At 59.4% G+C, this 57,671-nt stretch carries 50 protein-coding genes, 4 tRNA genes, 1 pseudogene and 1 riboswitch (1 of these 56 only partly in view); of the genes and pseudogenes, 26 read left to right on the top strand and 29 right to left on the bottom strand.

The features are described 5' to 3' along the window. Nucleotides 1–136, top strand: the 3' portion of a protein-coding gene (locus H4P12_RS11255; protein WP_187793762.1) for a DUF167 domain-containing protein. Its footprint begins 122 nt before the window's first position; only the last 136 of its 258 coding nucleotides appear in the window; its start codon lies off the left edge, out of view; it ends in the stop codon at nt 134–136. On the opposite strand, the gene H4P12_RS11250 is transcribed toward H4P12_RS11255, so the two are convergent. Next, a complete protein-coding gene (locus tag H4P12_RS11250) occupies nt 127–372 on the bottom strand; it encodes a hypothetical protein (RefSeq protein ID WP_187793761.1) in 246 nt (81 codons plus the stop codon). The genes H4P12_RS11255 and H4P12_RS11250 overlap by 10 nt on opposite strands. A gap of 186 nt (nt 373–558) precedes the next feature. Here H4P12_RS11250 and H4P12_RS11245 point away from each other — a divergent pair, with 186 nt between their 5' ends. After that, the gene (locus H4P12_RS11245) at nt 559–1,311 is read left to right on the top strand and encodes a M48 family metalloprotease (protein WP_187793760.1); all 753 of its coding nucleotides are present in this window, start codon (nt 559–561) and stop codon (nt 1,309–1,311) included. A gap of 433 nt (nt 1,312–1,744) precedes the next feature. After that, a complete protein-coding gene (locus tag H4P12_RS11240; RefSeq protein WP_246449244.1) occupies nt 1,745–2,005 on the top strand; it encodes a hypothetical protein in 261 nt (86 codons plus the stop codon). Between the two features lie 17 nt (nt 2,006–2,022). Here H4P12_RS11240 and ilvN read toward each other — a convergent pair whose 3' ends face one another. The 3 genes from ilvN to H4P12_RS11225 all read right to left on the bottom strand — a co-directional run bounded on the left by ilvN (nt 2,023) and on the right by H4P12_RS11225 (nt 5,399). Continuing rightward, nucleotides 2,023–2,583, bottom strand: coding sequence for an acetolactate synthase small subunit (gene ilvN / locus H4P12_RS11235; RefSeq protein ID WP_187793758.1), 561 nt, complete (start codon nt 2,581–2,583; stop codon nt 2,023–2,025). A 66-nt stretch (nt 2,584–2,649) separates the two neighbouring features. Beyond that, nucleotides 2,650–4,404: an acetolactate synthase 3 large subunit gene (locus H4P12_RS11230; RefSeq protein WP_187793757.1), complete on the bottom strand. Its 1,755-nt coding sequence runs from the start codon at nt 4,402–4,404 to the stop codon at nt 2,650–2,652. A 155-nt stretch (nt 4,405–4,559) separates the two neighbouring features. Beyond that, the gene (locus H4P12_RS11225) at nt 4,560–5,399 is read right to left on the bottom strand and encodes an arginyltransferase (protein ID WP_187793756.1); all 840 of its coding nucleotides are present in this window, start codon (nt 5,397–5,399) and stop codon (nt 4,560–4,562) included. Nucleotides 5,400–5,604: 205 nt separating this feature from the next. Here H4P12_RS11225 and H4P12_RS11220 point away from each other — a divergent pair, with 205 nt between their 5' ends. After that, nucleotides 5,605–8,433 carry a [protein-PII] uridylyltransferase family protein gene (locus tag H4P12_RS11220; protein ID WP_187793755.1) on the top strand — a complete coding sequence of 943 codons (2,829 nt, stop codon included), beginning with the start codon at nt 5,605–5,607 and terminating at the stop codon, nt 8,431–8,433. Here the strand turns inward: H4P12_RS11220 and H4P12_RS11215 are convergent. Beyond that, nucleotides 8,430–10,550, bottom strand: a complete 2,121-nt coding sequence (locus H4P12_RS11215) for a glycosyltransferase (RefSeq protein WP_187793754.1) — start codon at nt 10,548–10,550, stop codon at nt 8,430–8,432. The genes H4P12_RS11220 and H4P12_RS11215 overlap by 4 nt on opposite strands. Nucleotides 10,551–10,672: 122 nt before the next feature. Beyond that, nucleotides 10,673–11,821, bottom strand: coding sequence for a glutamine-hydrolyzing carbamoyl-phosphate synthase small subunit (gene carA / locus H4P12_RS11210; RefSeq protein WP_187793753.1), 1,149 nt, complete (start codon nt 11,819–11,821; stop codon nt 10,673–10,675). A gap of 167 nt (nt 11,822–11,988) precedes the next feature. Between carA and H4P12_RS11205 the strand changes: the two genes are divergently transcribed. Next, entirely contained in the window at nt 11,989–12,450 is a 462-nt protein-coding gene (locus tag H4P12_RS11205) for a GatB/YqeY domain-containing protein (RefSeq protein WP_187793752.1), read from the top strand. Between the two features lie 44 nt (nt 12,451–12,494). Further along, entirely contained in the window at nt 12,495–12,683 is a 189-nt protein-coding gene (locus H4P12_RS11200; RefSeq protein WP_187793751.1) for a DUF3008 family protein, read from the top strand. A 98-nt stretch (nt 12,684–12,781) separates the two neighbouring features. Here the strand turns inward: H4P12_RS11200 and H4P12_RS11195 are convergent, their stop codons facing one another. The 5 genes from H4P12_RS11195 to lipB all read right to left on the bottom strand — a co-directional run bounded on the left by H4P12_RS11195 (nt 12,782) and on the right by lipB (nt 16,751). Continuing rightward, nucleotides 12,782–13,276 (bottom strand): DUF2244 domain-containing protein, encoded by a 495-nt coding sequence (locus H4P12_RS11195; RefSeq protein ID WP_187793750.1) that lies wholly within the window; start codon nt 13,274–13,276, stop codon nt 12,782–12,784. Next, on the bottom strand, nt 13,276–14,952 hold the full coding sequence (locus H4P12_RS11190; protein WP_187793749.1) for a cytochrome c oxidase subunit I: 1,677 nt from the start codon (nt 14,950–14,952) through the stop codon (nt 13,276–13,278). The genes H4P12_RS11195 and H4P12_RS11190 overlap by 1 nt, the downstream gene beginning before the upstream one ends. A gap of 169 nt (nt 14,953–15,121) precedes the next feature. Further along, entirely contained in the window at nt 15,122–15,484 is a 363-nt protein-coding gene (locus H4P12_RS11185; RefSeq protein ID WP_187793748.1) for an MliC family protein, read from the bottom strand. A 65-nt stretch (nt 15,485–15,549) separates the two neighbouring features. Continuing rightward, a complete protein-coding gene (locus H4P12_RS11180; protein WP_187793747.1) occupies nt 15,550–15,990 on the bottom strand; it encodes a c-type cytochrome in 441 nt (146 codons plus the stop codon). A 116-nt stretch (nt 15,991–16,106) separates the two neighbouring features. After that, nucleotides 16,107–16,751 (bottom strand): lipoyl(octanoyl) transferase LipB, encoded by a 645-nt coding sequence (gene lipB / locus H4P12_RS11175; RefSeq protein ID WP_187793746.1) that lies wholly within the window; start codon nt 16,749–16,751, stop codon nt 16,107–16,109. 126 nt (nt 16,752–16,877) lie between these two features. Here lipB and H4P12_RS11170 point away from each other — a divergent pair. Further along, nucleotides 16,878–16,964 (top strand) — tRNA-Leu (locus H4P12_RS11170). 53 nt (nt 16,965–17,017) lie between these two features. Here the strand turns inward: H4P12_RS11170 and H4P12_RS11165 are convergent. After that, nucleotides 17,018–18,028 (bottom strand): AbrB family transcriptional regulator, encoded by a 1,011-nt coding sequence (locus H4P12_RS11165; RefSeq protein WP_187793992.1) that lies wholly within the window; start codon nt 18,026–18,028, stop codon nt 17,018–17,020. Nucleotides 18,029–18,253: 225 nt separating this feature from the next. After that, nucleotides 18,254–18,385: riboswitch (FMN riboswitch) on the top strand. 75 nt (nt 18,386–18,460) lie between these two features. Between H4P12_RS11165 and H4P12_RS11160 the strand changes: the two genes are divergently transcribed. Next, nucleotides 18,461–18,934: a 6,7-dimethyl-8-ribityllumazine synthase gene (locus H4P12_RS11160; RefSeq protein ID WP_187793745.1), complete on the top strand. Its 474-nt coding sequence runs from the start codon at nt 18,461–18,463 to the stop codon at nt 18,932–18,934. Here the strand turns inward: H4P12_RS11160 and H4P12_RS11155 are convergent, their stop codons facing one another. From H4P12_RS11155 to H4P12_RS11130, 6 genes are all read right to left on the bottom strand, one after another. Next, nucleotides 18,935–20,578 (bottom strand): glycerol-3-phosphate dehydrogenase/oxidase, encoded by a 1,644-nt coding sequence (locus H4P12_RS11155; RefSeq protein WP_187793744.1) that lies wholly within the window; start codon nt 20,576–20,578, stop codon nt 18,935–18,937. Then, nucleotides 20,575–22,098 (bottom strand): FGGY-family carbohydrate kinase, encoded by a 1,524-nt coding sequence (locus tag H4P12_RS11150; protein ID WP_187793743.1) that lies wholly within the window; start codon nt 22,096–22,098, stop codon nt 20,575–20,577. The genes H4P12_RS11155 and H4P12_RS11150 overlap by 4 nt, the downstream gene beginning before the upstream one ends. A gap of 60 nt (nt 22,099–22,158) precedes the next feature. Continuing rightward, the gene (locus tag H4P12_RS11145) at nt 22,159–23,106 is read right to left on the bottom strand and encodes a D-ribose ABC transporter substrate-binding protein (protein ID WP_187793742.1); all 948 of its coding nucleotides are present in this window, start codon (nt 23,104–23,106) and stop codon (nt 22,159–22,161) included. 87 nt (nt 23,107–23,193) lie between these two features. Beyond that, complete coding sequence (locus H4P12_RS11140; protein WP_187793741.1) at nt 23,194–24,237, bottom strand: ABC transporter permease; 1,044 nt, start codon at nt 24,235–24,237, stop codon at nt 23,194–23,196. A gap of 21 nt (nt 24,238–24,258) precedes the next feature. Next, nucleotides 24,259–25,776 (bottom strand): sugar ABC transporter ATP-binding protein, encoded by a 1,518-nt coding sequence (locus tag H4P12_RS11135; protein WP_187793740.1) that lies wholly within the window; start codon nt 25,774–25,776, stop codon nt 24,259–24,261. Further along, complete coding sequence (locus tag H4P12_RS11130) at nt 25,773–26,447, bottom strand: DUF2291 family protein (RefSeq protein WP_187793739.1); 675 nt, start codon at nt 26,445–26,447, stop codon at nt 25,773–25,775. Before H4P12_RS11130 ends, H4P12_RS11135 begins: the two co-directional genes overlap by 4 nt. Nucleotides 26,448–26,926: 479 nt before the next feature. Between H4P12_RS11130 and H4P12_RS11125 the strand changes: the two genes are divergently transcribed. The 5 genes and pseudogenes from H4P12_RS11125 (at nt 26,927) to H4P12_RS11105 (ending at nt 33,066) form a co-directional block, all read left to right on the top strand. Beyond that, the gene (locus H4P12_RS11125) at nt 26,927–28,489 is read left to right on the top strand and encodes an FGGY-family carbohydrate kinase (RefSeq protein ID WP_187793738.1); all 1,563 of its coding nucleotides are present in this window, start codon (nt 26,927–26,929) and stop codon (nt 28,487–28,489) included. A gap of 1 nt (nt 28,490) precedes the next feature. Beyond that, complete coding sequence (locus H4P12_RS11120; RefSeq protein WP_246449242.1) at nt 28,491–30,008, top strand: glycerol-3-phosphate dehydrogenase; 1,518 nt, start codon at nt 28,491–28,493, stop codon at nt 30,006–30,008. Nucleotides 30,009–30,017: 9 nt separating this feature from the next. Next, entirely contained in the window at nt 30,018–30,950 is a 933-nt protein-coding gene (locus H4P12_RS11115; protein ID WP_187793737.1) for a TIM barrel protein, read from the top strand. A 15-nt stretch (nt 30,951–30,965) separates the two neighbouring features. Then, nucleotides 30,966–32,116 (top strand): annotated as a pseudogene (locus H4P12_RS11110) (iron-containing alcohol dehydrogenase). Continuing rightward, nucleotides 32,116–33,066, top strand: a complete 951-nt coding sequence (locus tag H4P12_RS11105) for a sugar-binding transcriptional regulator (protein ID WP_187793736.1) — start codon at nt 32,116–32,118, stop codon at nt 33,064–33,066. Before H4P12_RS11110 ends, H4P12_RS11105 begins: the two are co-directional and overlap by 1 nt. 193 nt (nt 33,067–33,259) lie before the next feature. Here the strand turns inward: H4P12_RS11105 and tkt are convergent, their stop codons facing one another. Further along, nucleotides 33,260–35,290, bottom strand: a complete 2,031-nt coding sequence (gene tkt, locus H4P12_RS11100; protein ID WP_187793735.1) for a transketolase — start codon at nt 35,288–35,290, stop codon at nt 33,260–33,262. Nucleotides 35,291–35,442: 152 nt separating this feature from the next. Here tkt and H4P12_RS11095 point away from each other — a divergent pair, with 152 nt between their 5' ends. The 6 genes from H4P12_RS11095 (at nt 35,443) to H4P12_RS11070 (ending at nt 40,397) form a co-directional block, all read left to right on the top strand. Further along, nucleotides 35,443–36,207, top strand: a complete 765-nt coding sequence (locus H4P12_RS11095; protein WP_187793734.1) for a DeoR family transcriptional regulator — start codon at nt 35,443–35,445, stop codon at nt 36,205–36,207. Nucleotides 36,208–36,212: 5 nt separating this feature from the next. After that, nucleotides 36,213–36,974 (top strand): triose-phosphate isomerase, encoded by a 762-nt coding sequence (locus H4P12_RS11090; RefSeq protein WP_187793733.1) that lies wholly within the window; start codon nt 36,213–36,215, stop codon nt 36,972–36,974. Between the two features lie 13 nt (nt 36,975–36,987). Beyond that, nucleotides 36,988–37,449, top strand: coding sequence for a D-erythrulose-4-phosphate isomerase (gene derI / locus H4P12_RS11085; protein ID WP_187793732.1), 462 nt, complete (start codon nt 36,988–36,990; stop codon nt 37,447–37,449). Nucleotides 37,450–37,452: 3 nt separating this feature from the next. Beyond that, a complete protein-coding gene (locus H4P12_RS11080) occupies nt 37,453–38,433 on the top strand; it encodes a class 1 fructose-bisphosphatase (protein WP_187793731.1) in 981 nt (326 codons plus the stop codon). A 3-nt stretch (nt 38,434–38,436) separates the two neighbouring features. Beyond that, a complete protein-coding gene (gene fba, locus H4P12_RS11075; protein WP_187793730.1) occupies nt 38,437–39,471 on the top strand; it encodes a class II fructose-bisphosphate aldolase in 1,035 nt (344 codons plus the stop codon). A gap of 92 nt (nt 39,472–39,563) precedes the next feature. Further along, the gene (locus tag H4P12_RS11070) at nt 39,564–40,397 is read left to right on the top strand and encodes an inositol monophosphatase family protein (protein ID WP_187793729.1); all 834 of its coding nucleotides are present in this window, start codon (nt 39,564–39,566) and stop codon (nt 40,395–40,397) included. Between the two features lie 18 nt (nt 40,398–40,415). Here H4P12_RS11070 and H4P12_RS11065 read toward each other — a convergent pair whose 3' ends face one another. The 5 genes from H4P12_RS11065 to H4P12_RS11045 all read right to left on the bottom strand — a co-directional run bounded on the left by H4P12_RS11065 (nt 40,416) and on the right by H4P12_RS11045 (nt 45,230). Further along, on the bottom strand, nt 40,416–41,927 hold the full coding sequence (locus H4P12_RS11065; protein ID WP_187793728.1) for a phospholipase D-like domain-containing protein: 1,512 nt from the start codon (nt 41,925–41,927) through the stop codon (nt 40,416–40,418). A 378-nt stretch (nt 41,928–42,305) separates the two neighbouring features. Further along, complete coding sequence (locus H4P12_RS11060) at nt 42,306–43,544, bottom strand: Hsp70 family protein (protein WP_187793727.1); 1,239 nt, start codon at nt 43,542–43,544, stop codon at nt 42,306–42,308. Between the two features lie 36 nt (nt 43,545–43,580). After that, complete coding sequence (locus tag H4P12_RS18795; protein WP_246449241.1) at nt 43,581–43,808, bottom strand: hypothetical protein; 228 nt, start codon at nt 43,806–43,808, stop codon at nt 43,581–43,583. A gap of 424 nt (nt 43,809–44,232) precedes the next feature. Further along, a tRNA-Asn gene (locus tag H4P12_RS11050) sits at nt 44,233–44,307 on the bottom strand. A 59-nt stretch (nt 44,308–44,366) separates the two neighbouring features. Beyond that, a complete protein-coding gene (locus H4P12_RS11045) occupies nt 44,367–45,230 on the bottom strand; it encodes an MBL fold metallo-hydrolase (protein ID WP_187793726.1) in 864 nt (287 codons plus the stop codon). Nucleotides 45,231–45,263: 33 nt separating this feature from the next. Between H4P12_RS11045 and H4P12_RS11040 the strand changes: the two genes are divergently transcribed. The 6 genes from H4P12_RS11040 (at nt 45,264) to H4P12_RS11015 (ending at nt 50,571) form a co-directional block, all read left to right on the top strand. Continuing rightward, nucleotides 45,264–46,625 (top strand): ATP-binding protein, encoded by a 1,362-nt coding sequence (locus H4P12_RS11040; RefSeq protein ID WP_187793725.1) that lies wholly within the window; start codon nt 45,264–45,266, stop codon nt 46,623–46,625. A 176-nt stretch (nt 46,626–46,801) separates the two neighbouring features. Further along, a complete protein-coding gene (gene lon / locus H4P12_RS11035; protein WP_187793724.1) occupies nt 46,802–49,216 on the top strand; it encodes an endopeptidase La in 2,415 nt (804 codons plus the stop codon). A gap of 148 nt (nt 49,217–49,364) precedes the next feature. Beyond that, nucleotides 49,365–49,676, top strand: a complete 312-nt coding sequence (locus H4P12_RS11030; protein WP_187793723.1) for an HU family DNA-binding protein — start codon at nt 49,365–49,367, stop codon at nt 49,674–49,676. 51 nt (nt 49,677–49,727) lie between these two features. After that, nucleotides 49,728–49,802 (top strand) — tRNA-Val (locus tag H4P12_RS11025). A 65-nt stretch (nt 49,803–49,867) separates the two neighbouring features. Then, complete coding sequence (locus H4P12_RS11020; RefSeq protein ID WP_187793722.1) at nt 49,868–50,437, top strand: histidine phosphatase family protein; 570 nt, start codon at nt 49,868–49,870, stop codon at nt 50,435–50,437. A gap of 58 nt (nt 50,438–50,495) precedes the next feature. After that, nucleotides 50,496–50,571, top strand: a tRNA-Val gene (locus H4P12_RS11015). 99 nt (nt 50,572–50,670) lie between these two features. Here the strand turns inward: H4P12_RS11015 and hutG are convergent. The 4 genes from hutG to hutI all read right to left on the bottom strand — a co-directional run bounded on the left by hutG (nt 50,671) and on the right by hutI (nt 56,167). Then, a complete protein-coding gene (gene hutG, locus H4P12_RS11010; protein WP_187793721.1) occupies nt 50,671–51,609 on the bottom strand; it encodes a formimidoylglutamase in 939 nt (312 codons plus the stop codon). Nucleotides 51,610–51,675: 66 nt separating this feature from the next. After that, nucleotides 51,676–53,343, bottom strand: a complete 1,668-nt coding sequence (hutU, locus tag H4P12_RS11005) for a urocanate hydratase (RefSeq protein WP_187793720.1) — start codon at nt 53,341–53,343, stop codon at nt 51,676–51,678. A gap of 87 nt (nt 53,344–53,430) precedes the next feature. Beyond that, nucleotides 53,431–54,972 (bottom strand): histidine ammonia-lyase, encoded by a 1,542-nt coding sequence (gene hutH, locus H4P12_RS11000; protein ID WP_187793719.1) that lies wholly within the window; start codon nt 54,970–54,972, stop codon nt 53,431–53,433. Next, a complete protein-coding gene (gene hutI / locus H4P12_RS10995) occupies nt 54,965–56,167 on the bottom strand; it encodes an imidazolonepropionase (RefSeq protein ID WP_187793718.1) in 1,203 nt (400 codons plus the stop codon). The genes hutH and hutI overlap by 8 nt, the downstream gene beginning before the upstream one ends. A gap of 188 nt (nt 56,168–56,355) precedes the next feature. On the opposite strand from hutI, the gene H4P12_RS10990 reads away from it, so the two are divergent. Further along, nucleotides 56,356–57,069: a histidine utilization transcriptional repressor HutC gene (locus H4P12_RS10990; RefSeq protein WP_343069809.1), complete on the top strand. Its 714-nt coding sequence runs from the start codon at nt 56,356–56,358 to the stop codon at nt 57,067–57,069. Between the two features lie 65 nt (nt 57,070–57,134). Here H4P12_RS10990 and H4P12_RS10985 read toward each other — a convergent pair whose 3' ends face one another. Continuing rightward, nucleotides 57,135–57,659 carry a cell wall hydrolase gene (locus tag H4P12_RS10985; protein ID WP_187793717.1) on the bottom strand — a complete coding sequence of 175 codons (525 nt, stop codon included), beginning with the start codon at nt 57,657–57,659 and terminating at the stop codon, nt 57,135–57,137. Between the last annotated feature and the right edge of the window lie 12 nt (nt 57,660–57,671).

The following is a 57,671-nucleotide window of genomic DNA, read 5'->3' as shown; positions in this document are numbered from 1 at the left end:
CGCCCCGGAAGATGGCAAGGCAAACGCAGCCGTCGTCAAGCTGTTGGCAAAAGCCCTGGGCCTTGCCAAGTCGCGGCTGACGCTGGTTCGGGGGGCGACATCACGCGACAAGGTGTTTCGGATAGATCATTCCTGACGCTCGATCCGATAATTTCCTTCGGGCAGGTTCAGCGCCAGCCGCAATTCTGTCAGCTGGTGAATGGTGAAAACGACCTGCATCACCTCGTCTCCGTCGGGGTGCATCTGCTCGACGATGACGCGGTCGTCAAAGGACTGGATGACGATGTCTTCGTTCAACGGGCGGGTATTCGGCTCTGCCTCATCGATCAAGGTGATGACTGTGGCATCGAAATCATGCTCAATGGTGAACATTGTCTTCTCCTTGTGGTTTTCGTGGCAGCATAACCTGTGAGACGGGGCAGGGGAAATCCTGCCAATGCGTGCACGAAACGGGTCAGGGCGGGTTTGCGCACCGCCGTTCCGCCCGATAAGTTAAGGCAGATTCGGTCGAGCTGACAAAAGCAGCCATGCCGGAAAATCAGAGCAGGGACATGGGCCATGAAGCGGATCGCGACTGTCTTGGGTTTGGGGATGCTTGCGGTTTCGGCCTGCGCACCAATCCCGGTCGAGCAGGGAAATACCCCAAACGGCCCCACGATCTCGATCGCGCGCGCGCCTGTATTGACCAATGATGGATCCCCGCAATCTGCGGCGCGGATGTTCGTTCAGGTCATGCGACGTATGGAGCCTGCGGTCGAGCGAGAATGCCTGCAGCGTCGCACTCAACCGATCAACTGCGACTTTCAGTTCGTGGTCGATGACCGTTCGGGGCTAGAGCCGAACGCATTTCAAACCGTCGATTCCGCCGGTCGGCCGATCATTGGGTTTACGTTGTCCCTGATTGCCCAGACCAGAAATGGTGACGAGGTGGCCTTCGTCGTCGGTCACGAAGCCGCCCACCATGTCTTGAACCACCTTGATCGCAAAACTGGTGCGGCGTCAGCAGGTGCCGTTATTCTGGGCAGTATCGCGTCGGTTTATGGCGGTAATCAGAATGCCATCGAAACCGCCCAACGGATTGGTGCATCGGTCGGATCGCGCTATTATTCCAGAGATTGGGAACTGCAGGCCGATTATCTGGGCGCAATTATGACGATGAATGCGGGCTTTGACCCAGTCAATGGCGCCCGGTTCTTTGATCGCCTGCCTGATCCCGGCGATCATATCCTGGGCACACATCCTTCCCGCGCGTCTCGTTTGGGGCAAGTACAGCGCGCGGTAGCTGACGTGCACAGCGGTCGGGCAAGATAATTGAACTTGTTCGGGTAACGTTGGGGTAACTTTATCACGGCGCAGCACCACTCTTGTAAAAATGCAACAAGCTTTCAGAAAGTGCAAATTTCACAAAGAAGTAACTGCATTTTGAAAACTAAAACACCAGAATATTTCCAAGTTAAGTCAATCTGTTGCGTCAAGTAGGAAACTTCTTTTGCAACCTGCATCTGAAGATAGGTCAAGCGGCCAAATCTAAAAAGCGTATCGGTGAGCGGTTTTTCGCTTTTGTCGCGATTAATACATACATAAAGTCGCGACTATAACAGTAGAACCTGAAGCCAGAAGGCGGATGGAGTAACAGTGAGGCGCTATGCTCGGGGTCATTGTTTGGAGCAATGAAATACGCGAAAAGGCTGTGATCTGGTGTGAAGATCATGCGTCGTTAGCCTATTTGGAAGGCCGCGATAATTTGTTGGGAACCGGACTGTGGCCGGGCACGGGCGATCTGGTCGAGCTGGAAAGCGAGATTATCAATAATCTGCGTCATGCCCGTCAAGTCTCGCTGGTGTCAGAGCGCGGGTGTATGCAACTGCCAGCCATGTTGAAATCCAGCGTCATGGCAGCCGCGCCGGAACCGCATTTGCGTCTGGTCGCTGTCGGCAAGCCCGACACGAAGGACGGCCAAGAAAAGCAAACGGCGCCGAACCTTAGGATCAGCGCCGCGCGTTAATAATCTTGTCGGATAAATCAGGTGCCGCGCGATAATGCGGCAACCCCGGTGCGCGCCAGGTCCATCAAGCCCAGCGGACGCATCAGGTCGGCAAAGGCATCCAGTTTAGACGGCGTGCCGACAACCTCAAACACAAAGCTCTCTAGCGTCGAATCAACGACATTCGCGCGGAAGATCTCGGCGATCCGCAGCGCCTCAACACGTTTGTCGCCGTTGCCCCGGACTTTGAACAGACCCAACTCTCGCTCGACTGCCGCGCCCTCGGCGGTCAGATCGTGAACTTCATGCACGGGAACAATGCGGCCCAGCTGCGCCTTGATCTGAACGATCACCTCGGGGGTGCCTCGGGTGACGACGGTAATGCGTGAACGGTGGCCGGTGTGGTCCACTTCGGCCACCGTCAGGCTGTCGATGTTGTAACCACGCCCCGAAAACAGGCCAATGACGCGGGCCAGCACGCCCGGTTCGTTTTCGACCAGAACCGCCAGTGTATGGCTTTCTTCACGGTCGGCATGGGGGTCGCGCAGGTCATAGGCCGAATGGCTGGACGCGCCTTGTTGAAGATTCAGTGCACTCATGATCTGCCCCTGTGTTTCAGCAGAATAATTCGTTTCGACAGGGCCGTTCACCCTGCCAGAGATGGATCAGACCAGAACCGCGCCGTCTGCCTTGATGGCGCCCTGTGTGTCGGCCTCGCCGAGCAGCATTTCATTATGCGGTTTGCCCGATGGGATCATTGGGAAGCAATTCTCATGCTTCTCGACCAGCACATCCAGAATATAGGGACCGTCATAGGCGATCATTTCCTGAATCGCGGCGTCCAGATCCCTGGGATCGCGCACTTGCGCCCCTTTGCAGCCAAATGCCTCGGCCAGCTTGACGAAATCTGGCAGGCTGTCGGACCAGCTTTGGCTGTATCGTTCGCCGTGCAGAAGTTGCTGCCATTGGCGAACCATGCCCAGCCGTTCGTTGTTCAGGATGAACTGCTTGACAGGCAGACGGAACTGAACGGCAGTGCCCATTTCCTGCATGTTCATCAGCCAGCTTGCATCGCCCGCGACATTGATGACCAATGCCTCTGGATGAGCCATCTGAACCCCGAGGCTGGCAGGCAGGCCATAGCCCATCGTGCCCAGCCCGCCCGATGTCATCCAGCGATTCGGTTCATCGAAATGCAGGAACTGGGCTGCCCACATCTGATGCTGACCGACCTCGGTGGTGATATAGCGGTCATGGCCCTTGGTCAGCGCCTCAAGGCGTTGCAGGGCATATTGCGGTTTGATGATGGTTTCGCTGTTGCGATAGAACAGGCAGTTCTTTGCCTTCCAGCCCTCGATCTGTTCCCACCATTTGCCAAGCGCGGCTTTGTTGGTCTTGCTGCCACGTGATTTCCAGACGTCCAGAACGTCCTTCAGCACCTCGCCGACATCGCCCAGAATTGGAATATCGACCTGAATGACCTTGTTGATCGACGAGGGGTCGATATCGATATGCGCCTTGATCGAGTTGGGGCTGAAATCGGCGATACGTCCGGTAATGCGATCATCGAACCGCGCACCGATGTTGATCATCAGATCACAGCCATGCATCGCCAGATTAGCCTCATACAGACCATGCATCCCCAACATGCCGATCCAGTTCGGGGCAGAGGCCGGATAGGCGCCAAGCCCCATCAAGGTCGAGGTGACGGGAAAGCCGGCCGTATCGGCCAGTTCGCGCAGCAATGCGCTCGCGTGGGGGCCAGAATTGATGACGCCACCGCCGGTATAAAGAACCGGACGTTCCGCCTGTTCGATCAGTTCCACAAGCCGGGTGATGGCCTGAATATCGCCCTTGCGAATGGGCTGATACCGGTCGGATGCCAACTCGTCTGGTGAAAAATACTGGCCGGTCGCGAACTGGACGTCTTTGGGAATATCGATCAGAACCGGACCGGGGCGGCCCGTCGTTGCGACATGAAATCCCTTGTGGATCGTTTCGGCCAGCTTGTTCGTGTCCTTCACCAGCCAGTTATGCTTGGTGCAGGGGCGGGTTATCCCAACCGTATCAGCCTCTTGAAAGCCATCGGTGCCGATCATGAATGTCGGAACCTGTCCTGACAGAACGACAATCGGAATCGAATCCAGCAGCGCGTCGGTCAATCCCGTGACCGCATTGGTTGCACCGGGACCAGAGGTCACCAGGACGACCCCCGGTTTTCCCGTCGCGCGGGCGTAACCTTCGGCCATGTGAACGGCCCCCTGTTCGTGGCGAACCAGAACATGCGTAATGTCATTCTGCTGAAAAATCTCATCGTAAATGGGTAGTACAGCCCCGCCCGGATAGCCGAATACGGTGTCGACGCCCTGATCGCGCAGCGCTTCGACAACCATTCTTGCACCCGTCATTTCTCGGGACATGTCTCTTACTCCATTCAATATCATCTCACTGCACCGGAAATTGGCCACAGCGTCGGCGCAAATTATGTAGGTGGTTTGGCAGGGTCAATGGGGTCGCGGAGAAAATATCGCCAAGGGGCGGTGATTTGAAATTTTATTTCGCGAATTGGGGTGGCTTATCGATCTGACGGGGGCAGAGAGATGCGGGCGACCTGTTCGATAATGGGATCAACCGACAGCGGATGGGCCTCATTCGTGTGGTCGTCGGGGTCGCCGATATTCTGCCAGACACCGCCCTTGTAGATCTCTAGCGCTGAAAACCGGGCCTTATAATCCATCTTGCGGCTGCCCGGCACCCAATACCCCAAATAAATATAGGGCAGGTTCGCCGCGCGCGCGATTTCGATATGATCCAGAATGATGTAGGTGCCCAGGCTGGCCGCCTGCAGATCCGGATCATAAAAGCTGTAGACAAGGCTTAGACCGTCATCCAGCACATCGGTCAGACAGACAGCGGCAAGATGTTCATCACCTTCGACAAGCCGGGATGAGTCCTGATCGTCGCAGCGATATTCGATGATCCGCGTTTTGACCGGCGTTTCTTCGATCATTGCCGCGAACTCGAAAATATCCATGTCAGCCATGCCACCATCAGCATGACGGCTGTCCAGATAGCTGCGAAACAGATCAAACTGTTCTTCCGTGGCCCAGGCGCTTGTCGCCAGACGTCGCAAGCCGGAATTCTGCCGCGTCAAACGGCGCTGCGTCCGCGAGGGCCGAAAATCCGCCACCCGAATCCGCGCAGACATACAGGCAACACAGCTTTCGCAACTGGGCCGGTAAAGTACGTTCTGTGACCGGCGAAAGCCCTGCCGCGACAGGGCATTGTTCAATTCGGTGGCATTGTCGCCATGCAGCGCGGTGAACAGCTTCCTTTCGGCTCGCCCATGCAGATACGGGCAAGGTTGCGGAGCCGTCACATAGAATTGCGGTGCATGCGGCAACGTGTGGCGCATCAGTTATGCACCCTCAGTATCAGTCGTATAAGCGAGGCGGGGCTGATCATGCGCAAATCAGGTTCCGGTTAGCCTTTTGGTTGAGCTTTGATGGGAGCGTAACAATGAAATCATCTTAGGGAAAGCTTGGAAATCCTCAAACCCTGGCAGAATTCTTCGGCGTTGCGCCGTTGACGCGTGAAAGGCTTTGGCTACTGTGCCGGATATGAGCTTTGCTGACCGTATCACCCGCTATCCCATTGCTGTCGATCAGGTGCGTGCCGCCGATGTCGCCGGGCGTTTTTCCGCGCTGTCGCAACCGGTCATCGATCTGATTTTCGCGGTGGCGGGTAGCAGTCCCTATCTGGCGTCCCTGCTGGAAAAAGAGGCTGACTGGCTACCCGAAGCGCTGGAACATGACGATGTTGTCGCGCGTGAAACCGCCGATTTTCAGGAACTGGACGGCGAGGAACTGGGCATTGCCCTGCGGCGGGCAAAGCGACGTGTGGCATTGTTAAGTGCGCTTGCGGATATGGGGGGCGTCTGGTCGTTAGAGCAGGTGACCGGCACGTTGTCCGACCTTGCAGACCGCGCCGTGGATTTGGCGTTGCGGGTTCATGTCGCGCACGAAATCCGACGCGGTAAATTGCCAGCGACGCAGGCCGATACCGGCGGCATTTTTGCGTTGGCAATGGGAAAGGGCGGTGCAAAAGAGCTTAATTACAGCTCGGACATTGATCTGATCGTGCTGTTTGATGAAACCGCCTACGCGCCGGATGACCAACACGAGGCACGGGCTGCCCTGATCCGGGCGACGCGCAAGATGACGGCGACACTGTCCGATGTCACGGCACATGGATATGTTTTTCGCACCGATCTGCGCTTGCGGCCGGATGCCGCCGTGACGCCCGTCTGCATCTCGACCGCTGCCGCGCTGGCCTATTATGAAGCCGAGGGGCGCACATGGGAACGCGCTGCCTTTATCAAGGCGCGTGCGGCGGCAGGTGACGTTGTCGCGGGCGACCGATTCTTGCGTGAATTGCGTCCATTCGTTTGGCGGAAACACCTGGATTTTGCTGCGATTCAGGATGCCCATGACATGCGGTTGCGCATTCGCGACCACAAGGGACTTGGCGGCAAACTGGAAATCCCGGGTCATAACATGAAATTGGGGCGCGGCGGGATTCGCGAGATCGAGTTTTTCACACAGACCAGGCAGTTGATTGCTGGTGGTCGTGACTCTGATCTGCGGCAGCGGGATACGGTCGGTGGGTTGAACGCTTTGGCGGCGAAGGGGTGGGTTCCCGTCGATGTCGCCACAGAGCTGATCCAGCACTATCGCGAACATCGCGATATCGAACACCGTATCCAGATGGTGAACGACGCCCAAACGCACACCCTGCCTAAAGACAGCCAAGGCCTGACCACCATCGCCGCCATGATGGGGCAAGATGATGTCGCAGCGTTTTCCGACCGATTGAAAAACAGATTGGAACGGGTGCATGACCTGACCGAATCCTTCTTTGCGCCCAGTGAAGCGGCGGACGCGCCCGTCGTGCCTGCCGAAATGCAAGAGGTTATCGACCGCTGGCAAAACTATCCCGCCCTTCGTTCCACGCGTGCGCGGCAGATCTTCAAACGGGTCGAACCCGAGTTGCTGTCTCGTTTGGCCCATACCGGCCATCCCCAGGATGCGCTGGCCCGGTTCGATGGTTTTCTTGCCGGGTTGCCAGCTGGAGTTCAGCTGTTTTCGCTGTTCGAGGCGAACCCGCAATTGATCGAGCTGATCGCCGATATTTGCGGCACCGCACCCGCGCTGGCCTCTTACCTGTCGCAGCACTCGTCGGTTCTGGACGCGGTTTTGGGCGGCAGCTTCTTTGCGCCCTGGCCGGGTGCCGTGGGCTTGCGCGAAAGCCTGTCGCAGAATCTGCAACGGGCCCTGACGGCCCCCGATGGGGGGTATGAAACCGCGCTGGACACTGCACGCCGATGGTCGCATGAATGGCAGTTCCGCATTGGTGTACACCATCTGCGCGGCCTGATCGACGCGGATGAGGCGGCTGTTCAATATGCCGATCTGGCAGATGCCAGCATTGCCGCAATGTTCCCGATAACCGCCAGCGAATTTGCCGAACGGCACGGCCCGCCACCGGGACGGGGCGCGGTTGTTCTGGGTATGGGATCGCTTGGCGCGCGCAATCTGAATGCGGCTTCGGATCTGGATCTGATTGTGATTTATGATGCAGCTGGCGAAGAAAGCTCTGATGGGAAGCGGCCTTTGGCGACGCGGGCCTATTATTCGCGTCTGACGCAGGCGATGATCACCGCGATTTCTGCGCCGACTGCTGAAGGCCGGCTGTATGAAGTCGATATGCGCCTGCGCCCGTCAGGCCGCCAGGGGCCGGTTGCCACCTCGATTCAAAGCTTCGAAAACTACCAGTTGACCGAAGCCTGGACGTGGGAGCATCTGGCGCTGACCCGCGCCCGTGTCGTGGCCGAGGTCGGCGCCGATGGCCAAGCGCTTGCCCGCCATATCGAGGCGTTGCGCCTTGAAATTTTGCAAAGTCGCGGACGCGATCCACGCGTCATCCCCGATCTGGATGATATGAGAGAGCGGATATTCGTTGCCAAGCCAACGGATGGAACATGGGAAGCCAAGGTCGGGCCCGGACGCTTGCAGGATATCGAATTGCTGGCCCAATCCTTTGCGCTGCGTGCAGGCGATCCTGCACGTGGGGTTCTTGCGCAGTTGCGTGCCGGAAAGCGGGCAGCACTGATTGACGGGCCGATTGCGGACGATTTGTCCTCGACCTGGCGCTTCCTGTGGCGTCTGCAATGCTCGGGCCGGCTGCTAACGGCGAAACCACTGAACATGGAAGAGCTTGGAGCCGGTGGACAAGAATTTTTGCTGCGCGAGACCGGGCAAACATCGCTGGACGCGTTGCATCAGAAGCTGGATGAGCGGGTCGGGTTGGCTGCGGATGAAATAGCTGTGCTGATCGAGGCGGGCCGTAAAGAAGCCGAGGGTCAGTCCGGTCATTTGAATGGCGATTAGCCCTGCAATCTTTGGCGCGGCGGGGTATCGAGCTGACAGGTCGCTGCCGACAATCGCTGCTGGATCGCTGTGTCTGATATATCGGACAATGGGATGGCAGCTTCGCGATCTTCTCCGATCTGACCGATCAACTCGACGGCTATCGTGTTGTTGGGCGTGGGCTGCTGAACCAGAAAGTCGTTGGGCGCAAAGACGCCATGCTGGGTCTTGTCCCAATAAAACGGCCTTGCGACCACTTCATAGATTGCTTTCCACCCCGCCAGGCACCCCAAGGGGAAGTAAAGATGCAGCGTCGGCACCCAAGCCAGCAAATGCCGATGCTTGCTTCCCCGGACAGCCCAGAGACCCACTGCGATGCTGAGTAGTTCTGATGCGATGAACAGTGCGAGAAGCAGGGTCAGGGCAGCCCCGCCAAAGGCATTTTCCAACGGCGCACGCAACGGATGCGGTAGCCCGAGGGGCAGTAGCCAAAAGCTCCATAGCAACGGGGCCAGCAGATATTGCGAAACGCTGCCAAAGAACTGGATCTGAAACCCAAGAAAACGCCATGATCCAAGATCGCGCCACAGGGCAAGCGGGTCGCGCATGTGGACGCCCCATGTCATGGCGTAACCCTTTAGCCACCGCGAACGTTGTTTGACCCAGGGAAGTGCGCGGCAATTGGCCTCTTCATTGGTGGTCGTATCCAGAATTTCGGTGCGAAAGCCACGGCGGACCAGACGAACACCAAGATCCGCATCTTCGGTGACGTTCCAAGCGTCCCAGGCATCCACTGCCTCTAGGGCAGCGCGACGAAAGAACAGCGTCGTCCCGCCCAACGGAACCACGAGCCCAAGCTTTGCGACGCCCGGCAGCAACACCCGAAACCACGCCGCGTATTCGATCGTAAAGCAGCGGGACAACCAGTTGGTGGACGGATTATAATAATCCAGCACGCCTTGCAGACAGGCGACATCCTGAGGTGCAAAGTGGAAACCCCGGGCCACTTTGTGCAACTGATCCGGGTCCGGCCGATCCTCGGCATCCCAAATCCCAACGATTTCGCCGCGACAGAAGTTCAGGGCGTAATTCAGCGCGCGCGGTTTTGTCTGAATAGGGCCGGGCGGCACCTCAACGATGCGCATCCAGCGGGGCAGTTCCGTTGCCGCCAAGGTATTGCGGGTGACATCATCATCCGCTTCGATGACCAGGATGATATCGGTCAATTCACGCGGATAGTCCAGCCGGGCCAGACGCTTGACCAGCTTTCCGGCGATATCCTGTTCTTTGAACAGCGGAACCATGACAGAAATGACGGGCAATGGGCCTGACATTTCGTCGGTCGGTTTTCTGCGGCCCGCCAGAGCTTCGGCCTTTGCGCGATCATTGGCATTTTGCCGCAATGTCGCGATGAACGCCGCAAGCTTCAGCCCGCTTTGCGCGATCAGCGTCAGGGCAGTCCACCCCATCAGAAGCGACAGGATCAGCACGGGCGCGAACCACAGGCCCACCGCAAGCAGGAGCATAAGCGACAACGCCAGACGCGCCATTCGTCCCTCATTTCGCGTCCGACAGCTTTCATGGGCGGGCACGCGAAGTTCTGCGCGGCGGATCAGCGCGGTTCGGCGCGAGGAAAGGATGGAAGCCTGGGCCTGTTCCTCGCTGCACAGCAGCATTCGGATATGGCCGAAATGCGCCGGAAGCTGTTGACAGATATCGGCAAAGGCTTCGGGACGTGAGGTGGCAACCCATGTGATCCCGCCCAGACGACGCCAGGGCAAAATTCCATGGCGCAGGCAAAATTCAGCCCCGACATCGTCAATCAGTCTTGGATCGGCTGGTGTCCGGTCAGTATCTACAATGCTGCTGCGCCATTGCCGGGACAGGGCGTGCAACAGGGCTTCGGGCGTCACCCAACCCTGGGAAAGAAGGATCTGGCCAAGCCGGACCTTCTGTCGCTGGCGCATGACGACCGCTTTCAGCAGATTTCCAGAATCGACGGCGTTATCTTCCAACAGGATCCGGCCCAGTCGCTGTTGGCTATGCGCCGCACGGGCCGCGGGCAGTCTTGCCTCAAAACCACGCGATTTGTCGCGATCTGACAGGTTTTCTTGCAGTGAAAACACGCGTTCGGCCATGGGCATTCCCTCTTGGGTCGAACGGTTGTCGCATGGACAGGATTAACAGCAGGTTAAGCTCGAAACGACAAAAGGCGCAGATAGGATACCTGCGCCTTGGAAGCCTATGGGTGTTGGACGAATCAGCCGCGACGTTCGCGCATCGAATCGGCGAAGCGCTGGAACAGATACAAGCTATCTTGCGGGCCGGGCGCCGCTTCGGGATGATACTGGACCGAAAACACCGGCTTGTCCTGCACGCGGATGCCGCAATTGCTACCGTCAAACAGGCTGACGTGCGTTTCAAGCACACCTTCGGGCAGCGTCTGGCTGTCCACCGCGAAACCATGGTTCATCGAGGTGATTTCGACCTTGCCAGACTCGATGTCTTTGACAGGGTGGTTCGCCCCGTGATGGCCGTGGTTCATCTTGATGGTCTTGGCGCCAAGCGCCAGCGCCAGCATTTGATGGCCAAGGCAGATGCCGAAGATCGGCACGTCGCGGGCCAGCAGTTCCTGAATCATCGGAACAGCATATTCGCCGGTGGCAGCGGGGTCGCCGGGGCCGTTGGACAGAAAAACGCCCTCGGGGTTATGTGCCAGAACCTCTTCTGCGGTGGCCGTCGCAGGCAATACCGTCACATCCGCGCCATTCGCGACCAGCGACCGCAGGATATTGCGTTTCGCGCCGTAATCCAGCGCGACAACCTTGAAAGGTTTTGCTTCCGGGCTGGTGCCGAAGCCCTTGCCCCATTCCCATGCACCTTCGGTCCAGTGATAGCTTTGGGCGCAGCTGACGTCCTTGGCCAGATCAAGCCCGACCAGACCTTTCCAACCGCGGGCGCGAGCGATCATCGCCTCGATATCGAATTGACCGTCGGGGTTGTAGGACAGCACCACATGCGGGGCACCCTGTTGGCGGATCGCGCGGGTCAGGCGGCGTGTATCAATGGCGCCGATGCCGATACGGCCCCGACGCTCCATCCATTCGGCAAGCTCACCTGCCGCGCGCCAGTTTGATGGCTGGGTCGGATCCCAACGAACGACGATGCCGCTGGCGACGGGATCGGGCGCTTCGTCATCTTCAGGTGTGACCCCGGTATTGCCGATATGTGGGAAGGTGAAAGTGACGATCTGGCTTGCATAAGAAGGATCGGTCATGATCTCTTGATAGCCGGTCATCGCGGTGTTGAAGACCAGTTCGGCCACGACTTCGCCGGGTGCTCCGAAGCCCTGGCCGTAAAATACGGTTCCGTCGGCTAGCGCAAGGCAGGCGGTCGGTTTTATGGCCATGGTGGCACCTCTGTCTGAAAACAGCTGGTGAATAGGGGCAGCAGGGTCCAAGGTCAAGGCATTGAACCCGGTGTCTTGCCTTGATTAATCGTCAAGACCCACCTACATGGCCATCTTTCGCGCTTCTGCGTATGAAGCGCATCAGAAACAAGGTCGGAGAAACGACAATGGATTTGCGAGCCAAACTGCAAGCTTCGATCAAAGACGCCATGAAAGCCAAGGACAGCGCCCGTCTGTCAACGCTGCGCCTGATCGCTGCAGCCGTCAAGGACCGCGAGATTGCCCTGCGTGGCGGCGATAATAATGGCGAGCTGACCGACGCCGATCTGATGGCGATTCTGTCGCGCATGGTAAAGCAGCGTCAGGAATCGGCCAAAGCCTATGAAGAGGGTGGTCGTCTGGAACTGGCGCAGAATGAAGAAGACGAAATCAAGATCGTTCAGGAATTTCTGCCACGGCAGTTGGATGAGGCTGAAACCGCGACGGCGATTGACAGCGTGATTGGTGATCTGGGCGCGACCGGTATCCGTGATATGGGCCGCGTCATGGCGGAACTGCGCGAGCGTTTCGCCGGCCAGATGGACTTTGGCGCGGTTGGCCCAATGGTAAAATCTCGCCTTTTGAACTGAACCCTTGACGGGACGAAAACGTTGGTGGGCAGGAGGATTGTTTCATGCCCGCCAAATCCAAAGCTCAACAGCGCGCCGCAGGTGCTGCGCTTGCCGCAAAAAGAGGCGAAACCAAGGTCAGCGACCTGCAAGGTGCCTCTCGTGAGATGTATGACAGCATGACCGAAGCTGAGCTTGAGGACTTTGCCTCGACCAAGCTGGACGGATTGCCCGATCACGTCGAAGACGACTAGGGACCTTTTCTGCCGCCGGTCCAGAGTGGCCGCAGATTTTGCGCTTGTGCTTTTCATGTGCTGATCGAGGGGCCCTGCGCATAGACCGTGCGGGGCTCCTAACGCAGCCGTGATAGTCTGTCCTGAATTTCGTCACGCAGTGAACGACGTTCTGCCGGCGTCAGAAACACACCCAGTTCCAGTTCACGTTTACCGTCGCCAAGCGTCAGATAGTCCTCGACCGGGCCATTGCGCAGCATGGCGCGGACCCAATAGGGGTTTGTTTGCCATTCACGGTCGGGTCTGCCCGTGTCATGGCGGCGCAGATGCAGATTGGCGCGATCGAATTGCAGCACCTCAAACGTTTCGCCGCTGCGATAGGTGCGTTGAAACGCGAACCAGATGCCCCACAAAGCCAGCGCGATGAACGGCAACAGGCCCCACAGAACCATCGTGCCGATGACGGCCAACAAAGGCAAGCCGAGCAAAGCGGCCGTGATGGCGAAGAACCAGACAAAGCCGCGAATGGGCAGCGACCGATAGGGCCACAGGCGCAGTTCAAATGAAACGGCCCCGGAATCATCCGGGGCCGTATCTTTCCATTCATATGGCATCAGTGCGCGCGGCTATGATCCCAATCCTCACGTTTCGGAAGCTGCTCGAAAGTATGCTCCGGCGGGGGTGAGGGCAGGGTCCATTCCAGCGTGTCGGCGTATTCGTTCCAGTAATTATTCTCGGTCACGCGCTTACCTGCGAACAGGGTGTAGAACACGATGCCGATGAAGAAGATGAACGAGGCGAAGGACAGATAGGCGCCCAGCGAGCTGATATTGTTCCAATAGGCAAACTCGACCGGATAGTCGATGTAGCGGCGGGGCATGCCCTGACGGCCCAGGAAATGCTGCGGGAAGAAGGTCAGGTTTGCACCGATGAACATCATCCAGAAATGCAGCTTGCCGGCCCATTCGGGATACTGACGGCCCGACATCTTGCCGATCCAGTAGTAGATGCCAGCAAAGATCGCAAAGACTGCGCCCAGCGACATCACATAGTGGAAGTGGGCCACGACGTAATAGGTATCGTGATAGACACGGTCCAGCGGCGCCTGCGACAGCACCACGCCGGTCACGCCGCCGACGGTGAACAGGAACAGGAAGCCAAAGGCCCACAGCATCGGGGTTTTGAACTCGATCGAGCCGCCCCACATGGTCGCGATCCACGAAAAGACCTTGATGCCGGTGGGGATGGCAATCGTCATGGTGGCCAGCATGAAGTAGCTTTGCTGGGTCAGGGACATGCCGACGGTATACATGTGGTGCGCCCACACGACAAAGCCCAGCACGCCGATCGCGATCATGGCCAGCACCATCGGCAGATAACCGAAGATCGGCTTCTTGGCGAAAGTGGCGATCACGTGGCTGATGATGCCAAAGCCCGGAACGATGATGATATACACCTCGGGGTGGCCAAAGAACCACAGGATGTGCTGATACAGGATCGGATCACCACCGCCAGCCGGGTTGAAGAAGTTGGTGCCGAAGTTGCGGTCCATCAGCAGCATGGTGATTGCGCCTGCCAGAACCGGCAGCGCCAGCAGGATCAGCCAGGCCGTCACAAAGACGGACCATGCGAACAGCGGAACCTTGAACAGGGTCATGCCGGGGGCGCGCATGTTCAGGAAAGTGGTGATGATATTGATCGCGCCAAGGATCGAGGATGCGCCCGAAACGTGGACGGCGAAAATCGCCAGATCCATCGAATAGCCGCCCTCAAGCGTAGATAGTGGAGGGTAAAGAACCCAACCAACGCCGGAACCCATCTGGCCGCTGCCACCCGGAGCCAGCAGCGATGCGATGCCCAGTGCCACGCCGCAGACATACAACCAGTAGGACAGGTTGTTCAGGCGCGGAAAGCTCATGTCCGGCGCACCGATCTGCAGCGGCATGAAATAGTTGCCGAAGCCGCCGAACAGTGCCGGAATCACCACGAAGAACATCATCAGGACGCCGTGATAGGTGATCATCACGTTCCACAGATGGCCGTTCGGGGTGCAGGTTGCGGTGGCATCCGCGATGAAACGCGCACCTTCCGCACACATGTATTGCACGCCCGGATGCTGCAATTCCATCCGCATATAGACCGTGAAACTGACCGAAATCAGACCCACGATGCCAGCGGTGAAAAGGTAAAGAATACCAATGTCCTTGTGGTTGGTGGACATGAACCACCGGGTAAAGAACCCGCGTTGGTCGTGATGGTCGTCGTGGCCGTGAGCGGCTGCGTCTGCCATACCCGAACTCCCTCAAAATCTCGTCATGCCGGTCGGGCGGACCGGCGTCATCACGCTTTCTTTAGACCAGCCACCGCGACCCGGCAATCCATCACGGTGCTTTGAACGCCGTAAGCGACCCGACTGTGCCCGATTGGTCGCCTGATCCAAGCCTGTCGGCAGGATAGCCTTATTGGGTCGCAGTGTCACCTGACGTGCATTCCTGCGGCTCGGCATCATCCATCAGGTTGTCCAGCATGGCGCCATCGCCCTTGGACCACCATTCATATTCGCCCGACACATAGCGTGCACCAGAAGCCGACACGACATTCACGAAAACCCGTTCGGTCCCGTCGATCGGGATCAGGGCAAGGGAATTGGCCGCGCCGTTCACATATTGCACCCGGAACGGCTCGCCACCCGCGCAAACGTAGCTGGTCGAGGTCACGCTGGTTTCCTCGCCTGTCGCAAACTGAACGATAACCGCTGCGGCACCGACCGAGGGTGAGATTGCAGCGCAAGAAGCGGCGATGAAGGAAAGAAATTTCTGCATGTTATGTCCAAAAACTATAATCGCCCGCAAGGTTGGTTGCGGGCGGTCAGGGGAAACGGATTGGTTTATTGCGCCGGCGCATCGGGCGAAACGGTCGCCAGATAAGCGGCCATATCGGCCTGATTGGCGTTCAGGCGGAACGTCATCTTGCTGCGCGCGCCTGAATCGCCGGTTTTTTCCTCAAGCCATTCGGTCGGGTTGGTGAGGTAACCGACCAGATCTTCCTGGGTCCAGACCATGTCCGGGTTCATCTCGGCCAGTTCCTTGATGCCTGCGCCGTAATTGAACCCTTCTTGCGATGCGATCTTGCGACCGACGATGCCCCACAGATTCGGCCCGGTCTTGCCACCACGGACGATTTGTTCGCCTTCAGGCGATTCGATTGCGTGACACGCCTTGCATTTGCGGAACTCGGATTCGCCAACGGATGCATCGCCAGCCGACTGTGCAACTGCGGGTATGGCTAGGGTGGCCCCAAGCAGGGTGCCAAGGATCAGATGTTTCATAACCACTCCTTGCTGATCTGGGCCACATGAGGGCCACGATCATGTATATGCCTTTGAAATTCCTTTGCCACCCCTGTGGTCGGCCATAGCTGAGATTGTGATGTGGGGGGCGCAGATCAGCCGAAGACGCGGCCGAAACTGTCTTGCAGCGCGACATCAAGATCGCTCATCGTGACCGGCAGGCCCAGATCGACAAGGCTGGTGACACCGTGGGCCGAAATGCCACATGGCACGATACCGCCGTAATGGGCCAGATCGGGTTCGACATTGACGGCGATGCCGTGAAAGCTGACCCATTTGCGAAGCTTGACCCCGATGGCCGCGATCTTGTCTTCCCGCATCGAGCCGTCAAACAGGGGGGCTTTTTCCGGGCGCGCCACCCAAACCCCGACGCGGCCTTCGCGAATTTCGCCGGTCACGCCGAATTCGGCCAGGGCCGCGATCACCCAGTTTTCCAGCTTTTGCACAAAGGCGCGGACATCGCGACCACGCTTGTTCAGGTCCAGCATGACATAGGCCACGCGCTGTCCCGGCCCGTGATAGGTGTATTGACCACCCCGCCCTGTGGCATGGACAGGAAAGCGTGCGTCCAACAGATCGGTGTCTTTTGCGCTGGTTCCGGCGGTATAAAGCGGCGGATGTTCGACCAGCCAGATCAGTTCATCGGCGTTGCCAGCATGAATTGCGGCGACGCGCGCCTCCATGAAGGCAACTGCGTCGTCATAGCCTGTCAAACCGTCTGCGATGATCCATTCCACCATGGCGGGGATGTGATCCTTTCACGCGCGCGCGTCAAGCCGGGGAAGCGAAGGGGAAAGATTGCGAATGCCGAAAAACCCTCTTTTCAATCGCCGACGCCTCGGCTAATACCCCGCCACTGCCCGGATGCGGTCGTGGCGGAATTGGTAGACGCGCAGCGTTGAGGTCGCTGTTCCTTAACCGGAGTGGAAGTTCGAGTCTTCTCGACCGCACCATTTCACAAACTCGGTTTGTGAATCGGCAGTATGTCAATCCTGTATGCCGACCATCAGCTTCGTCGCCTCTCGATCATTTTCGAGACGATCGGGGACATGACGATGACCAGCACGATCCGCAGCAGATGGTGGCTGATCACATAGGGCAGGTCCGCGCCGACGATAATCGCGATCACGACCATTTCGGCCTGACCACCCGGCAAGAACGCCAGCAGGGCATCCAGACCGGGCGCAAGACCCAGTTGCACGACGATCTCAAAGAAAACCAGCGTCAGGCAGGCAAGGAGCAGGGAATAGACCACTCCCGCGGTGACATAGATGCGCAGCTCTTTCCCGGTGATGCCCGCGTATTTCGCGCCCACCGCGATGCCCAGAACGAATTGCGCGGCCTGAATGAATTCAGCCGGTGGACGTTGGGTGATGACACCCGTCAGGGACAGCACCGTGGTCAGGATCATCGGACCTAGGATCGAGGCGCCGAACAGCCCGACACGTTCGGCGATTTTCCAGCCAGCGATCCCTGCGGCTATCATGATGATCAGTTGAATCGGGTCCGACTGTGTGATCGAGATGCCGGGCGGCCGCGTCAGGTCGACCTGCCAGTAAAGCTGCATGATCAGCGGCGCGACCGTCACGATCACCAACACGCGGGTCGCGTGGATCAGCGACAATGCGCGGACGTTGCCGCCGGCCTCTTCCCCGAAAACCAGCATGTCCTGCAAGCCACCGGGCATGGCGGAATACCATGCGGTTGCGTGGTCAAAGCCAAAAACGCGGCGAAAGAACGGATAGCCGACGGCTGCGATAACGGCGGTAAAGATCACTGCGATGCCCAGCGACGCCGCGATATCGGGCAATTGGTAAACCACCTGCGGCGTGATCGAGGCCCCGACCGCGACGCCAAGGATCGTGCGCATGATGGTCGTGACAAGCCCAAGGCCTTGAAGGGGTGCCCCGGCAAGCGCGGCGACAAGGCAGATCAGCATGGGGCCAAGAAGCCAGGGCAATGGCAGGCCAAGAGCGACAAAGCCAACCGCTCCGATCAAAGCCAGCAGAACCGTCATAAGCTGATGTCGTTTCACCCGCGCTCCGTAACAACTGTTTTGGGAATCAGGTCGTGGCGATTTCGCCGCTTGTCGCGATACGTCAGCGTTCTGACAAGGTCCAGCGATGATGTGCCGCGATCTTAACTCTGCCTCGTTTCCGTGGACCGGACGCCACGTTTCCATCGCCGGAACACGAAAATTGCGCTGGCCCCTTTGACTTGAGGGGCTGGAATGCTATTTATGAACTGTTCTCAGGGCGGGGTGAAATTCCCCACCGGCGGTGATAGCCCGCGAGCGCCCTTCCTTTGGGAAGGGGTCAGCAGATCCGGTGAAATTCCGGGGCCGACGGTATAGTCCGGATGGAAGAGAACCTGGGCCGTTCCCATCCCATGGGCCGGTCAAGGCTCGTGCTCTGGGACCTGACGAAGTTTAACGGAAGGTTCCTGTAAGATGACTGCTAAATCTCCTCGTATCGCCTTTATCAAAGCCCGCTGGCATTCCGACACAGTCGACCGCGCCTATGATGGTTTCATGGCCGAAGTGCCGAAACTGATCCCCGGTGCGGCGGTCGATGCATTTGATGTGCCCGGCGCGTTCGAAATGCCGCTATTGGCGAAGAAACTGGCCCAGACCGGCAAATATGATGCCGTGGTGGCCGCTGCGCTGGTCGTGGATGGCGGGATCTATCGCCATGATTTCGTTGCCGGTGCCGTCGTGACGGGCCTGATGAATGTCGGGCTGGAAACCGGTGTTCCTTGCTTCTCGGTTTCGCTGACCCCGCATCATTATCGCGAAGAAGAGGTCGTGGCCGGCTTCTTCTGTGAACATTTCGTCAAGAAAGGCGCCGAAGCGGCCGAGGCCGTGCGTCAGGTTCTGGAACTGGATGCGCAACTGGCAGCCGACGATCGCGCCAGCGCCGCCTGATCAGAACAGTCGCAGGCGGTGCTTTTCAACCAGCATCGCCTGTGTCTCCAAAAGCTCTTGCCGGGTGCGGGCGCTGTCCCAGTTCAGGGTTGCGCCGCAAATTTCGGCGATTTCAGCCAGATCACGTTGTGACAGGCGACCTGTGGTTGCCAGTGCCGTGCGGCGCATGACCAGATCAGACAGATGCTGCACCCGCTCGTGCTGGATCAGCCAGATCAGTTCGGCCCGCGAATAATCCACATCTGAAAGCAGCTTGGGCGATGGTCCTTCGGCCTGCAGGATCGGATAGGCCGTGGTCCCGTAGCGGTGCAGCAGCGCAGATGCGCGTGGCACGGCGACGCCCAGGCGGGTGGCCGCATCACGCGCCCATGCGGCTTCGTCCTTTGGGAAGTCATGACCGCCACCGATTTCAAGAAACCTCGTATCCTCAGATCGTTGTCCCCCTAACTTCGACATGATCGAGGTTGCGACATCTTCGGCGAATCCCCGGAATGTCGTCCACTTCCCGCCGACAAGCGAGATGATCGGCCAGCTTCGCGTGCCCTCCGGCTCGGCCACGGGGGCGGAATGATCGCGGCTGATCAGACCGGGTGCGGTGCCGTCCGATGCGGGTAGCGGGCGGATGCCGGAATAGGCGTAGACGATCTGATCGCGACTGAAGGACAGGCCGGGCAGCAGGCTGCGCAGCGCGGCAAGGAAATAATCGATCTCATCATCCTCGCAACGCACGGTGTCGGGATCATCGGCGCGGGTATCGGTTGACCCGACAAGGGCGCGCCCCAGATAGTCGTAGACCAGACAGATGCGGCCGTCGTCAGCCTCGAAATAGATCATGCGCCCCTTCAATGCGGCCAGCAGGTCAGGATGATCCAGAAGGATGTGCGATCCCTTGGTGCCTCCGATCAGCTTCGACGGCGCACCAAGCGCAGCATTGACCTGGTCGATCCACGGACCGGCGGCATTCACGATGATCTTTGGGTGCACGACCTGTGCACCGTCCTTGCTGTGCAGGTGCACCAGCCGACCGTCCGTCTGAACCAGTCGTGTATAGTTCAGTGCCAGCGAATTTTTACTGGCCAGCATCCCATCGGACAGCAATTCCCAGACCAGCCGTTCCGGCAGGGTGACGCAGGCATCATAATATTGCCCCGCCGCAACGAGGCGCGGTGTCAGGGGAGGAATTTCCCGCAGCACACGCTTTTTCGACCAAAGCTGATGGCGGGGCATGACGCGATGGCGGCGGCCATAGAAATCATACATCGCCAGCCCGGCCTTGATCAGCACCGCGCCGCGACTGCGCGGTGCCGTGGTTGATCCGAACAGGGTGCGGATGGCGGCGGGGATGCCCTTGAACGATGAAAAGATCGGAATGACGGTTGGCAGCGGGTGGACCAGATGCGGCGCATTCCGCAGCAGCAGGTTCCGTTCCAGTGTCGATTGCGCGACCAGACCCAGTTCAGCGGTTTCCAGATATTTGATGCCGCCGTGGATCAGCCGAGAAGGCGCGGCGGATGTGCCGCCGCCGAAATCGCCCTTGTCGGCGATGATGCAGGTCAGGCCCTGTTCGCACAGGTCGCGAAACAGTCCCGCGCCATTGATGCCCGCTCCAAGGATCAGAACGTCGATTTCCTTGACTTTGGTCATTCGGCTGCCTTTGCCAATGCCTCGATCCGCGGCCAGACCGGCGACAGCACTTTCGTCACCTGATTGAAAACGTCGTAGCGCCTATCCAACTGGGCGACATGGGCCTGATCCGGATGATACTGGCGCGTCAGGGCGTCCATCTCGCGCGGGTCGTGGTGGGGGGACGTGAACAGCCCCACGCCGGAACCGGCGCAAAGGGCCGCGCCCCATGCCGCGGCTTCGTCCGTGTCGCTGACGCTGACGGGCATGCCAAGCGCATCGGCGAATAATTGGGCAAAAACCGGGCTACGAGAAATGCCGCCAGTCAGGCGCACGGCAGAGGGGCCAAAGCCATCGCGCAATGCATCGACATGGTGACGGTGGTTGAACGCGATCCCTTCGATCACGGCACGTAGCAGGTCGCTGCGATTGTGCCAGCCGTGCAACCCAAGAAAACCCGCGCTGGCATCGGGACCATGGGGCGATCCGAACAGGAACGGGTGGAACAATACCGTCGAAGGGCGTGACAGCGCATCTTCGATTTCGGGGATGATCTCGGCATGAAAGGCGCGGCCTGCCTCCTCGGCTGCACGGCGTTCGGGGCCGCAGAATGTATCAAGAAACCAGTCGTAATTCGTTGCCGAAGCAGGGGAAATCGACATGGCGTTCCATTCGCCGCGACGCAGGCCGTTGCGGCAGAACCAACGTGGATCGGTCACGGGCAGGGCGGTGACGGTTTCGTTGATCGAATAGGTTCCGGCGACAATGGCGACGGTGCCTTGCCCATAGCCGCCTGCGCCAAGCGCGGATGCGGTGACATCATGCAGCCCCGCCACCACTGGCGTCCCTTGGGTCAGGCCGGTGACGCGGGCGGCATCCGCTGAAACGGTCCCGACAATCTGATCGGGGTCGGCGATGGTGGGCAAAGCCTGGGCAAGGGTCTCCAAGCCGAAGATCGGCAGGATATCGGGGGCGAAGGCCTGGGTCTGCACATCGGTAAAGGACGTGCTGGCCTCGGTCAGGTCGGTGCCGATATGGCCTGTCAGGCAATAGGTCAACCAGTCCTTGCAGGCCAGCACATGTGCTATACGGGAAAAGCGGTCGGGGTCATGCACACGCATCCAACCAAGGATGGCCGAAGGGGCCGAGGCATGCGGCATCTGGCCGGTGCGGTGCAATGCGGTTTCAGCCGTCCCGTCGCCCATCCAATCATCTGCCAGATGACCCGCGCGGCTGTCCAGCGACAGGATGCCGGGGCCAAGCGGACGGGCGGTCTGGTCCAGAAGATACAGACCATCGCCATGAGCGGTCGCCGCAACGGCGACGATTTCGGACGCAGGGCGGGGGCAGTTGCAGATCGCCTCGTGAATGGCGGCGGCGGTTTGCGCCCACAGGTCACCCATGTCGCGTTCGACATGGCGAGGTTTGGGAATGGATTGCGCGACGCGACGGCGGGCGGTGGACAGCACGCGGCCCGTTTCATCGAAGATGACAGCCTTGGTGACGGTCAGCCCGTTATCAATTCCCAACAGCAATGGCATCTGTCGCGCTTTTTATGGAAGTCGGAAAAAAAGGGCGCCGCAGGGCGCCCTTTGCCGTGTTTACTGTTCCAGCACGAAGGCCGAGGTGTATTTGTCGACATTGTCGGCGGTGATCAGCAGGCAATCGAACAACTGCTTTTCGGTATCGACGCCGGTTTCGCCTGTCTTGATGAAGTTGTCGGCCTGACGAACGGCTGCTTCCGAAAAGACGGCGACGGGTTGCAGCACGGTATACTGCATCTCGCCTGCTTTCACGGCCTCGACCGCGTCCGGCGAGCCGTCAAAGCCGCCGACCTTGATCTGATCCAGCTTGCCGGATTCCTTCAGCGCGGCAATCGCGCCAAGCGCCATTTCATCATTGCCCGAGATGACGCCGATGATGTCAGGGTTCGCCTGCATCAGTGATTGCGTCTTCTGATAGCCTTGGGTGCGGTCCCAGTTGGCGACTTCCTGGCCGACCTTGACCAGATCCGGGTATTGGCTCAGGACCGTTTCAAAACCGTTCGAGCGGGTCTGGGCGTTGTTGTCGGGCGGCGCGCCGAACAGTTCGACATAGCTGCCGGTATCGCCAACGGCTTCGACCCATGCCTGTGCGCCAAGTGCTGCGCCCTGGGCGTTGTTGGACACCAACTGCGCCTTGGCCAGACCTTCCTGGTTGATTTCGGCGTTCACCAGAAAGACCGGAATGCCCGCGTCAACCGCTTTTTGAACGGCACCGATCGAGCCATCGGCATTGGCCGGGTCCAGAATGATCGCGACCGATTTGTTGGTGATCGCGGTGTCGATCAGGGTGCTTTCGGTATTGGTATCGCCGCGATGGGCCGCGACATTTGCGGTATAGCCCAGTTCTTCTGCGGTCGCTTTGGCAACTTCGCCTTCGGTGAACCAATAGGGGTTCGCGGGGTCGTTGACGATAATCGTCATCAGCCCTTCGGCCGAGGCGGCACTGGCCAGAAGCGGCATCGAAGCGGCGGCTGCCAGCAACATGCGGCGGGTCATTTTCAGCATTTCTCTCTCCCTTGGGTTGGTTGTTCTGCCGTGGATGGCAGGCTTTCCGTCCGGCCCTTGGGGCCGAACAGAGAAGGTCTTGCGCGGTCAGCCTTTGCGGGCGCCGCGGCCGTATTGCAACGAGTTCAGCAGCACGGCCAGAACGATCACAGCGCCGGTGAAAACCGTCTGCCAATAAGATGACACACCGATGATAACGAGGCCTGCGGACAGGAAGCCAATCACGAATGCGCCCAGCATCGTGCCGCGCACGTTACCGCGACCGCCGGTCAGGGCTGCGCCGCCGATCACGACAGCGGCGATGGCTGTCAGCTCGTAGGTGGTGCCCGCCGTCGGGCCGGCCGAGGTCAGCTGCGAGGCCAGGACCAGGCCAGCAACAGCAGCCAGCATGCCCGACAGCGTATAGACGGTGATCTTGACCCGACGGACCGGCACGCCCGACAGTTCTGCCGCACGCTCATTCCCACCGGATGCGTAAAGCCAGCGGCCAAAGGCCGACCGTGACAGCATCAGTCCGGTCAGGATGGCAATGACGGCCAGCACGATGACCGAGATCGGCACCCCCCACAGGCGGTTGAAGCCCAGCCAGTTAAAGCCCGTATTGCCCAATTCTTCGCTGCCGCGCAGGTTGTTATAGGTCAGCCCATTGGTCATCAGCAGCGCGACACCGCGCGCGACATACATCACGCCCAGCGTGGCCACGAAGGGCGGCACCTTGAAGAACGCGATCAGGATTCCGTTCAGTGCCCCGACTGCCGCGCCAACCATCAGTGTCAACACCACGACGGCCCAAACTGGCGGGTAAAGAATGACGCCTGCAAAATCCAGCGTGACGCCCTGCATCATCGCGCCCGCACAGACACCGGACAAGGCAAGGATTGATCCAACGGACAGGTCGATCCCGCCATTCAGGATCACCAGCAGCATGCCGATGGACAGGATGCCATAGATGGCGACCTGACTGGACATGATCAGGAAATTGCTGGCCGTGAAATAGTTCGGCGACAGGAATGAAAAGACGGCGATAATCGCGATCAGCGCAAAAAAGGCGCGTCCCTCCAGCAACAGGCGACCGATGCTGAAGCCGCTGTCTTTGGATTTGGCGGTTTTGGTGGCAGTGGTGTCCGACATGGTGCTTTCCTCAATCCTGTCTCAGGCTGCCACGGACTCGCCCGAGGCGGCCATGATCTTCTCTTTCGAGACGGTGGAATCGAATTCGGCCGAGATACGGCCCTTGTGCATGACGATGATACGATGCGCGATGGACAGGCATTCGCTGACCTCCGAGGTCGAATAGATGACGGCCAGCCCGTCTTTCGCGCCTTCGGCCAACAGGCGGAACACCTCGGCCTTGGCGCCGATGTCGATGCCGCGCGAAGGTTCGTCCAGCATGATGACTTTCGGTTTGGTCGCCAGCATCTTGCCGATCACGACCTTCTGCTGGTTACCCCCCGACAGCGAGCCAATCGCCGCGCCCCCGCCTGATGTTTTGACGGTGACATCGCGGATGGTGTCGTCGATCAGCTTCTTTTCCGCGCTGCGCTGTGTGAAAATTCCGCGTGTAAAACGGGCGATGGACGCCAGCGACAGATTTTGCCCGACGGTCATGGTCTGGACCAGCCCGTCGCGTTGGCGATCCTCGGGGACCAAGGCCAGCCCGCGTGCGATGCGTTCGGCGATGGACAGGTGCGACACCTCGCGGCCTTCCAGAACGATTTCACCGCCGGTCTGCTGCAGTCGTCCGGCGCAGGTTTCCAGAAGCTCGGTCCTGCCCGCACCCATCAGGCCATAGATGCAGACGATCTCACCGGCGCGCACGTCCAGCGAGAGACCACGCACCAGATCCTGTCCGGTCTGGTCCGGCACCGACAGATTGCGGATCGACAGGGCAACGTCCCGTTTCTCCGTGTCAGGCGGTGAGCCGAGATCATAGTTTTCGCCCACCATGTTGCGCACGATCCATTCCAGATCAATCTCGCTGCGCGGAGCATAGGCGGTCATGTTGCCGTCACGCAGAACGACGGCGTGATTGGTGATCGTCAGCGCCTCTTCCAGATGGTGTGAGATATAGACGATGCTGACGCCCTTGGCATTCAGGTCGCGGATCACCTTGAACAGGACCTCGACCTCGCTGGCCGAGAGGGCGCTGGTCGGTTCATCCATGATCAGGATGCGGCTGTCGACGGACAGGGCGCGGGCGATTTCGACGATCTGTTGCTGGCCAAGGCGCAACTCCTCGACCGGGGTTTGCGGGTCGATGTCCTCCTCAAGCTCTTCCATCAGCTTGCGGACCTGACGTTCCTCTTCGGCAAAATCGACGCCTGCGGGGCCCATGATCTCGCGACCCATGAAGATATTGTCGCGGACCGACATGTTCGGGGCCAGGCTAAGTTCCTGATGGATGATCGAGATGCCGCGATCACGCGCTTCGTTGGCGTTGGCAAAGGTGACGGGCTGGCCATCAAGGATCATTTCGCCGCTGCTGGGCTGTATCACACCTGACAGGATCTTCATCAACGTTGATTTTCCGGCGCCGTTTTCGCCGAACAGCGTTGTGACCTGACCGCGGTGAATGTCGAAATTCACGCCCTTCAGCGCATGCACCTGTCCATAGGATTTGGCGACGTTGCGGGCGGACATGACGACTTCGTTTTCGGGATGCGCATTCATTGGACAGTCACCGAAACCGGGGTGATCAGCCAGTTCTTGGGATTGATCAGGCGAAAGGCGCCCACCACCTCGACCGTCTTGCCGTTCAGGTTGGCCGTATCAATGCCGTCAAGGATCGCGGCTTTCATCGCCCGATTGATGCCCGAGCCGGCGTCTTGATATTCGATCTGGTTCTTGAACTGACCAAATGCGATGTCGCCGGGCGCGTCGCGCAATTCGGTGCCGTTGATGGCGGGGCCGGTCTGGACGCGAACGGTGATGTCTTCCGGCATGCCTTCGACGCTGATCGGATAGACGCCCGCGCGGCCTTCGCCCGCGACGCCGGACAATTTCACCGGCATGATCGCGCCGGTCGTGGCTGCCGTCCCGTATTTTGCGACCGCTGCATCCTTGTCTGCCATGACTTCGGTTGCCAGCGTCGTCGCGTCCACCGCTTTTTCGGCCACAAAGCCCTGGATGCGCGGAAATTCGGTTTCACCATAGCTGTCGGCCGAAAATGCCTGTGCCCGCACATCTGATTCCGATCCGATATGGACGACCGTCGTATCCAGCGCGATCCCGGCCAACACAACCGCGGCCAGTGCGATGCTGAGGACCAGACCGCGTCGGGACGACGCCGGCGCTTTGGGGGCAGGATTTTGCCGGGGGGTCGCAGCGGAACTTTGTGTCATGATGCAGCCTCGCGATAAGTTGGTGACAGGGGGCGCTGGCAAAGCCAGTCCGGTCGGTTGTCAGTTGTGGGAAGGTCGGGTCCGAATCGACATGGCGATTATATGAGGGCGGCCGCCATCGGTCACCGCATATCCCTAGGGGCACGGGGAACGATGGCGGAACTGTGTTTCATATCATGCATTTATCCGGCCTCCTCCTGTCTGGGCGACAAGGGGGTGGCCTGCCAGCCCCCTTATCTTCTCGCTGCAATATGGGTCGCTGTCCTCCTTCGCGTCCCGCTTGCTTCATCTGGACGTTACATGAAAAAAATTGCTGTGTCCGTAAAAAAATACATTCATGTCGAGGTTTTTGTGCTATAGGTCGGCTATGGCGGATGTTTGGATCGCAGGACACGACCTGATGTATCGTTTCGAGGGGGTGCATATGAAGCAACTGATCAAAAGCGATAATTTCTCTGAGGTTGTGTCAGGAATTGCCCATGGCTGACGTGGATATCCTGATCGGAATCGATGCAGGCACGTCGGTCATCAAGGCGGTGGCCTTTGATCTGCGCGGGCAGCAACTTGGCGCGGCATCCGTTCCCAACAGATATCATGCGGGACATGACGGCGCGGTTACGCAATCCTTGGCGCAGACATGGGATGATTGTGCATCGGCCTTGCGCGGGTTGGGCCAGCGGATTGACAATCTGGCGGCGCGAACGGCGGCTGTGGCTGTGACGGCGCAGGGCGATGGCACATGGCTGGTCGGGCGCGATGGTCCGGTGGGCGATGCGTGGCTGTGGCTGGATGCCCGCGCCGCGCCGACGGTTGCGCGACTGGCTGCTGGTGATGCGAATCGAGCGCGGTTCGAGGCGACGGGGACCGGGCTGAACACCTGCCAGCAAGGCACCCAGATGGCACATATGGATGTGCATTTCCCCGATCTTCTGGACCGGGCCGAGGTTGCGCTGCATTGCAAGGACTGGCTGTATCTGAACCTGACCGGCATCCGCGCGACGGATCCGTCCGAGGCCAGCTTCACCTTTGGGAATTTCCGCAACCGGCAATATGACCCCACCGTGATTGACGCGCTTGGCCTGACGCATCGCCGCGATCTGTTGCCCGAAATCATCGACGGCACGCAGGTCATGCATCCGTTGACTGCCGATGCCGCCCGTCAGACGGGCTTGCGTGCCGGAACGCCGGTCAGTCTGGGCTATGTCGATATGGTGATGACGGCGCTTGGCGTGGGTGTCTATGGCGGGGACGGTGATGTGGCCTGTTCGACCGTCGGCTCGACCGGGGTGCATTTGCGGGCCGTCAGTTCCAACAACGTGCATCTGAATGCACAGGGCACGGGCTATGTGATCTGCCTGCCGATCCCCGGCGTGGTGACACAGGTGCAGACCAACATGGCTGCCACGCTGAACATTGACTGGGTGTTAGGCATCGCGGCGGGGATCATGTCGGATATGGGCCAGTCGGTCACGCATCGCGATCTTGTCGCGCATATCGAGGGATGGCTGGCGCAAAGCCCGCCGGGTCAGATTGTCTATCACCCCTATATTTCCGAAGCCGGCGAACGGGGCCCGTTCGTCAACGCCAACGCGCGAGCCGGGTTCGTCGGGTTGGCGCAGCATCACCGTTTTCCCGATCTGCTGCGTGCCGTGGCCGAGGGGTTGGGCATGGCGATGCGCGACTGTTATGCCGCCATGGGACCGCTGCCATCGGAATTGCGGTTGACCGGCGGGGCGGCTCGGTCGAAATCATTGCGCGGAATTCTGGCGGCGTCGCTGAACGCGCCTGTCCGCGTCTCGGACCGGGATGAGGCTGGGGCGGCAGGCGCCGCGATGATGGCCGCCGTCGGCATCGGCGCCTATCCCGATATGCAAAGCTGTATCGCGGAATGGGTCACGCCGCTGTTGGGACAGGCCGAAGCGCCCGATCCGCAGCTGGTCGCGGCCTATGACCGGCTGTTCCCGGCATTCCAGACATCTCGGCAGGCGCTGCCCCCGGCTTGGGACGCACTGGCCGCCACACGCGCACCGACAGGAGAGTGATATGACAAACGACAACGGCATGATCGACCTTTTCGTCATCGGTGGCGGGATCAATGGCGCAGGCGTTGCCCGCGACGCCGCCGGGCGCGGGCTGAAGGTGGTCTTGTGCGAAAAGGACGATCTGGCGCAGGGCACGTCGTCGCGGTCGGGCAAACTTGTTCATGGCGGGCTGCGCTATCTGGAATATTACGAATTCCGACTGGTCCGCGAGGCGCTGATTGAGCGAGAAGTCCTGCTGCGTGCTGCCCCGCATATCATCTGGCCGATGCGTTTCGTGCTGCCGCATTCGCCACAGGATCGACCCGCATGGCTGGTCAGGCTGGGACTGTTTCTTTACGACAATCTGGGTGGCCGCAAAAAGCTGCCCGGCACGCGGACGCTGGATCTGCGTCGCGATCCCGAAGGTGCGCCGCTGCTGGATCGGTATTTCAAGGGTTTCGAATATTCCGACTGCTGGGTCGATGATGCCCGCCTTGTCGTTCTGAACGCGGTAGACGCCGCAGAGCATGGGGCCGAGGTTCTGACCCGCACGCCCTGTATCTCGGCGAAACGCGAAAACGGTGCCTGGACCATTCAGACCAGAAGCGAAACGACAGGCGAGGTTCGGACCTTTCGCGCCCGCTGCGTCGCGAATTGTGCGGGGCCGTGGGTGCGCGATGTGATCGACAATGTGGCCGAGGCCAGTTCGGGGCGGAATGTGCGGCTGGTCAAGGGCAGCCACATCATCGTGCCGAAATTTTGGGCTGGAAATAACGCCTATCTGGTGCAGAACCACGATAAGCGCGTGATCTTTATCAACCCATATGAAGGAAACATGGCGCTGATCGGCACCACCGATATCGCCTATGATGGCCGCCCCGAAGACGTCAAGGCCGACGAGTCCGAGATTGAATATCTGCTGGGCGTCGTGAACCGATATTTCAAGGAAAAGCTGCGCCGGTCGGATGTGCTGCACAGCTATTCCGGGGTGCGGCCGCTGTTTGACGATGGCAAAGGCAATCCGTCGGCGGTGACGCGGGATTATGTCTTTGATCTGGATACCAAGGAGGGCGCGCCGCTGCTGAACGTCTTTGGCGGCAAGATCACCACCTTCCGCGAATTGGCCGAACGTGGAATGCACAAGCTGAAGGACGTGTTCCCGAATATGGGGGGGGACTGGACCGAAACCGCCAGCCTGCCGGGCGGTGAAATGGCCAATGCCGATTACGAATCCTATATCGAACTGCTGCGAGAGCTTTATCCGTGGATGCCCCGCAAACTGGTGCATCATTACGGCCGTCTTTATGGCGCACGGACCACGGACGTTGTTGGCAGCGCCACCAGCATCGGCGATCTGGGCCAGCATTTCGGCGGTCAGTTGTATGAGGCCGAAGTGCGCTATCTGGTCCGCAAGGAATGGGCGCAGACGCCCGAGGATATTCTGTGGCGGCGGACCAAGCATCTGCTGCACCTGACCGAAGATCAGCGGCGTGCATTTGCAGATTGGTTCAACCGTTCCGATCTGGCGCAGGCGGCATAGGGCAAAATCATGGCACTGACGCTTTCGTTGAACACCAATCCGCTGGTCAATCGCTATGCCGACCCGGATGATCTGATCGACACGGTCGCCCACGACCTGCGCATCCGCGATCTGCAACTGACCCATGAATTCATCAACCCAAGTTGGCAGGCCAACGTCATCCGCCGCTTGACCCGCCAAATGGGTGCGGCACTGGATCGCACGGGGGTTCGCGTGACCAGCGGCATGACCGGCCCCTATGGCCGGTTGAACCATTTCGGCCATCCCGACCCGGATGTGCGGCGCTATTACGTCGACTGGTTCAAGACCTTCGCCGATATCATTGGCGATCTGGGCGGCACCTCGGTCGGGACGCAGTTCGCGATCTTTACCTATCGCGATTACGACGACCCGGCCCGGCGGGAAGATCTGATCCGCATTGCCATCGAGTGCTGGGCCGAGGTGGCCGACCATGCCAAGGGCGCGGGCCTGGACTATGTCTTCTGGGAACCGATGAGCGTGGGGCGAGAATTTGGCGAAACGATTCAGACCTGTATGGATCTGCAAGACCGTCTGACGGCTGCCAATATGGCGATCCCGATGTGGATGATGGCCGATATCGACCATGGCGACGTAACGTCATCCGACCCGGATGATTTTGACCCCTATGCCTGGGCACGAGCGGTGCCGAAAGTGTCTCCCATCATCCATATCAAGCAATCGCTGATGGATAAGGGCGGTCACCGGCCCTTCACTGCAGCATTCAATGCCAAGGGGCGCATTCAGCCTGAACCGCTCTTACATGCGTTTCGCGAAGGTGGGGCGGTTGATAACGAAATCTGCCTTGAGTTGAGTTTCAAAGAGCGCGAACCTAATGACCGCGAAGTTATCCCACAAATTGCAGAAAGCATTGCATTTTGGGCGCCTTATATCGACACGGGTGCCGATAAGCTGAAAATCTGAACGGATGCCCTTATGATATCACCCTTTGCCTTTGTGACCGCTACCGAAATTCTGTTCGGTCGGGGGCAGGCGAAAAATTCGGTCAAGCGGGTGGCGGATCTGGGTCGTCGTATTCTGCTGGTTATGGACGTCATGCCGCGCGCAGCGAATGGCTAGCAGCGGCCTTGGCCGATCAGGGGTGCGCCGTTACCAGCTTTTCGGTGCCGATCGAACCTGATCTGGCCTTGGTTGAGCAAGGCGTTGCGATTGCACGTGCTGCCGGGGTGCAGGTTGTTGTTGCTCTGGGCGGCGGCGCGGTGATTGACGCGGGTAAGGCGATTGCGGCGCTGGTTCCCGCGACACAAGGGGCCATCGCGCATCTTGAGGTGGTGGGGCAAGGCTTGCCACTGGATCACCCGCCGCTGCCTTTTGTCGCGATCCCGACCACTGCCGGGACCGGGGCCGAGGTGACGCGAAACGCGGTCATCGCGGTTCCTGAACATCGCCGCAAGGTCAGCCTGCGCGATGCGCGGATGCTGCCGGTGCTGGCGATTGTTGATCCCGCGCTGACCGATGGTGCGCCGCGCGATGTGACGCTGGCATCGGGGCTGGACGCGATCACGCAGGTGATCGAGCCTTACGTCTGCACCAGGGCCAACCCCCTGACCGACACCCTGTGTCGCGATGCAATTCCGCGTGGTCTGGCTGCCCTGACGCGGTTGATGCAGGCTGAAGATACCGACGCGCGGGACGACATGGCCTGGGTCAGCCTGTGCGGCGGCCTGGCACTGGCCAATTCGGGCCTGGGCGCCGTGCATGGTCTGGCCGGACCTTTGGGCGGGCTGACGGGTGCGGCGCATGGCGCAATCTGCGGGGTTCTACTGCCGCATGTGCTGGTTGCGAACCGTGACAAGGTCAGCGATCCGGTGCTGGCCGAACGGCTGGATCAGGTCGGCAGGTGGATCGGCACGGCCTTTGGCCAATCGGAGGCATCGGTTGTGCAAGCGGCGGGATTATTGGCCGACTGGTCGCAGGCAGCGGGTTTGCCGGCTCTGACAGCGCTTGGCATTGACCGGGCCGCGCAACGGGTGGCGGCACAGGCTGCGGCAAGTTCGTCATCCATGAAGGCCAATCCGGCAAGCCTTGATGCGAATGATCTGATGAAACTGATGGAGGCGGCGGGTTGATGGCACGCAACGGCAAGGATGATCCCGAACAAAGCCTCGCCATCCGGGCGGCATGGCTGCATTACGCGGGTGGTTTGACGCAGACGGCAGTGGCCAAGCGTCTGGGCCTGCCTTCGGTCAAGGCGCATCGTCTGATCGCGCGGGCGGTGGCCGATGGCGCAGTCAAGGTCACCATCGACGGCGATATCGTCGAATGTGTCAAACTTGAGGATCAATTATGCAATCGCTTTGGGTTGCAGCATTGTGAGGTCGCCCCCGATCTGGGCGAGGATGGGTTGCCTTTTCGCGCGCTTGGGCTGGCCGGGGCGAATTTCCTGCGCCGAGAGATCGAGCGTGGCGATCACGAGGTCATCGGCCTTGGCCACGGGCGCACGCTGGCGGCTGCGGTGCATCAACTGCCGCGTTTTGACGGCAAGGGGCTGCGCTTTGTTTCGGTCCTTGGTGGGCTGACGCGAAACTATGCGGCCAACCCGCATGATGTGATGCACACGCTGGCAGAAAAGACCGGCTCGCAGGCGTTCGTGCTGCCGGTCCCGTTCTTTGCCAATTCCGAAAAGGACCGCGCGGTGCTGATGGCACAACCGGGTGTGCGGGATATTATGGATATGTCCTATGGTGCGACGCTGAAACTGGTCGGCATGGGCGCGGCGGATGCCAGCGCGCAGTTGGTCGCGTCCGGCATGATCGAGCCGCATGAGATCGCCGAAATCAATGCGGGCGGCGCCGTCGGTGAGATGATGGGCCACTTCTTCGACGCGGACGGCAATGTGCTGGAAACGACACTAAGCGCCCGCACACTGGCCGCCCCGCTGGACGGCCCGACCGACAGTCAGATCGTCGCGATCGCGGGCGGGGCCAGCAAGGTCGAGGGACTGCGTGCGGTGCTGAAAAGCGGTCGGCTGCGTGGGCTGATCACTGATGAGGTGACGGCCCGGGCATTGGTGGGGTGAGCGGTTGAGGCGTTGGTTGAATGCAGGCATGCGGTCGAAACAGGCTGCTGCATGCGATTGTCTGTTAGGAGCCTGATCTGCATGATGCAGCGGCTTCGATAAATGGCTGCTTTGTCCCGCAAAGCGAACACCGCCCCAAAACAAAGCCCCCCACAGAAATCTGCGAGGGGCCATGCATGTCTTGTCACTCTGCTTACTTGCCGGTCAGCTTTTTCGCATGGGCGACAATGGCGTCCTTGGTGATGCCGAACTCTTTGTAAAGCCGATCGATCGGGGCCGAGGCGCCGAAGCCGTTCATGCCGATCACGTCGTCTTCGCTGGCGACGTAGCGGGTCCAGCCGAATTTGCCCGCAGCCTCGACGGCGATGCGGGGGGCGTCGCCAAGGGTTTCCTTGCGATAGGCTTCGGGCTGGGCGTCAAACAGCTCCCACGAGGGCATGGACACGACGGCGACGTTCAGGCCATCGGCATGCAAGGCCTCGGCGGCCTCAACGGCCAGCGCGACTTCGGTGCCGGTGGCGATCAGGGTCACATCGCGGCCCGTGCCGAACTGACGGATCACATAAGCGCCCTTGGCGGTCATGTTTTCGTCGCTGGCTTCCAGACGCAGTTGCGGCACATCCTGACGCGACAGTGCCAGCAGGGATGGTACGTGGCGGTTGCGGATGGCGATGTCCCACGCCTCCAGCGTTTCGACCGTATCGGCAGGGCGCAGGACGGTCAGGTTCGGGATCGCGCGCAGCGATGCCAGATGCTCGATGGGCTGGTGGGTCGGGCCGTCTTCGCCAAGGCCGATGCTGTCATGCGTCATCACATAGATCGTGCCCAGCCCCATCAGCGCCGACAGGCGGATCGCGTTACGGGCGTAATCGGAAAAGACAAGGAACGTGCCGCCATAAGGGATAAACCCGCCATGCAGGCTGATGCCGTTCATCGCCGCCGACATACCGAATTCGCGCACGCCATAGCCGATGTAACGACCCGGTTCATCCCGCGTATATTGGGTATCGACTGCCGGAACGCGGGTCAGGTTGGACCCTGTCAGGTCGGCGGAACCACCAATCATTTCCGGCAGTGCCGCAGTCAGCGGCTCTAGCGCCATCTGGCTGGCCTTACGGGTCGCCGCTTTCTTGGGGTCCGCGAACAGCTTGTCCCGCGCAGCCTTCACAACCGCGTCGTAGTCAGCGGGCAGGCGGCGGGCCAGGCGACGATCAAGCTCCTCTCGCTGATCGGCAGGTTTCGCGGCCAGACGCTTTTCCCAAGCGTGGAACTCATCTTCGCCACGCACACCGATGGCACGCCATTTTGCCAGCAGCTCTGCCGGGATCTCAAATTCAGGGCCGGTCCAGCCCAGTGCTTCCTTGGCCAGCGCCGCTTCGTCCTTGCCAAGCGGAGAGCCGTGGACGGCATAAGAACCGGCCTTGTTGGGCGAGCCGAAGCCGATGATGGTTTTCATCGCGATCAGCGAAGGTTTGGACGTTTCAGCCTTGGCGGCGGTGATGGCGGCGTCCAGCGCCTTGCCATCATGGCCGTCACAGGATTGCACATGCCAGCCCATCGCCCGGAAACGCCCAGGCACATCTTCCGAGAAACTGACCGAGGTCGGGCCGTCAATCGTGATCGAGTTGTCGTCATACAGCACGATCAGCTTGCCCAGCCCCAGATGCCCCGCAAGGCTGGCGGCTTCCTGACCGATGCCTTCTTCAAGGCAGCCATCGCCAAGCATGACATAGGTGTGGTGATCGACGACATCATCGCCAAATTCAGCAGCAAGGCGGCGTTCCGCCAGCGCCATGCCGACGGCCATGCCAATGCCCTGACCCAATGGGCCGGTGGTAGCCTCGATGCCCTTGGCGTGACCGTATTCGGGATGACCCGCGGTGATCGAGCCCCACTGACGGAAATTCTTGATCTGATCCAGGGTCATATCTTCGTAGCCGGTCAGATACAGCACGCTGTAAAGCAGCATGGACGCATGTCCGTTCGACAACACGAAGCGGTCGCGATCCGGCCAGTCAGGGTTTTTGGCGTCGAACTTCATGTGCTTGCCAAACAGCACGGCAGCGGCGTCGGCCATACCCATCGGTGCGCCCGGATGACCCGAATTCGCGGCGTTCACAGCGTCAATCGACAGCGCACGAATGGCATTGGCCAAGGCGAAGTTTTCGGGGTCGAGGGCAGCCTTTTCGGCGATCTTCGGGTCTTTGGGCGAATCTAGGGGCATATGCAATCCTCCGGGTTTGTCCCCGCATACGATGTCGCGCGGGAAATCACAACACGATATCACAATTTAAAATCACAAAATAACAAAAAATATGTTGTTATAACGAAATGTGGTGTTATGTTGCGAATGCAAGAGGCAAGGGGTGAGTCGTTGTGAAACGCGAAGAGCGCAGGCAGGCGATCATGGATGCCTTGGTCGAGGCGCGGGCCGTTGATCTGGATGATCTGGCCGAGCGTTTTGCCGTGTCGAAAATGACCATTCACCGCGATCTGGACGATCTGGAGCAGACCGGGTTGTTGCGCAAAGTCCGGGGTGGCGCGACGATCGAGGCGGGGACGCAATTCGAAAGCGATTTCCGTATCCGCGAATTGCAGGATGGTGATGCGAAATCCCGCATGGCCCGCGCCGCACTGGACCTGGTCGAGCCGGGAATGACCGTGATGGTCAACGATGGCTCGATGGCGGCGCTTCTGGGGGCGCGGCTGGCGGACAAGCCGCCGTTGACGGTCATCACGAACAACATGGCCGTGATCGACAGGTTGAAAGATGCGCCCCGGATCACGCTGATCGCGCTGGGCGGTGCGTTTAGCGCCAAATTCAACGGATTTTTCGGCGTTGTGACCGAACAGGCGTTGTCACGCTTGCGTGCCGATCTTGCATTCATCTCGGCCCCGGCCGTGTCGGGGTTGCAGGCGTTTCACATGGATGACGCGGTCGTGCGGACCAAGCAGGCGATGATCCGCGCCGCAAACCGCGCGGTCCTGCTGGTTAATCATCAGCGCTTCGGGCGATCCGCCCTGAATGTGCTGGCCGATCTGAACGATTTCGACACCATCATCACCGATGCTGCACCAAGCCCGGAAACGGGTGCTGCAATCAAGCGAGCAGGGCTGCGGCTGACCATTGCCAAGGATTGACTGACATGACCGACTTCTGGATCGGCACAAGCTGGAAGATGAACAAGGCGCTGGCCGAGGCGCAGGAATTTTCGACCGCATTGGCGGCTGCCGATGGCGCACGCGACCCGCGTATCCAGCGCTTTGTGATCCCTCCCTTTACCGCGGTGCGGCAGGTGAAGGAAATTTTGGCTGGCACATCCGTCAAGGTCGGTGCGCAGAACATGCATTGGGATGACGCTGGTGCGTGGACGGGGGAAATCAGTCCGGTCATGCTGACCGACTGCAATCTGGACATTGTCGAACTGGGCCATTCCGAACGGCGTGAATATTTCGGCGAGACCGACGAAACGGTCGGCCTGAAAACCGAATCCGCCGTCCGGCACGGGCTGATCCCGCTGATCTGCATCGGCGAAACATTGGCTGAACGTGAAGACGGTCGCGCTCAAGAGGTTTTGGAAACGCAGGTCCGCGCGGCGCTTGGCCGGTTGACGGGCAACCAGAAAGCCGCGCCCGTTTTGCTGGCTTACGAGCCGGTCTGGGCGATTGGCGTCAACGGCATGCCTGCGACCGCCGATTATGCCGATGATCGCCAGCGAGCGATCGTCGAGGTGGCGCAGGACGTTCTGGGACGCAAAGTCCCTTGCCTCTATGGTGGCTCGGTCAATCCCGACAACTGCGAGGAACTGATCCAATGCCCGCATATCGACGGGCTGTTCATCGGACGTTCGGCCTGGAAGGTCGAAGGATATCTTAACATACTGGCGAAATGCGCCGCCAAGATCTGAAGGAGTTGACGATATGAAACTGGCAATTGCAGGCGACAGCGCGGGTGAAGGTTTGGCCAAGGTTCTGGCCGAGCACCTGAAGGACAAGCATGACGTGTCGGAAATCAGCCGCACCGATGCCGGGCCGGATGCGTTTTACGCCAACCTGTCGGATCGCGTGGCCAACGGGGTTCTTGACGGCACCTATGACCGCGCCATTCTGGTCTGTGGCACCGGCATCGGCGTGTGCATCGCGGCCAACAAGGTGCCGGGTATCCGCGCCGCCCTGACGCATGACACCTATTCGGCGGAACGGGCCGCGCTGTCGAACAATGCGCAGATCATCACCCTGGGCGCACGCGTGATCGGCGCCGAGGTCGCCAAGACCATTGCCGATGCGTGGCTGGCCGAAACGATGAATTTCGACGCCGCCGGGAAATCGGCTGGAAATGTCAACGCCATCGACGCTGTCGATGCCAAATACAACAAGGGCTAAGCCATGTTGAAACTGCCCGCCGATGGCCCGGCCAAAGGGGTCCGGCTGCGCGATGCGCTGACGGGCGGCGGTCCAGCGGCAATCGTTCTGACCATCGCGGAAACCTTGCCCGCGCTGGCGGCGCGTCTGGCGGCGGGCAGATTGCACAGCGATCCCGATGCCATCGTCGGCGTGAATGACAGCGGCGACAAGCAGAAGGCGCTGGATGTCGCCGCGCATCATTACATTGTCGCCGCCCTGAAAGATAAGGGCGTCAGGCAAGTGCTGTCCGAAGAGATGGAGGAAATCGTTCATCTGAACGCCGATGGGGTTTACGATGTGGCGATGGACCCGATCGACGGGTCGGGCAGCATCGGCATCGGTGCGCCCTTGGGGATGCTGTTCAGCATCCTGCCCGCTGCCCCCGAAGGGTTCGCGCGCACAGGTCGGGCTATCGTTGCGGCCGGCTATGCCTCTTTCGGGCATTCGCTGGATTTTGGCTATTCGCTGGGCCATGGCGTCAACATCGCGACCTATGATGTCGAGGCCGGCGATTTTCGCATCGTGCGGGAAAATGTTACCCTGAACCCCGTCGCATCGACCTTTGCTTATAACGCGTCGAATGAACGGCATTGGGGTGCGGGGCTGCAAAACTGGCTGCATGACATGCAGTTGGGCAAGGACGGCCCGTTCAAGCGTGACTTCAACATGCGCTGGCTGGCCGCCGCCGTGGGCGATCTGCACCGGATCATGTTGCAGGGCGGTGTGTTCCTGTATCCCGCCGATACCCGGCCGGGATATGAACATGGCCGCCTGCGTTTGTTGTATGAATGTGCGCCGATTGCTTTTCTGATCGAACAGGCGGGCGGCATCGCGACCGATGGCGACATGCCCATTCTGGATCGCAAGCCTGCGGGCCTGCACGAAATGACCCCCTTCATCTGTGGCGCAAGGGAAGAGGTTGAAACCATCCTGCGCTATATCGCTGCTGCTAAAGGAAAATAATTCATGGCCATGATCACGCTGCGCCAGCTTCTCGACCACGCGGCCGAGAACAGCTATGCCGTGCCCGCCTTCAATATCAACAATATGGAACAGGGGCTGGCCGTCATGACGGCGGCTCAGGCGACGAATTCGCCGGTGATCCTGCAAGCCAGCCGGGGCGCGCGCGCCTATGCCAACGATCTGGTGCTGGCGGGGTTGATCGCGGGCTTTGCGCGGGCATTCCCCGATATCCCGGTTTGCATGCATCTGGACCACGGCAACGGTCTGGCCACCTGCGCGACAGCAATCCAGAACGGCTTTACCAGCGTGATGATGGATGGCAGCCTGAAGGCCGATGGCAAGACACCCGCCGATTACGCCTATAATCGCGACATTACCGCCGAAGTGGTTCGGATGGCCCATGCCTGCGGCGTCTCGGTCGAGGGGGAATTGGGCGTGCTGGGCAGTCTGGAAACCGGCATGGGCGATCAGGAAGACGGCCATGGCGCAACCGAGAAGCTGTCCGAAGAACAACTGCTGACCGACCCGGCCGAGGCCGAGCGTTTCGTGACCGATACCGGCGTTGATGCGCTGGCCGTGGCGATGGGCACCAGCCACGGCGCCTATAAATTCACCCGCAAGCCTGATGGTGACATTCTGGCCATGCGCGTGATCGAGGAAATCCACCACCGATTGCCGAATACCCATCTGGTGATGCACGGCTCATCTTCGGTCCCCGAGGATTTGCAGGCGATCATCAACAGCTATGGCGGCGATATTCGCCCGACTTGGGGTGTCCCGGTCGAGGAAATTCAGCGCGGCATCAAATCCGGCGTGCGCAAGGTGAATATCGACACAGACAACCGCCTTGCCATGACCGCCGCGATCCGCAGGACGCTGACCGAAGACCCGGCAGAGTTTGATCCGCGCAAATACCTGAAGCCAGCGATGGACATGATGGCCGAGGTCTGCAAGGCACGGTTCGAGGCATTCGGAACAGCCGGAAATGCCGACAAGATCCGGCCGCTGCCTTTGTCTGCCATCGCCGCGCGATATTGATGTGCAAAGCCCCGTCACATGTGCGCGGGGCTTTCTTTTTGCCGTTGATCACGTTTCACTGCCCCGTGAATTTGCGATCAAAGGCCGCCTCGATGTTCAAATCCACTCATGTCGATGAAATCTGCGGCCTGCTGAGCCGCATAGGTCAGAAGGAATTGCTGCCCCGGTTTCGAGCGCAGGTTCCGAATACGGTCTATGAAAAGACATCGTCTTTTGACGTCTTCAGCGAAGCGGATCAGGCTGCCGAAGAACAGATCAGTGCGGAACTGGCACAGATGTTCCCCGGTGCGTTGCTGGTTGGTGAAGAAACCTCGGGGAATGATCCGGCGGCAATTTCCAGGATTGCGGAAGCACAGGTGTCCTTTCTGATCGACCCGATTGATGGCACGAAGAACTTCACCTCCGGGCTGCCGCTGTTTGGAACGATGGTTGCGGGAATGATCAAGGGGCAAATCGCCTTTGCCGCGATCCATGATCCGATATGCGACGAGACGGCCTTGGCTGTGCGGGGGCAGGGCGCATGGACGCGTCGGCAAGACAGGTCGGATATGCGCCTTCGCGTCGCGCCCCCCTGTGCGCCGGAAAAGATGACGATTGTTGCGGGGACGAATTTCCTGCCGCCGGATTTACGTCCTGCGGTGCAGGAAAACCTGCCGAAATTCGCGATGAATTTCTGGCTGCGATGTGCGGCGCATGAATATCGGATGGCGACTGCAGGGCATTGCGATCTGCTGGTCTATAATCGGTTGATGCCGTGGGACCATGCAGCCGGTTGGCTGCTGCATCGCGAGGCGGGTGGACATAGTGCGCATTTCGACGGGACGGAATATCTGCCCACGCATACCAGCGGCGGGCTGATCTGTGCGCCCGACCCTGAAAGTTGGCTTGCCGCGCGGAACGTTTTATGTGGTGACCGGTTCGCCTAGCGGTCGCCGGTCATCGCGTCACTTTCTTTTCCGGCGAAATCGCTGCCACAAGATCAGCCCCGCTGCCAAGGCGACCGTGCCATACATCACATGCCGCGATGTGATGCCGATGCGGGCCTGTGCGCTGCGGCGATAGCGTGGATCGAAGAAGCGTGTGTCGGACAGGAATTTGCCCAGCATCGTTTCCTTGCGCGGTGTGATGGGCCGCAGGCCCCGCCCGACACTATCGTTCAGCACGTCAATCGCGTCGATGACACCGCCATAGTTTTCGATAGCCGTGGCGACCTGCTGCGGTTCGACGGCCAGATGCTCGGCCAGCAACGCGTTACGGATTTCGGTGATACGCTGCCGATCCTGTTCGCTTTCGGCGATGATTGCAACGTCGCTTTCCGTATCAAACCCCATCGAGCGGCGGTCGATATTGCTGGAACCGATCCGCAAAAACTTGTCGTCGATGATGCAGGTCTTGGAATGAACATAGATATCCTGCCCGGCATCGTTGACCGGATAGAGGATGGTAAACCGATTATACGGATCCTGTTGGGCAAGGTCATGGATCAACCGGCTGCGTGTGACGTGCATCGCTTCATCCTCGACCATGCCTTGCGCGGCGTCGGGATTGATGACGACGATTTCGGGGCCGTCGACTTCTTGCAGGCGGTCGCGGATGGCATAGGCAATGCTGTCAGCCGCAAAATACTGCGATTCCAGATAGATGCAATCAAGCGCGGCGGCGATGCTATCCAGATAGAGCGTCTCGATTTCGGTGACGGCGGGGTGGTTGGACTCGGGCGGGGCGGTCCGGGCGATGGCCACCTCGATATTCTTGAAATCGGGGGTAACGTCGTTGGGCCAACGATCCTGACCGGGAATGAAATCTTCACCAATCGGTTCGTCCATGGCGCGCTGCCAGCGGCTGCGGCAAAGTTCGCTGAATGCTGCTGCAGCGTCACCCGACATCATCGTTGCAGTGTCGTGCCATGGCTGCGCAACTTCGCCGTTTTTCAGTAGGCGCAGCGGATTATAGGCTTCATGCTGCGGCGTATCCCAACGACCTTCGGTCACGTCGATGCCACCGCAAAATGCCAGTGAATCGTCAATCACCACGATTTTCTGATGGTGACTTGCGCCAATCGGGTGGCGACCATCAAAGGCAAGGTGCAATTGGTCAGGTGACAGCAGCTTGATGTGAAGCGCGGGCATCAAACGACCGGGTGCGATCAATGCGCCCCCGCTCCATTTCAGCAGATAGATGTCCAGCTCGCTGCGGCGTTCAGCCAAAGAATCAAGAAATGGGCCGATCGCGTTCGGAAAACCATCAGGCGCGTTTCCGTCATCGTCACTTTCGCCGGGCAACATCTCCATCTCGAAATCGAAATCCCAGCCGACCAGAATCACAAACCGTTCTGCTTTCAGCAAAGATTCACGAAGGATGCGAAAATACTCTTGCCCATCGATGATGACTGAAAAGCGATCCGCATTGGTAACCCGCCAGGAATTGCGACCGGGTTTGAAGGCTAGGTCTGTCATAGATATGTCCCGCGCGTGGTTTGCTGAGCGTCGGGCAGGTAACGCAGCGCGAGGCCATTGGTTGCCTGCCATATCGTCAGCACTGTTGCCGCCATGGACAAGATCGGTGCGGCTGCCGCTATTGATCGTGTCGTTGCCGTCCAAGCCAAAGACGGTATCATCCCCATTGCCCGAGTTGCTGCTGTCTGCATCAATTGTTCCGGTGATTGAGTCTGGACCCGTCGTGCCATTTAACCTGGCCATGAAGAGAACTTTTCTAACAAACAGACGGGTTTCCACACGTCGATAGTAGTATAATTTCTAGTTATGTTTATGGCGTCGCATTCGTAAGTATAATTTATATAAACTATTATTGTCATTAATATACGGTTAAAATTTTTAACTTTTTGTCGCCAATGCCAAGCCATCCACCACAGCCGTGAACGCGTCTGAATATCGTAGCCGGGCCGAAGGGCATTTGCGCTGAGCCTCTTCCGCGACCATGTTCATCAGGCTGGATCCGCCCACCAGAACCAGCACGCCGATCTGCGCGGGCTGAATGTTCGCGGCGGTCAGTGTCTCATCAATGGCCAGACCAAGTTTGATCTGAAAATCGGCCAAAGTGGCGTTCATCGACTGCGCATTGATCGGAGCGGTCAGACTGCCCTCGATGAACCCCATCTGGATTGCGGCATCGTTTTTCTGCTCATTTGCCGCGATCTTGCCTTTTTCCACGGCGAAGGCCAGTTGGTGACCGTGTTCTTCCTCGATCACTTTCAGAAGCCTTGCGATCTTTTCTGGCTGCACCGCATGACGTTCCATGTCCTCGATCTTGCGCAACGTGTCGCGGGTGTAAAGAAACGGGATCTTCGCCCATGTCGCCAGCTCGGTATATATCGCATTTGGCACCGGTAGCAGGCCGCTGCCCAAGGTTCGGCGCAGCTCTCCACCCTGACCCAGCAGGGGCATGGCATGACTCATGGAAATGACATGGTCGAAATCCGTTCCGCCCAGACGCAATCCATGGCTGGACAGAATTTCGGCCGTGTCGCCCTTGCTGCGAAACAGGGTAAAGTCTGACGTGCCGCCACCGATATCCACGATCAGGCCTATCTGGCCGCTCGTATCCAACTGGTGACTGGCCAGCGCGGCCGCTTCGGGTTCGAACAGGAAGTCGATTTGCTGGAAGCCAGCAGCCTGATAACATCCGCGCAGATCCTGTTCCGCTTTTGCATCGCGGGCCGGATCAGAAGAATGAAAATGCACCGGACGCCCGGAAAGAACGGCGGAAAAGCTTTCGCCCGTCTGGTTTTCGGCACGTGTTTTGATGGTGGTGATAAAAGCAGTCACGATCTCGGCCAAGGTCCGGCGCTTGCCCCCGATCATGCGTTTTTCATGGAACAGCGATGTGCCCAGAATGCTTTTCAGCGCGCGCATGAAACGTCCGTCATCCCCCGCGATCAAGGCAGCAACGGCATCGTCACCAATCAACATCGCGCTACCATCATCGGGGAAAAAAACTGCCGTCGGCAGCGTATCCCCCTGTGAAGACATGGGGATCCGTCGCAGGCTGCCATTGTCGATCATCGCCGCCGCTGAATTCGATGTTCCAAAATCCAAAGCCAACGTCGAAGACATGACTGCACCCATAGTCTGAAAGGAAAGACGGGCGATCTAACGGATGGGTTCGCGATCCGCAAGTTCGAACGAGTTTCTCCTTCCGTCACGCTTGTTGCTTCGGAAATCTGGCGACGGCGGGTAATGTCGAATGAAGCTGGCAAAGCGCGCCTCGATAGCACCAGAGTTGAAGACCGCCTCCACCTGCGCGATGCCGAGCGCCTTGACCGCGTGGGCGTCAACGACCGTATAGCTGGCGATCAGCTCGCCGGTCGCGATGCCCACCCCACTCCTGCCTGCCCTGCGCGGCGATCAGCAGGGTGCCGGCCACGACCCGCACAAGGCCGATCAGACCTATGCCTGTTTCTCTAATGTTAGCTGGGTGTTGTCAGATGCGCGGTTTTTGCTGCCACTCTGCAAGAATATGCGCGCTCGATGTCGGATAAAGGGCCGTTTTTACCCGGCGACCTGCATTCTCCGCGACCGCCCCAAGTCGCCCCTCACGGTGGTTTTTCCCTTACCTGTCAGGATGTTGGGTGCGGTCAGGCTGATCTTTCACTTTGTCCAGAAGGCAGTTCGCCCTACACATAGACGCCGACCAACGATGAGTTGGTTGAGCACAGGAGGCCCGCCGTTAGCCTGCCTATTTGTTGCCTACAAGCCGTAACTCACATGCAGGCAATTACGTAGCTAAATCACTGATTTTATTTGGCTCCGGCGGTAGGGATCGAACCTACGACCAATTGATTAACAGTCAACTGCTCTACCGCTGAGCTACGCCGGAACACGAGGGGGGATATAGCGGCCGATTTCGGAGGCGTCCAGTGGGTCTGAGCGGATTTTTTACAGAAACGTAAACTTTGTTTCTGCGGTCAGCTTTTCTTCATGTGTAACTGCACCGATGTCTGTCAGGGCTATTAGGTGTGCCAGCACGTTGCGCGTTGCAGCGCCCATCAGGTGCATGGGCACGTCATAGATGTCGCGCGCCAGTTCAGCGGCTGTTGCGGGGCCGCTGCGCAGGGCGCCCAGAATCTGGGTGGTGCGTTCGCGGCGGTGCTGGGCGAGTGCGGCGATTCGGGTGGAGGGCGATCCTATCGGGTCGCCATGTGCGGGGTAAAAACGGGCGGCACCGATCTGATCCAATCGCTCGAGTGAGCGCAGATAATCGGCTAGATCGCCGTCGGGGGGCGAGATGATGGTCGATGACCACGCCATCACGATATCGCCGCAAAATACCACGTCGTTCCATTGGAAGCTTAGATGTCCGCCCGAATGGCCGGGCGTGTGCAGGGCGCGAAGCTGCCATTCATCGGTGGTGATGACGTCGTCGTCGCGAAGCCGCTGATCGGGTGTGAAGGCCATGTCCAACCCTTCGCCCCCACCCATTCCGGCGGCTCGCGCCAATCGCTGCATGCTGGGTGAACGACCTGAAAGCGCCTCGCCAAAGGCCAGTACAGGGGCGCCAGTCATTTCGGCCAGGCGGCGTGCGCCTGCGCTGTGATCCAGATGGGCATGGGTGACGAAGATATGGCTGATACGGTTTTGAGCCGCATCGATGAGCGCCGCCAGATGTCCGGCATGGTCAGGCCCCGGATCTATCACCGCAACCTGATTGCGGCCTATGAGAAAGGTGTTGGTTCCCGGCCCGGTCAGGGGCGAGGGATTTGGCGCAAGGATTACCCGCGGCTCTTTCACATCGTCTTTCATGTCGATAGTTTAGTGCGCAAAAGGCGGGTGTCCATGGCGAACCAGGGTGAAACGGGCTGGCTGAAGCGGTTTGTGCCGCGTGGTCTTTATGGTCGTGCGGCTTTGATCCTGTTTCTGCCGGTGGTTGGTGTGACGCTTGTGGTGACGGTGATGTTCCTGCAGCGCCATTTCGAGGGCGTGACTCGTCAGATGACAGCCAGCATGGCCCGCGAACTGACCTATATTTCCCAACAGATGGATATCGCGGTGAATTCGGCATCTTCATTGCTGGTCGGACAATCGATTGGCAATCCTTTGGGGTTGTCGATCTATGTGCCCGCGATAAGCGGCAAGGATGATACGCGCAGGCTGTTTGATTTCTCGGGGCGGGTCGTCATCGAAGAATTGCGCGCGACGGTGCCCGAAATCGACGGGATTGATCTGGCGAGCAATGACAAGCGTGTCGCGGTCAGGATGGAGGGCGACAACGGCTCTTACACGATTGCGTTCGACCGCCGCCGGGTCAGTGCCTCGAACCCGCATCAGTTGTTGGTGCTGATGGTCTTTACGTCGCTGTTGATGACCGGGATTGCGACGATCTTTTTGCGGAACCAGTTGCGCCCGATCCGGCGGCTGGCCCATGCCGCTGAAGAATATGGCAAGGGCAGGATGGTGCCATATCGCCCCTCCGGCGCGACCGAGGTACGCAGCGCGGGCACGGCCTTTCTGGACATGCGTAACCGGCTGGAGCGTCAGAACGATCAGCGCAAGCTGATGCTGTCGGGGATCAGCCACGATCTGCGCACCCCGTTGACGCGGATGCGGCTGGCCATGTCGATGATGTCACCCGACATGGCGCCGGATGATGAAGACATCGCCGCGATGGACAGCGACATTGCCGAGATGAACCGGATGGTCGACGCGTTTCTGGATTATACACGCGACGAAGCGCAGGAGAGCGCCGCCGAGTCGACCTCCGTGACAGAGTTCCTGACCGGCATCGTCGCAGATGCTGAACGGGCCGGGCGGAACGTCGAGTTGTTGCGGATCGAAGGCGACCGCGACGGTCAGGCTAAATTCCGCCGCGATATGTTGCGCCGGGCAATCGACAACCTGATCGGTAATGCCGCCCGCTATGGCAAGAAGGTTCAGGTGGACGCAACGCTTGGCCCTCGCAGTCTGCGGATCGGGGTCGAGGATGACGGTCCGGGCATCCCGCAGGAAAGCCATGAAATGGTGATGCGGCCTTTCACGCGGCTGGATACGGCAAGAAGCCGGAACAACGGGCAGGGGGCGGGCGCAGGACTGGGGCTTGCCATTGCGGCGGATGTTGCGCGCGGGCATGGCGGGCAGTTGCGGCTGGGCAGGGGCGAACGGCTGGGCGGTCTGCGGGCAGAGATTGTTATTCCGCGCTAAGCATTCCTGCCGGCTCATGCACAACAGGTTGGTAGGGAACATGCATTGGCGGGAAATATCTTGTATTCTTCCTGTCATATTGAACGGACGCCCCGCGCATCCTAAATTGGCGTAACGCAGGGGCTGTATGCCGCCATGATGGGGCTACGGCTTCGGGCAGGAAAGGAACGCATAATATGAACGAATTTGCTTCTCAGACCTATCCGGTGCTGCCGCTGCGCGACATTGTGGTGTTTCCCCACATGATCGTGCCGCTGTTTGTGGGCCGTGACAAATCGGTCCGGGCACTGGAAGCCGTGATGGAGTCGGACAGCCCGATCCTTCTGGCCGCACAAAAAGATGCTTCGGTTGATGAACCGACCGAAGACGGTATTTACCGCACCGGCGTTCTGGCCAATGTGCTGCAATTGCTGAAACTTCCCGATGGCACCGTGAAGGTGCTGGTCGAGGGGCGGGAGCGTGTGCAGATCACTGATTTCGTGCCGAATGAGGATCATTTCGAAGCGGCAGCGATCGTTCTGGCCGAAACCGATGGCGACGCCGCCACGGTGACCGCGCTGGTGCGCACCGTCGCCGACGAGTTCGAGCGTTATGTCAAAGTGCGCAAAAACATCCCGGAAGAAGTCGTGACCGCAGTTGCCGAGGCGAAAGAATCAGGCAAGCTGGCCGATCTGGTCGCAGGGCACATGGGAATCGATCTGGATCATAAACAGGACTTGCTGGACACGCTGGACGTGGCCGAACGTCTTGAAAAGGTCTATGCCCATATGCAGGGCGAAATGTCGGTCCTGCAGGTCGAGAAAAAGATCAAGTCGCGCGTCAAGACCCAGATGGAAAAGACGCAGCGCGAATACTATCTGAATGAGCAGATGAAGGCCATTCAGAAGGAATTGGGCGATGGTGAGGATGGCCAGAACGAACTGGCCGAACTGGAAGAAAAAATCGCCAAGACAAAGTTCAGCAAGGAAGCCCGTGACAAGGCAGAATCCGAGCTGAAAAAGCTGAAGTCGATGTCACCGATGTCGGCCGAAGCGACGGTCAGCCGCAACTATCTGGATTGGCTTCTGGCGCTGCCATGGGGCGTGAAATCGCGCACCAAGAAGGATCTGAACAAGGCCGAAGCCATTCTGGACGCCGATCACTATGGTCTGGACAAGGTCAAGGAACGCATCCTTGAATATCTGGCCGTGCAGTCGCGCAGCCAGAAGCTGAAAGGACCGATCCTGACGCTGGTTGGTCCTCCGGGTGTGGGTAAAACTTCGCTTGGGCGGTCAATCGCCAAGGCCACCGGGCGCGAATTCATCCGCATCAGCCTTGGCGGTGTGCGAGACGAATCCGAGATCCGCGGCCACCGTCGGACCTATATCGGTTCGATGCCGGGCAAGATCATTCAGGCGTTGAAGAAAGCCAAAACCACCAATCCGCTCATCATGTTCGATGAAATCGACAAGATGGGGCAGGATTTCCGTGGCGATCCGGCCAGTGCAATGCTTGAGGTTCTTGATCCCGAACAGAACTCGACCTTCGTGGACCACTATCTTGAGGTGGAATACGATCTGTCGGACGTGATGTTCGTGACCACGGCTAACAGCTATAACATGCCGGGTCCTTTGCTGGACCGGATGGAGATCATCCCGCTGAGCGGCTATACCGAAGACGAAAAGCGCGAGATCGCGCGCCACCATCTGCTGGACAAGCAGATCAAGGCGAACGGCCTGCGCAAGGGCGAGTTCAACGTCACCGACGATGCGCTGACCCATGTCATCCGGTATTACACCCGTGAAGCTGGTGTGCGCTCGCTGGAGCGAGAGATCGCCAAGCTGGCCCGGAAAGCCGTGACCGAGATCCTGAAAGGTGACGTCAAGTCCGTGACCGTGACGCCTGAAAAGGTCGAGGAATATCTGGGCGTGCGGCGTCATCGCTATGGTCTGGCCGAGAAAGAGGATCAGGTTGGTGTTGTCACCGGTCTGGCCTGGACCTCGGTCGGTGGTGATCTGTTACAGATCGAAGCGTTGCGGCTGCCGGGTAAGGGCCGGATGAAAACCACCGGTAAACTGGGCGATGTGATGAAGGAATCGATTGATGCGGCGGCAAGCTTCGTGCGCTCGATCGCGCCTGAAATCGGGGTGAAACCGCCAGAGTTCGAACGGCGCGACATCCACGTCCACGTGCCCGAGGGCGCGACGCCCAAGGACGGCCCGTCCGCGGGTCTGGCCATGGTGACTTCGGTCGTGTCGGTCATGACGGGTATCCCGGTCCGCAAGGACGTGGCGATGACGGGTGAGGTGACGCTGCGCGGTAATGCGCTGGCCATCGGTGGCTTGAAAGAAAAGCTGTTGGCGGCGCTGCGTGGTGGCATCAAGACGGTGTTGATCCCGGCGGATAACGAAAAAGATCTGGCCGAGATTCCAGATAACGTGAAAACCGGCTTGAAGATCATTCCGGTCGGCAATGTCCGCGAAGTTCTGAAGCACGCCTTGGTCCGCATGCCAGATCCGGTCGAGTGGGATGAAGCGGCAGAAGAAGCCGCAGAAGCCGCAAGACTGGCTGGACGTCAAGAAAGTTCCAGCGGCTCGGCTGTGGCTCATTAAGTCAGAAAAACAGCCGCTTAGGCAAAAAAAGGGCCGGATCGCGTGTCGATCCGGCCTTTTTTGTTTTTCGGTCCTTGCATTTTGCTTTACCTTACGTAAGCTATCAGAGGTGAAGAGGTTTTTTTCCAAAAATCGGAGATAGTTCGTTATGGCAAAGCGATCTGGTCCGGCCTTCGCCGGACAGTCAGGCGCAACGTCTTCCGATGGGGCGGCGCCGCAGCCGGCGAAGGTTGTGCAGAAAAGAGATTTCGTTGATCGCGTTCTGGCCGCAAGCGGCGCGAAAAAGGCCGAGGCGCGACCGGTGATCGAAGCGACCCTGGATCAGTTAGGGCGTGCGCTGGCCGCGGGCGAAACTTTGGCGATCCCGCCTTTGGGGCGCGCGCGGGTTACCCTGGAAAAGGATTCGCGCGGCGGAGAGGTGATCACTCTTCGCCTGCGCCGCAAATCTTCGACTGACTGACCTTACCTTCTATTGCAGCCGCTGGACCTTGCTGCTAAATGGCTCAGCAATGGGTGATTAGCTCAGTGGTAGAGCGCTTCGTTCACATCGAAGATGTCAGCGGTTCAAATCCGTTATCACCCACCATTATTCTGCGGGCCAAGCGCCCTTTCCGGGTCGCCTATACGGCGACCTTTTTTTTTGAGTCTGGCATGTCGGAAAAAGGCGTCTATCCCGATCTGTATCTGATCCGGCATGGTGAAACCGAATGGAATGCCGAAGGGCGGATGCAGGGCGTATTGGATTCGCCGCTGACCCCGAAGGGACGGGCGCAAGCCGCACGAATGGCCGCGCTGGTGAATGGCGTTCAAGGGCAGCGGTTTTCCAGCCCACAGGGACGCGCCCTTGAAACCGGGCAGATCGTCTTTCACGGCACCGATTTTGTAACCGATCAACGTTTGGCTGAAATCGACATCGGCGAGTTCACCGGCCAACTGATTGCGGATCTGCGCATTTCCCATCCCACAATTTTCGATGGGAATGGGTTGGCATGGTATGACAAGGCTCCGGGAGGAGAGCATCTGGACGGACTGTTCCGGCGCGCGGCCTCATTTCTGGATGATCTGACGGGGCCGGCAATCATCATTACGCACGGCATCACCCTGCGAATGCTGCGTCTTTTGGCGCTGTCATGGCCATTGTCGCGCTTGGAAGCGCTGCCGACCGAACAGGGCGCGGTTCACGTGGTCCGGGGGGGACACCACGAAATCTGGCGGCCTTGAAGAAAATCAATCTGCCCTCTGGCGCTATCCGAAAAGTGGCGCTAATAGAGGCGCCGGCGGGCGGTTAGCTCAGTTGGTAGAGCGCTTCGTTTACACCGAAGATGTCGGGGGTTCGAGTCCCTCACCGCCCACCATATTTTTCAATTACTTATGTCATATTTTCGAAGTGGTCCGAGGCTCGTCGAACCTGAGATCGCCGTTGGGTCATGATTTTCAGCGCATCACCGGCGTTTTCACCTGAGTGAGTGATCCGCGACCCACCCGTTCATCAGACGTCTGGCGATATAGGCCGCGCAGCGTGCGGTCAGTCCGGTTGTATCGTTGGGCGGGCAAAGTTCCACGATATCTGCAGCGATGAGTTTACCAGAGGCGAGCACCCGGTCGATCAAACCCTCTGCCACGTGCAGCGGTATCCCGCGGGCTGCCGGTGCGCTGACACCGGGTGCCAAAGCGCCGGGCAGGGCGTCCAGATCAATCGTCAGATAGATTGCATCGGAAGCCGCGCAAATCTGGTCAATGGCGGCAAAGCCAGCCTGTGCCTCCGTCTGAAGTTGATCATCCGGCACGATCTGCACATCCCACTCCCGCGCGCGCTGGAAAAGGGCAGCGGTATTGCCCTCGCCCGCGACGCCCAGAACCGCATAGCGGAAATTGTCCGGGTCGGCCTGACGGATTTGCCAGAAGGGCGTTCCAGAAGACGGGCCAGCGCGGCCGACGCTGCGCAGATCCAGATGGGCGTCGATATTGATGATGCCAATGCGATCATGAGGTCGGGCCAGTCGCAGGCCTGACCATGTGCCAAATGCTGTTTCGTGCCCGCCACCAAGAACCAGAACGCGCTTGTGATCCAGCAACAGCCGCGCAAGGTGTTTGGCCAGCATCTGCTGACCCGGGGCCGGGTCTTCGCCTGTCACCAAAATATCGCCAGCGTCGTGGAAGCCGTCAAGGTCGGGCGATGCGGCCAGATTGGCCAGCGCGTGTCGTATCGCGGCGGGGCCAGATGCCGCGCCGCGCTGTCCTTGGTTGCGCCGAACACCAGCGTCGCAGCAAAATCCCAAGATGGCGATATCTGCATTGGCCCGCCCGGCAAGATGGTGCATCCGAAGGGCCTGCGGGCCGTCTTCGGGATCTTCCCGCCCGGACCAGGGTTGCGCGTCGCGATATTTACACATGCCAGTCTTCCGTTTTCGAAACGTTGTCAGGACAAGGCCGGTCGCGCTGGTCCTGACGTTTTGCAGTCAGGTCAAAATACCGGGCAGAATCAATTGATGTTCGCGCGCGCAGTCCAACGCGATCTCATAGCCTGCATCAGCATGGCGCATGACCCCGGTTGCCGGGTCGTTCCACAAGACACGTGCGATCCGGCGATCAGCGTCTTCGGTTCCGTCGCAACATATCACCATGCCAGAATGCTGGGAAAAGCCCATGCCGACACCGCCGCCGTGATGCAAAGATACCCAGGTTGCGCCGGACGCGGTGTTCAGCAGCGCGTTCAGAAGGGGCCAGTCCGATACCGCGTCGCTACCGTCGCGCATCGCCTCGGTCTCTCGGTTCGGGCTGGCGACCGATCCGCTGTCCAGATGATCGCGGCCAATGACGATGGGGGCGGACAATTCACCGTTGCGGACCATCTCGTTGAAAGCAAGGCCCAGTTTGTGACGAATGCCCAGCCCAACCCAACAAATGCGGGCGGGCAACCCCTGAAAGCTGATCCGCTTTTGGGCCATGTCCAGCCATTTGTGCAGGTGCGGATCGTCCACAAGCTCTTTTACCTTCTGGTCGGTCTTGTAGATGTCTTCCGGGTTGCCTGACAGCGCAGCCCAACGGAAGGGCCCGATCCCGCGACAGAACAGCGGACGGATATAGGCGGGCACGAAACCGGGGAAGGAAAAAGCGTTTTCCAACCCTTCTTCCAGCGCCATCTGACGAATGTTGTTTCCATAGTCGACGGTCGGAACGCCCATGTCGTGGAATGCCACCATCGCCGCCACCTGATCGCGCATCGATGCACGGGCCGCCCGCTCGACGCCCTTTGGGTCGGTTTCCTGCCTCGCCTGCCATTCTGCGACCGTCCAACCAGTCGGCAGATAGCCATGCACAGGATCATGGGCCGAGGTTTGATCGGTCACGAGATCGGGGCGCACGCCACGACGGACAAGATCGGGGAAAACCTCGGCTGCGTTGCCAATCAAGGCAACGGACTTTGCTTCACCCGCCGCGATCCAGCGGTCGATTAGGGCCAGCGCATCTTCAAGGTTATCCGTCTTTTCATCGACATAACCAGTGCGCAGCCTGAAATCGGCGCTGGTTTCGTTGCATTCAACCGCAAGGCAACATGCCCCGGCCATCACGGCAGCCAAAGGCTGCGCGCCGCCCATACCGCCAAGGCCGCCGGTCAAAATCCATTTGCCTGTCAGATTGCCGCCATAATGCTGGCGCCCTGCCTCGACAAAGGTTTCATAGGTGCCCTGCACGATGCCTTGACTGCCGATATAGATCCATGAACCGGCAGTCATCTGGCCATACATGGCCAGACCTTTCTTATCCAACTCGTTAAAATGATCCCAATTCGCCCAATGCGGCACAAGGTTTGAGTTTGCGATCAGAACACGCGGGGCATCCTTATGTGTCTTGAAAACGCCGACCGGCTTGCCCGACTGGACCAACAGGGTTTCATCCACCTCCAGCTTTCGAAGCGCCTCGACGATCAGGTCGAAATCTTTCCAGGTCCGCGCCGCGCGACCGATGCCGCCATAGACGACCAGGTCATGCGGGTTTTCAGCCACGTCGGGGTGCAGATTGTTCATCAGCATCCGCAAGGGCGCTTCGGTCAGCCAGCTTTTCGCCGTGATTTCTGTGCCCGTTGCGGGAAAGATGTCGCGTGTATTATGGCGAGGGTTGTTCATCTCGATTATACCTTCTTGAAGGCGCGGTCCCGAAGTTGAACCGGGTTTGCGATTGCCAAGGATATTTCGCGCCGCCGCAGGGGCGCGTCACGGACGGAGGTCGGCCAGAATGTCCGGAGACAGGGCGTCGGTCAGGGTGGCGTCACGTATCAGATGTGCCGCCGCCACCAGATCGGGCGCCAGATAGCGATCCTGCTGCAACGCCGGGATCGTCTGGCGCAAACGGGCGACGACCTGCTGCAACGATCCAGAGGTCTTCAGGGGCGCACGAAACTCAATGCCTGCGGCGGCGCAAAGCGCCTCGATTCCAAGGATGTATTGCAGATTGGCGTTCATCCGTTTCAGCCTGCGCGCGCCATGTGCCGCCATTGAGACGTGATCCTCCTGATTGGCCGAGGTGGGCGTTGAATCGGTCGAACAGGGCGTCGCCAGATGTTTGTTCTCGCTCATCAATGCGGCCGAAGTCACCTCGGCTATCATCAGGCCGGAATTCAGCCCCGGTTCCGGGGTCAGGAAGGCTGGCAGATGATGGCTAAGCGCCGGATCGACCAAAAGCGCGATACGGCGTTGTGCAATTGCACCGATTTCCGCAATCGCCAGCGCGATCTGATCGGCCGCAAATGCGACCGGCTCGGCGTGGAAATTGCCACCCGATACAATTTCATCAGCATCGACCAGAACCAGCGGATTATCCGTGGCCGCATTCGCCTCGATCTCTAACGTGCGGGCAGCCTGCCATAGCAGGTCGATGCAGGCACCGGTGACTTGCGGTTGGCAGCGAATGCAATAGGGATCCTGCACACGCCCGTCGCCCGCGATATGGCTGTCGCGAATTTCGGAACCAGCAATCAGATCGCGCAACACGCGGGCGGCTGCAATCTGACCCTTATGACCGCGAAGGGCGTGAATTTCTTCGTGAAAAGGTGCGGTCGATCCCATTGCCGCGTCGGTCGACATGGCAGATGTGACCAATGCTGCACGGGCCGCCGCAAAGGCTTCGAACAGTCCTGTCAGGGCGAATGCCGTTGAAACTTGCGTTCCGTTAATAAGCGCCAAGCCTTCCTTGGCGGTCAAGGTAAGCGGCTGCAACCCTGCAGCCGCAAGCGCCTGTGCCGCTGGCATCTGTTGCCCTTCATGATGGGCCTGCCCTTCACCAAGCATCACGGCAGCCATGTGCGCAAGCGGGGCAAGATCGCCGGATGCACCGACCGAACCTTGCGAAGGGATGACGGGCAGCACGTTGCGCGCCAGCATGTCTTCTATCATCTGGATCAGTGCGGGTCGCACACCCGACGCGCCGCGTCCCAGTGACAACAATTTCAGCACCATGATCAGACGAACGGTTTCCGGCTCGATCGGCTCACCCACGCCACAGCAATGCGACAGGATAAGATTGCGTTGCAGGGTCGCCGTATCCTCGGGCCGGACCTTGATCGAGGCCAGTTTGCCAAAGCCGGTGTTGACGCCATAGACAGGCGCGTCGCCCTGTGCCGCCGCTTCGATCCGTTTGGCCGACCGCAGAATGCCCACATGGGCCGAAGCTGCCAGTTTGACGGGCAATCCTTCGCGCCAGATTTTTTCCAGCTCTGCCAGGTTGGCGGAACCCGGCGTAAGGGTTAGTTCAGACATAGATGCCCCCGACGATGCGTTGGTGAAGTGGGTTGAAGCCGACACGATAGCTAAGCTCTGCCGGGTCTGTGATGTTCCAGATCGCCAGATCCGCGCGCTTTCCAACGGCGATTTCGCCACGATCCGACAAGCCAAGTGCCCGCGCGGCATTGGTCGTGACACCGGCCAGACACTCGGCCGGCGTCATGCGGAAAAGCGTTGCCCCCATATTCATTGCCAGCAGCAGTGAGGTCAGCGGCGAGGTGCCGGGGTTGCAATCTGTCGCCAGCGCCATCGGCACGGCAGCGTCGCGCAATTTCTGGATCGGCGGCAGCTTGGTTTCGCGCAACGTATAGAACGCCCCCGGCAGCAGGACGGCGACGGTGCCCGAAGCGGCCATCGCCGCGATGCCGTCATCGCCCAGATATTCAAGATGATCCGCCGACAATGCACCGTGATCCGCAGCCATCTTTGCGCCACTCAGATCGGACAGTTGTTCGGCATGCAGCTTGACCGGCAAGTTCAATTTCGTGGCCTGATCGAACACGGCCTGCATTTCGGCGACCGAAAAGGCGATGCCTTCGCAGAAGCCGTCCACCGCATCAATCAGCCCTTCGGCATGGGCACGCTTCATGCCCGTTATGACGATCTCGCGCAGGTAGCCGTCGCGATCGTGCCTGTATTCTGGTGGCAGGGCGTGGGCCGCCAGCCATGTCGTTCGGATAGAGATCGGGCGTTCCCGCTTAATCTGTCGCGCGACGCGCAACATTTTCAACTCTGCCTCGATTTCCAGCCCATAGCCGGATTTGATCTCCAGCGTCGTGACACCTTCGCGCAGCAACGCATCCACGCGCGGCAAGGCCTGCGCCAAAAGTTCCCCTTCAGACGCGCCGCGTGTTCCCCTGACGCTGGACATGATGCCACCGCCTGCCTGTGCAATGTCTTCGTAGCTGGCACCCTCCAGCCGCATCTGAAACTCTTTCGCGCGATCCCCGCCGTAGATGATATGGGTGTGGCAATCTATCAGCCCGGCAGTCGCGATGCGGCCACCGAAATCCGTAACCGCCGCGCCTTGATAACGATCCGGAAGCTGAGCTTTGGAGCCGATCCAGGCAATTCGACCTGCATCCAAGACGATGCTGACCGGGTCCGAGACGGTGGCTTGCTGAGGCGTTTTGTCGATGCTGACGATTCTGACGTTGCTGACAATTTTCATACCCGCGCCTCCATTCTTGTAAATATGTTTAGATATATTGAATGATTATGTCTATAAGTATTTTGACGACATTCGGGCCGCCGGTTCTTTGCCGGGTCTGGTCCGGTCTGAAAATGACTGTATGAAAAGAGATAGCTGTCCAACAGGCCTCAGCTGGTTGGCGGGCCATAAGGGTAAAAGGAAGATTTGTGACGGAATATTTGCCGGGCGGCACTTCCCCAAAGGCGCAATTGATCGCGGATGAGGTGCGCCGCCGCATAGCCACGCAGCAATGGCAGCAAGGTCAGCGGATCCCGGACGAGGCAGATCTTGCAGTCGAATTCGGGGCGGCGCGCGCGACCGTCAACAAGGCCCTTCAGGTGCTTGCTGACGAAGGCTTGCTGGAACGCAAGCGCCGTGCAGGAACGCGGGTTGTCGTCAATCCCGCCCGCAAGGCGACCTTCACCATTCCGATCATCCGTGAACAGATCGAAAAGCTTGGGCAAAGCTACAGCTATCGCGTTTTTACGGTTCGACGCGGTCCGCCGGGTAACAGGATCGTCACGGATCTGGGCGTTCCAGCATCCGCACCATTCGTCCATTTGCAGGCGGTCCATTATGGCGACGGCCAGCCGTTTCAGTTCGAGGATCGCTGGATCAATCTGGCTGCAGTTGCAGGAATGGAAAATCTGGACTTCAAACATATCAACGCAAATGAATGGTTGGTCCGGAATGCCCAATACCTACGGGCGGATATCGAGTTCTCCGCCGAAAATGCCACCGCTCGGGAAGCACAGCTACTTGGTGCAACGGCCGGAATGGCGTTGCTGGTGCTAAGCCGGAACACATGGAACGACAAAGGGCTTATCACCAGTGTGCGCATTGCTTGCAGGCCCGGATTTTCGATGAAAGCGCTGGATTGAACCCTGTCACCTGAACCCCATGACCGACCCGGAAAACCCTGGGCGATCATGAGGATTGTCAGAGGTTACCAGCGCCCGCGCTGTTCAATCGGGGCAGGGGGAACCGGCTGCGTCACCAGAAAGCTTTTGCGTTTTTCGTAGAATGCGTTCCCGCCAGCAACCAACACATAGTGCATGTTGTCATAGGGGAAGGTGTAGCCATGCGTGTGGAAGAACATCGCGTTCTGGATCATGGGGTGGCGTTCGCCACGCAGAACGGCAATTGCCGCCTCGCGGACATCCGGGATCGCCTTCGAGTCCATTTTGCGGGTCATCACGCCCGGCGCGAATTGCCCCTTTTGGCCGACAACACCACAGACCGTATTCGGATACTTCTCTGACTCGACCCGGTTCATGACCACGCTGCCAACAGCGATCATGCCGTCGCGGCTGGACCGATTGGCTTCGAAATAGATCGCCCGCATCATACAGTTCAGGTCGCTGCGCGAACCGCCCGAGACGCCAGATGAATCGCCACCGCATCCCGCCAGCACAAGAAGCGCAACGGCAACCGTCGCGGCACGCCGCGTCTTTGTATTTGTGATTTTCATAAGCTTGTTTTT

The sequence above is a fragment of the Paracoccus amoyensis genome (assembly GCF_014490725.1).
GTDB classification, from domain to species: Bacteria; Pseudomonadota; Alphaproteobacteria; order Rhodobacterales; family Rhodobacteraceae; genus Paracoccus; species Paracoccus amoyensis.
This window is presented reverse-complemented; position numbering and strand designations above follow the sequence as displayed.

Excerpts from the sequence above, each read along its gene's own strand:
- H4P12_RS11250 (WP_187793761.1), bottom strand. The coding sequence starts at position 372 with ATGTTCACCATTGAGCATGATTTCGATGCCACAGTCATCACCTTGATC.
- H4P12_RS11245 (WP_187793760.1), top strand. The coding sequence starts at position 559 with ATGAAGCGGATCGCGACTGTCTTGGGTTTGGGGATGCTTGCGGTTTCG.
- ilvN (WP_187793758.1), bottom strand. The coding sequence starts at position 2,583 with ATGAGTGCACTGAATCTTCAACAAGGCGCGTCCAGCCATTCGGCCTAT.
- H4P12_RS11230 (WP_187793757.1), bottom strand. The coding sequence starts at position 4,404 with ATGTCCCGAGAAATGACGGGTGCAAGAATGGTTGTCGAAGCGCTGCGC.
- H4P12_RS11225 (WP_187793756.1), bottom strand. The coding sequence starts at position 5,399 with ATGCGCCACACGTTGCCGCATGCACCGCAATTCTATGTGACGGCTCCG.
- H4P12_RS11220 (WP_187793755.1), top strand. The coding sequence starts at position 5,605 with ATGAGCTTTGCTGACCGTATCACCCGCTATCCCATTGCTGTCGATCAG.
- H4P12_RS11215 (WP_187793754.1), bottom strand. The coding sequence starts at position 10,550 with ATGGCCGAACGCGTGTTTTCACTGCAAGAAAACCTGTCAGATCGCGAC.
- carA (WP_187793753.1), bottom strand. The coding sequence starts at position 11,821 with ATGGCCATAAAACCGACCGCCTGCCTTGCGCTAGCCGACGGAACCGTA.
- H4P12_RS11205 (WP_187793752.1), top strand. The coding sequence starts at position 11,989 with ATGGATTTGCGAGCCAAACTGCAAGCTTCGATCAAAGACGCCATGAAA.
- H4P12_RS11200 (WP_187793751.1), top strand. The coding sequence starts at position 12,495 with ATGCCCGCCAAATCCAAAGCTCAACAGCGCGCCGCAGGTGCTGCGCTT.
- H4P12_RS11195 (WP_187793750.1), bottom strand. The coding sequence starts at position 13,276 with ATGCCATATGAATGGAAAGATACGGCCCCGGATGATTCCGGGGCCGTT.
- H4P12_RS11190 (WP_187793749.1), bottom strand. The coding sequence starts at position 14,952 with ATGGCAGACGCAGCCGCTCACGGCCACGACGACCATCACGACCAACGC.
- H4P12_RS11185 (WP_187793748.1), bottom strand. The coding sequence starts at position 15,484 with ATGCAGAAATTTCTTTCCTTCATCGCCGCTTCTTGCGCTGCAATCTCA.
- H4P12_RS11180 (WP_187793747.1), bottom strand. The coding sequence starts at position 15,990 with ATGAAACATCTGATCCTTGGCACCCTGCTTGGGGCCACCCTAGCCATA.
- lipB (WP_187793746.1), bottom strand. The coding sequence starts at position 16,751 with ATGGTGGAATGGATCATCGCAGACGGTTTGACAGGCTATGACGACGCA.
- H4P12_RS11165 (WP_187793992.1), bottom strand. The coding sequence starts at position 18,028 with ATGACGGTTCTGCTGGCTTTGATCGGAGCGGTTGGCTTTGTCGCTCTT.
- H4P12_RS11160 (WP_187793745.1), top strand. The coding sequence starts at position 18,461 with ATGACTGCTAAATCTCCTCGTATCGCCTTTATCAAAGCCCGCTGGCAT.
- H4P12_RS11155 (WP_187793744.1), bottom strand. The coding sequence starts at position 20,578 with ATGACCAAAGTCAAGGAAATCGACGTTCTGATCCTTGGAGCGGGCATC.
- H4P12_RS11150 (WP_187793743.1), bottom strand. The coding sequence starts at position 22,098 with ATGCCATTGCTGTTGGGAATTGATAACGGGCTGACCGTCACCAAGGCT.
- H4P12_RS11145 (WP_187793742.1), bottom strand. The coding sequence starts at position 23,106 with ATGCTGAAAATGACCCGCCGCATGTTGCTGGCAGCCGCCGCTTCGATG.
- H4P12_RS11140 (WP_187793741.1), bottom strand. The coding sequence starts at position 24,237 with ATGTCGGACACCACTGCCACCAAAACCGCCAAATCCAAAGACAGCGGC.
- H4P12_RS11135 (WP_187793740.1), bottom strand. The coding sequence starts at position 25,776 with ATGAATGCGCATCCCGAAAACGAAGTCGTCATGTCCGCCCGCAACGTC.
- H4P12_RS11130 (WP_187793739.1), bottom strand. The coding sequence starts at position 26,447 with ATGACACAAAGTTCCGCTGCGACCCCCCGGCAAAATCCTGCCCCCAAA.
- H4P12_RS11125 (WP_187793738.1), top strand. The coding sequence starts at position 26,927 with ATGGCTGACGTGGATATCCTGATCGGAATCGATGCAGGCACGTCGGTC.
- H4P12_RS11120 (WP_246449242.1), top strand. The coding sequence starts at position 28,491 with ATGACAAACGACAACGGCATGATCGACCTTTTCGTCATCGGTGGCGGG.
- H4P12_RS11115 (WP_187793737.1), top strand. The coding sequence starts at position 30,018 with ATGGCACTGACGCTTTCGTTGAACACCAATCCGCTGGTCAATCGCTAT.
- H4P12_RS11105 (WP_187793736.1), top strand. The coding sequence starts at position 32,116 with ATGGCACGCAACGGCAAGGATGATCCCGAACAAAGCCTCGCCATCCGG.
- tkt (WP_187793735.1), bottom strand. The coding sequence starts at position 35,290 with ATGCCCCTAGATTCGCCCAAAGACCCGAAGATCGCCGAAAAGGCTGCC.
- H4P12_RS11090 (WP_187793733.1), top strand. The coding sequence starts at position 36,213 with ATGACCGACTTCTGGATCGGCACAAGCTGGAAGATGAACAAGGCGCTG.
- derI (WP_187793732.1), top strand. The coding sequence starts at position 36,988 with ATGAAACTGGCAATTGCAGGCGACAGCGCGGGTGAAGGTTTGGCCAAG.
- H4P12_RS11080 (WP_187793731.1), top strand. The coding sequence starts at position 37,453 with ATGTTGAAACTGCCCGCCGATGGCCCGGCCAAAGGGGTCCGGCTGCGC.
- fba (WP_187793730.1), top strand. The coding sequence starts at position 38,437 with ATGGCCATGATCACGCTGCGCCAGCTTCTCGACCACGCGGCCGAGAAC.
- H4P12_RS11070 (WP_187793729.1), top strand. The coding sequence starts at position 39,564 with ATGTTCAAATCCACTCATGTCGATGAAATCTGCGGCCTGCTGAGCCGC.
- H4P12_RS11065 (WP_187793728.1), bottom strand. The coding sequence starts at position 41,927 with ATGACAGACCTAGCCTTCAAACCCGGTCGCAATTCCTGGCGGGTTACC.
- H4P12_RS11060 (WP_187793727.1), bottom strand. The coding sequence starts at position 43,544 with ATGTCTTCGACGTTGGCTTTGGATTTTGGAACATCGAATTCAGCGGCG.
- H4P12_RS11045 (WP_187793726.1), bottom strand. The coding sequence starts at position 45,230 with ATGAAAGACGATGTGAAAGAGCCGCGGGTAATCCTTGCGCCAAATCCC.
- H4P12_RS11040 (WP_187793725.1), top strand. The coding sequence starts at position 45,264 with ATGGCGAACCAGGGTGAAACGGGCTGGCTGAAGCGGTTTGTGCCGCGT.
- lon (WP_187793724.1), top strand. The coding sequence starts at position 46,802 with ATGAACGAATTTGCTTCTCAGACCTATCCGGTGCTGCCGCTGCGCGAC.
- H4P12_RS11030 (WP_187793723.1), top strand. The coding sequence starts at position 49,365 with ATGGCAAAGCGATCTGGTCCGGCCTTCGCCGGACAGTCAGGCGCAACG.
- H4P12_RS11020 (WP_187793722.1), top strand. The coding sequence starts at position 49,868 with ATGTCGGAAAAAGGCGTCTATCCCGATCTGTATCTGATCCGGCATGGT.
- hutG (WP_187793721.1), bottom strand. The coding sequence starts at position 51,609 with ATGTGTAAATATCGCGACGCGCAACCCTGGTCCGGGCGGGAAGATCCC.
- hutU (WP_187793720.1), bottom strand. The coding sequence starts at position 53,343 with ATGAACAACCCTCGCCATAATACACGCGACATCTTTCCCGCAACGGGC.
- hutH (WP_187793719.1), bottom strand. The coding sequence starts at position 54,972 with ATGTCTGAACTAACCCTTACGCCGGGTTCCGCCAACCTGGCAGAGCTG.
- hutI (WP_187793718.1), bottom strand. The coding sequence starts at position 56,167 with ATGAAAATTGTCAGCAACGTCAGAATCGTCAGCATCGACAAAACGCCT.
- H4P12_RS10985 (WP_187793717.1), bottom strand. The coding sequence starts at position 57,659 with ATGAAAATCACAAATACAAAGACGCGGCGTGCCGCGACGGTTGCCGTT.